47 protein-coding genes and 3 tRNA genes (2 of these 50 cut by a window edge) are annotated in these 57671 nt (G+C 59.2%); 35 read left to right on the forward strand and 15 right to left on the reverse strand.

Annotated features, from left to right (window positions below):
* Nucleotides 1-77: the end of an ATP-binding protein gene (locus FHT85_RS11885; RefSeq protein WP_112410605.1), read on the forward strand. It extends 3379 nt beyond the left edge of the window; only the last 77 of its 3456 coding nucleotides appear in the window; the start codon falls outside the window, past its left edge; it ends in the stop codon at nt 75-77.
* A 22-nt stretch (nt 78-99) separates the two neighbouring features.
* Here FHT85_RS11885 and FHT85_RS11890 read toward each other — a convergent pair whose 3' ends face one another.
* Entirely contained in the window at nt 100-492 is a 393-nt protein-coding gene (locus tag FHT85_RS11890; RefSeq protein ID WP_246779947.1) for a glycosyltransferase family 2 protein, read from the reverse strand.
* A 483-nt stretch (nt 493-975) separates the two neighbouring features.
* Between FHT85_RS11890 and FHT85_RS11895 the strand changes: the two genes are divergently transcribed.
* From FHT85_RS11895 to FHT85_RS11915, 5 genes are all read left to right on the forward strand, one after another.
* Entirely contained in the window at nt 976-8436 is a 7461-nt protein-coding gene (locus FHT85_RS11895; protein WP_112410604.1) for a type I polyketide synthase, read from the forward strand.
* A gap of 50 nt (nt 8437-8486) precedes the next feature.
* Entirely contained in the window at nt 8487-9845 is a 1359-nt protein-coding gene (locus FHT85_RS11900) for an aminotransferase class I/II-fold pyridoxal phosphate-dependent enzyme (protein WP_246779961.1), read from the forward strand.
* Nucleotides 9846-9864: 19 nt separating this feature from the next.
* The gene (locus FHT85_RS11905) at nt 9865-10719 is read left to right on the forward strand and encodes an SDR family oxidoreductase (RefSeq protein WP_112410602.1); all 855 of its coding nucleotides are present in this window, start codon (nt 9865-9867) and stop codon (nt 10717-10719) included.
* A gap of 131 nt (nt 10720-10850) precedes the next feature.
* Entirely contained in the window at nt 10851-12428 is a 1578-nt protein-coding gene (locus tag FHT85_RS11910) for an LTA synthase family protein (protein ID WP_112410716.1), read from the forward strand.
* The gene (locus FHT85_RS11915) at nt 12425-13723 is read left to right on the forward strand and encodes a capsule biosynthesis protein (protein ID WP_112410601.1); all 1299 of its coding nucleotides are present in this window, start codon (nt 12425-12427) and stop codon (nt 13721-13723) included. Before FHT85_RS11910 ends, FHT85_RS11915 begins: the two co-directional genes overlap by 4 nt.
* Before the next feature lie 357 nt (nt 13724-14080).
* On the opposite strand, the gene FHT85_RS11920 is transcribed toward FHT85_RS11915, so the two are convergent.
* A tRNA-Val gene (locus FHT85_RS11920) sits at nt 14081-14156 on the reverse strand.
* Nucleotides 14157-14548: 392 nt separating this feature from the next.
* Here FHT85_RS11920 and FHT85_RS11925 point away from each other — a divergent pair.
* From FHT85_RS11925 to FHT85_RS12030, 22 genes are all read left to right on the forward strand, one after another.
* Nucleotides 14549-14625 (forward strand) — tRNA-Asp (locus tag FHT85_RS11925).
* Between the two features lie 48 nt (nt 14626-14673).
* A tRNA-Asp gene (locus FHT85_RS11930) sits at nt 14674-14750 on the forward strand.
* 258 nt (nt 14751-15008) lie between these two features.
* Nucleotides 15009-15374 carry an NADH-quinone oxidoreductase subunit A gene (locus tag FHT85_RS11935; protein ID WP_034489570.1) on the forward strand — a complete coding sequence of 122 codons (366 nt, stop codon included), beginning with the start codon at nt 15009-15011 and terminating at the stop codon, nt 15372-15374.
* A complete protein-coding gene (locus tag FHT85_RS11940; RefSeq protein ID WP_015339504.1) occupies nt 15365-15946 on the forward strand; it encodes a NuoB/complex I 20 kDa subunit family protein in 582 nt (193 codons plus the stop codon). The genes FHT85_RS11935 and FHT85_RS11940 overlap by 10 nt, the downstream gene beginning before the upstream one ends.
* Before the next feature lie 18 nt (nt 15947-15964).
* Nucleotides 15965-16567 (forward strand): NADH-quinone oxidoreductase subunit C, encoded by a 603-nt coding sequence (locus tag FHT85_RS11945; RefSeq protein ID WP_112337529.1) that lies wholly within the window; start codon nt 15965-15967, stop codon nt 16565-16567.
* A 66-nt stretch (nt 16568-16633) separates the two neighbouring features.
* Nucleotides 16634-17824: an NADH-quinone oxidoreductase subunit D gene (locus tag FHT85_RS11950; RefSeq protein ID WP_112398588.1), complete on the forward strand. Its 1191-nt coding sequence runs from the start codon at nt 16634-16636 to the stop codon at nt 17822-17824.
* Nucleotides 17824-18141 carry a hypothetical protein gene (locus tag FHT85_RS11955; RefSeq protein ID WP_112398587.1) on the forward strand — a complete coding sequence of 106 codons (318 nt, stop codon included), beginning with the start codon at nt 17824-17826 and terminating at the stop codon, nt 18139-18141. The genes FHT85_RS11950 and FHT85_RS11955 overlap by 1 nt, the downstream gene beginning before the upstream one ends.
* A 15-nt stretch (nt 18142-18156) precedes the next feature.
* On the forward strand, nt 18157-19278 hold the full coding sequence (locus FHT85_RS11960) for an NADH-quinone oxidoreductase subunit E (RefSeq protein WP_112410600.1): 1122 nt from the start codon (nt 18157-18159) through the stop codon (nt 19276-19278).
* 10 nt (nt 19279-19288) lie between these two features.
* The gene (gene nuoF, locus FHT85_RS11965; protein ID WP_095434513.1) at nt 19289-20593 is read left to right on the forward strand and encodes an NADH-quinone oxidoreductase subunit NuoF; all 1305 of its coding nucleotides are present in this window, start codon (nt 19289-19291) and stop codon (nt 20591-20593) included.
* Between the two features lie 9 nt (nt 20594-20602).
* Entirely contained in the window at nt 20603-21361 is a 759-nt protein-coding gene (locus FHT85_RS11970) for a 5' DNA nuclease (RefSeq protein ID WP_112410599.1), read from the forward strand.
* A gap of 238 nt (nt 21362-21599) precedes the next feature.
* Nucleotides 21600-23681, forward strand: coding sequence for an NADH-quinone oxidoreductase subunit NuoG (gene nuoG / locus FHT85_RS11975; RefSeq protein WP_112410598.1), 2082 nt, complete (start codon nt 21600-21602; stop codon nt 23679-23681).
* 12 nt (nt 23682-23693) lie between these two features.
* Nucleotides 23694-24737 carry an NADH-quinone oxidoreductase subunit NuoH gene (gene nuoH, locus FHT85_RS11980; protein WP_047627053.1) on the forward strand — a complete coding sequence of 348 codons (1044 nt, stop codon included), beginning with the start codon at nt 23694-23696 and terminating at the stop codon, nt 24735-24737.
* Nucleotides 24738-24777: 40 nt separating this feature from the next.
* The gene (gene nuoI, locus FHT85_RS11985; RefSeq protein ID WP_092710917.1) at nt 24778-25269 is read left to right on the forward strand and encodes an NADH-quinone oxidoreductase subunit NuoI; all 492 of its coding nucleotides are present in this window, start codon (nt 24778-24780) and stop codon (nt 25267-25269) included.
* A gap of 149 nt (nt 25270-25418) precedes the next feature.
* Nucleotides 25419-26033: an NADH-quinone oxidoreductase subunit J gene (locus FHT85_RS11990; protein WP_015339514.1), complete on the forward strand. Its 615-nt coding sequence runs from the start codon at nt 25419-25421 to the stop codon at nt 26031-26033.
* A 31-nt stretch (nt 26034-26064) separates the two neighbouring features.
* On the forward strand, nt 26065-26373 hold the full coding sequence (gene nuoK / locus FHT85_RS11995; RefSeq protein ID WP_007689961.1) for an NADH-quinone oxidoreductase subunit NuoK: 309 nt from the start codon (nt 26065-26067) through the stop codon (nt 26371-26373).
* A gap of 7 nt (nt 26374-26380) precedes the next feature.
* A complete protein-coding gene (nuoL, locus tag FHT85_RS12000; RefSeq protein WP_112410597.1) occupies nt 26381-28375 on the forward strand; it encodes an NADH-quinone oxidoreductase subunit L in 1995 nt (664 codons plus the stop codon).
* Nucleotides 28375-29886, forward strand: a complete 1512-nt coding sequence (locus tag FHT85_RS12005) for an NADH-quinone oxidoreductase subunit M (RefSeq protein WP_112410596.1) — start codon at nt 28375-28377, stop codon at nt 29884-29886. The genes nuoL and FHT85_RS12005 overlap by 1 nt, the downstream gene beginning before the upstream one ends.
* A gap of 18 nt (nt 29887-29904) precedes the next feature.
* Complete coding sequence (gene nuoN / locus FHT85_RS12010) at nt 29905-31347, forward strand: NADH-quinone oxidoreductase subunit NuoN (protein WP_112410595.1); 1443 nt, start codon at nt 29905-29907, stop codon at nt 31345-31347.
* Nucleotides 31347-32111, forward strand: coding sequence for a biotin--[acetyl-CoA-carboxylase] ligase (locus tag FHT85_RS12015; protein ID WP_112410594.1), 765 nt, complete (start codon nt 31347-31349; stop codon nt 32109-32111). Before nuoN ends, FHT85_RS12015 begins: the two co-directional genes overlap by 1 nt.
* Nucleotides 32112-32125: 14 nt before the next feature.
* The gene (locus FHT85_RS12020) at nt 32126-33799 is read left to right on the forward strand and encodes a ribonuclease J (RefSeq protein WP_112410715.1); all 1674 of its coding nucleotides are present in this window, start codon (nt 32126-32128) and stop codon (nt 33797-33799) included.
* A 30-nt stretch (nt 33800-33829) separates the two neighbouring features.
* Nucleotides 33830-34234: a methylmalonyl-CoA epimerase gene (mce, locus tag FHT85_RS12025; RefSeq protein WP_112337518.1), complete on the forward strand. Its 405-nt coding sequence runs from the start codon at nt 33830-33832 to the stop codon at nt 34232-34234.
* A 148-nt stretch (nt 34235-34382) separates the two neighbouring features.
* Entirely contained in the window at nt 34383-34658 is a 276-nt protein-coding gene (locus tag FHT85_RS12030; RefSeq protein ID WP_112337517.1) for a DUF1467 family protein, read from the forward strand.
* A gap of 374 nt (nt 34659-35032) precedes the next feature.
* Here FHT85_RS12030 and FHT85_RS12035 read toward each other — a convergent pair whose 3' ends face one another.
* Entirely contained in the window at nt 35033-35296 is a 264-nt protein-coding gene (locus FHT85_RS12035; RefSeq protein WP_146746692.1) for a hypothetical protein, read from the reverse strand.
* Here FHT85_RS12035 and proS point away from each other — a divergent pair.
* The 3 genes from proS to FHT85_RS12050 are packed head-to-tail and all read left to right on the forward strand — an operon-like array spanning nt 35295 to nt 38652.
* Nucleotides 35295-36617: a proline--tRNA ligase gene (gene proS, locus FHT85_RS12040; protein WP_112337516.1), complete on the forward strand. Its 1323-nt coding sequence runs from the start codon at nt 35295-35297 to the stop codon at nt 36615-36617. The two genes, FHT85_RS12035 and proS, sit on opposite strands and share 2 nt — an antisense overlap.
* A gap of 26 nt (nt 36618-36643) precedes the next feature.
* A complete protein-coding gene (locus FHT85_RS12045; protein WP_112410593.1) occupies nt 36644-37954 on the forward strand; it encodes a lipoprotein-releasing ABC transporter permease subunit in 1311 nt (436 codons plus the stop codon).
* Nucleotides 37955-37968: 14 nt separating this feature from the next.
* Nucleotides 37969-38652: an ABC transporter ATP-binding protein gene (locus tag FHT85_RS12050; protein WP_112337514.1), complete on the forward strand. Its 684-nt coding sequence runs from the start codon at nt 37969-37971 to the stop codon at nt 38650-38652.
* Between the two features lie 5 nt (nt 38653-38657).
* Here the strand turns inward: FHT85_RS12050 and FHT85_RS12055 are convergent, their stop codons facing one another.
* Both FHT85_RS12055 and FHT85_RS12060 read right to left on the reverse strand, forming a co-directional pair.
* The gene (locus FHT85_RS12055; RefSeq protein ID WP_112410592.1) at nt 38658-39125 is read right to left on the reverse strand and encodes a DUF5680 domain-containing protein; all 468 of its coding nucleotides are present in this window, start codon (nt 39123-39125) and stop codon (nt 38658-38660) included.
* 76 nt (nt 39126-39201) lie between these two features.
* Nucleotides 39202-39798, reverse strand: a complete 597-nt coding sequence (locus FHT85_RS12060; RefSeq protein ID WP_112410591.1) for a hypothetical protein — start codon at nt 39796-39798, stop codon at nt 39202-39204.
* Between the two features lie 355 nt (nt 39799-40153).
* On the opposite strand from FHT85_RS12060, the gene dnaE reads away from it, so the two are divergent.
* The gene (dnaE, locus tag FHT85_RS12065; RefSeq protein WP_112410714.1) at nt 40154-43648 is read left to right on the forward strand and encodes a DNA polymerase III subunit alpha; all 3495 of its coding nucleotides are present in this window, start codon (nt 40154-40156) and stop codon (nt 43646-43648) included.
* 62 nt (nt 43649-43710) lie between these two features.
* Here dnaE and FHT85_RS12070 read toward each other — a convergent pair whose 3' ends face one another.
* The 3 genes from FHT85_RS12070 to FHT85_RS12080 form a co-directional block, all read right to left on the reverse strand.
* Complete coding sequence (locus tag FHT85_RS12070; RefSeq protein ID WP_112410590.1) at nt 43711-44982, reverse strand: L,D-transpeptidase family protein; 1272 nt, start codon at nt 44980-44982, stop codon at nt 43711-43713.
* 190 nt (nt 44983-45172) lie between these two features.
* Nucleotides 45173-46216 carry a GH25 family lysozyme gene (locus FHT85_RS12075; RefSeq protein WP_112410589.1) on the reverse strand — a complete coding sequence of 348 codons (1044 nt, stop codon included), beginning with the start codon at nt 46214-46216 and terminating at the stop codon, nt 45173-45175.
* A gap of 190 nt (nt 46217-46406) precedes the next feature.
* On the reverse strand, nt 46407-47696 hold the full coding sequence (locus FHT85_RS12080) for a DNA polymerase IV (RefSeq protein ID WP_112410713.1): 1290 nt from the start codon (nt 47694-47696) through the stop codon (nt 46407-46409).
* A gap of 83 nt (nt 47697-47779) precedes the next feature.
* Here FHT85_RS12080 and FHT85_RS12085 point away from each other — a divergent pair, with 83 nt between their 5' ends.
* Entirely contained in the window at nt 47780-48358 is a 579-nt protein-coding gene (locus tag FHT85_RS12085; RefSeq protein WP_112410588.1) for a GNAT family N-acetyltransferase, read from the forward strand.
* 17 nt (nt 48359-48375) lie between these two features.
* Here the strand turns inward: FHT85_RS12085 and FHT85_RS12090 are convergent, their stop codons facing one another.
* Nucleotides 48376-49023: a hypothetical protein gene (locus FHT85_RS12090; protein WP_112410587.1), complete on the reverse strand. Its 648-nt coding sequence runs from the start codon at nt 49021-49023 to the stop codon at nt 48376-48378.
* Nucleotides 49024-49025: 2 nt separating this feature from the next.
* The gene (locus tag FHT85_RS12095) at nt 49026-49334 is read right to left on the reverse strand and encodes a DUF3572 domain-containing protein (protein WP_112337507.1); all 309 of its coding nucleotides are present in this window, start codon (nt 49332-49334) and stop codon (nt 49026-49028) included.
* A 131-nt stretch (nt 49335-49465) separates the two neighbouring features.
* Between FHT85_RS12095 and FHT85_RS12100 the strand changes: the two genes are divergently transcribed.
* Together FHT85_RS12100 and FHT85_RS12105 are read left to right on the forward strand one after the other, a co-directional pair.
* A complete protein-coding gene (locus tag FHT85_RS12100) occupies nt 49466-49837 on the forward strand; it encodes a response regulator (protein WP_041677854.1) in 372 nt (123 codons plus the stop codon).
* Nucleotides 49838-49853: 16 nt separating this feature from the next.
* Complete coding sequence (locus tag FHT85_RS12105; RefSeq protein ID WP_112410586.1) at nt 49854-51227, forward strand: PleD family two-component system response regulator; 1374 nt, start codon at nt 49854-49856, stop codon at nt 51225-51227.
* 817 nt (nt 51228-52044) lie between these two features.
* Here the strand turns inward: FHT85_RS12105 and rpmG are convergent.
* The 5 genes from rpmG to topA all read right to left on the reverse strand — a co-directional run.
* Nucleotides 52045-52212: a 50S ribosomal protein L33 gene (rpmG, locus tag FHT85_RS12110; RefSeq protein WP_003547442.1), complete on the reverse strand. Its 168-nt coding sequence runs from the start codon at nt 52210-52212 to the stop codon at nt 52045-52047.
* A 96-nt stretch (nt 52213-52308) separates the two neighbouring features.
* Entirely contained in the window at nt 52309-53493 is a 1185-nt protein-coding gene (locus tag FHT85_RS12115; RefSeq protein WP_112410585.1) for an MFS transporter, read from the reverse strand.
* 306 nt (nt 53494-53799) lie between these two features.
* Entirely contained in the window at nt 53800-54255 is a 456-nt protein-coding gene (locus FHT85_RS12120) for a DUF983 domain-containing protein (RefSeq protein WP_112410584.1), read from the reverse strand.
* Nucleotides 54256-54287: 32 nt separating this feature from the next.
* On the reverse strand, nt 54288-56666 hold the full coding sequence (gene rnr / locus FHT85_RS12125) for a ribonuclease R (RefSeq protein WP_112410583.1): 2379 nt from the start codon (nt 56664-56666) through the stop codon (nt 54288-54290).
* Nucleotides 56663-57671, reverse strand: partial view of a type I DNA topoisomerase gene (topA, locus tag FHT85_RS12130; protein ID WP_112410712.1) — the end only. The gene runs 1661 nt beyond the window's last position; the window shows 1009 of its 2670 coding nt (coding positions 1662-2670); its start codon lies off the right edge, out of view; its stop codon occupies nt 56663-56665. Before topA ends, rnr begins: the two co-directional genes overlap by 4 nt.

A 57671-nucleotide genomic window follows, 5' to 3' on the forward strand; every position in this document is an offset into this window, starting at 1 on the left:
TGTTTACCCATGAGAGGAGCGTAGTCGAGCTCGCCAAGAGCGAGATCGGTCGGGGTCTCGATTTGATCCAGCTTTGATGAGGAGCGGTCCCGGATCGGGCTAAGACATCGACGGGATATGCAGGCGCGTGGGCACCACGATCTTGGGGTCTGATTTATCGCGGCTATAGGCGGGGTTAAGCGCGCGATCGATGAAGCCCTGTGTCGCGTGCAGCCGGCGCAGGTTCTGCTTCTCCTGCTCGAAGCGCTTCTTTCGTTCGCCGGATTTGTCCGAGCCACGCGACAGCGATTCATGGTGATAAAGGCAGGCAAAGGGCGTCCAGATAACGCGGTATCCTGCCTTGTGCGCCCGCAGACAATAATCCACGTCATTATAGGCGACCGCGAAATTCTCCTCGTCGAAGAGGCCGATGTTGCGAAGGCAGTCACCCGAGATCAGCATCACGGCGCCAGTCACGCAAGTCATCGCGTTGCGCACATGCAGCCGGTTCATCGGTCCGCCGAACTCCTTCGGTTTGTTAAATACCAGTGACCGGCAAGTCCGCCAAAACCGATGACTAAACCGGCATGCTGCATCTTATCATTCGAGAAGAGCAGTTTGGCGCCGACGATGCCGGTTCGGTTCATGACGAGGCCAGTGATTAATAGAATCGGAACGACAGGGGGTCTACCTAGCGTATCAGCATCCATCGTATTCGTTGATCAATGCCGACATCTGTATGATTGTGACGGATCGTGCCTTGTCGGTAACGGAAATTCGTCGCGAATTGATTTAGTGAAAGAACTGCAGCCGCCGCAAGCAAGAACTGCGATCTTTGATTTGAATTGAGAGTCCAAGTAATCACATATCGCATTGATTGCTGCGCTGCTGCAAATTGGCTGCACACGCAAAATACTTGCCAGTGACAACTACAGGTGTTGAAAGCGTGAGTAGCTGATATTGAATTTCGTCAGTTTGGTATATTGCTGAGAGATCATGACAGTTGAGATTATCGGACGCGCAAGCATTGCCCCTGGGGCGGGTTCTATCGATGAACTGCAGCTCCTACTAAAGGAGGGGCGTTGCACCGTAAGCCGTATACCTGAGGAGCGCTGGGATCTTGCTCGCTTTTGGCATCCGGCTGTGGGCATCCAGGGAAAAACTTACAGTTTTGCAGCCGGCGTCTTTGAAAATGTCTACGCCTTTGATCCTGCGGTTTTCGGCCTTTCCCAGCGTGAAGCGATGCAGATGGATCCGCAGCAGCGCATCCTTCTGAATCTTGTCTGGCGAGCTTTGGAAGATGCAAACCTGCCGATCGATGGGTTCGAAGGCCAGCGCGTGGGCGTCTATGTCGGTGCATCCTCCCTTGAATATGGCAACCTGACGATCGAGGATCCCGCCTCGGGTAGCCCGTATTTCATGACGGGTAATGCGCTTTCCATCGCATCCAACCGCATCTCGCATATATTCGGCTTGCGCGGGCCAAGCATGACGATCGACACGGCCTGTTCGTCTTCGCTGGTAGCGCTCGATCAGGCGGTAAAGGCCCTCGAAAACGGAGAGATCGATACCGCGATCGTCGGCGGCATCAATATTCTGCTCAACCCCATGTCCTTCGTGGGCTTCGCGCAGGCGCGCATGCTATCGCCGGAAGGGCTCTGCCGCGCCTATGACGACAACGGTCGCGGTTACGTTCGCGCAGAAGGTGGTGCGGCGATCGTATTGCGCCGGACGGATGTTGCGTTGCGCGAGAAGGACCGCAGCTATGCCAGAATACATGCCGTGGGCGTCAATTCTTCGGGACGAACCAACGGTATTTCCATGCCGTCGCGTGAGGCGCAGGCCGCCTTGCTTCAGTCGATCTATGAAGGGCGCAATATCGATGTCAATCGTATCGCCTTCATCGAAGGGCATGGAACGGGAACGAAGGTCGGCGACCCCGCCGAAATCTGGGCGATCGGCGAAGTCATAGGGCGCAATCGGCGGGCGCCGGTACCGATCGGCTCGATCAAGACGAATATCGGCCATACCGAACCGGCGTCCGGCCTTTTCGGGCTGTTGAAGGCTGTGATTGCGCTTGAAAATAATTTCTTACCGGCCTCATTGCATTTCGACCACCCGAATGAGTCCATCGATTTCGAGGGCCTGAACGTTCGGGTCAATACATCAACGATCGAGCTTCTTCCGGCCAAGCAGGCACGCTTTGCCGGGATCAATTCCTTCGGCTTCGGCGGAACGAACGCTCATGTCGTCATCAGTGACCCCGATCCGATCGCACCGCCCGAACCGCCAATCCGAGGCGAGGGGGTCGTTTTCGCCGTCAGCGCTCACACGGCCTCGGCTCTTTCGGCGCTGCTCGAAGACTACAGAACCCGTCTTGAAACTGCCGAGCCCAAGGAAGCGCGTCAGATCGTTGCTTCCGCCGCTGCCAATCGCGAACCCATGCGTCATCGTTTCGCAGCCCGCGCAAAAGACAGTGCAGCGGTACTGGCCGCGATCGACGCGCATCTTGCGGGGAGAAATTCGGCTGGCGAGGCTGGCGAAGCTCCGGCCCAGGCCACCAAGATCGCCTTCGTCTTTTCCGGCAACGGCGCGCAATGGGCGGGAATGGGCATCGGCGCCTATCAGGAAAACCGCCATTTCCGGCAATGCTTTCAGTCCTTCAGCGCTCTCTTTGAATATTATCTCGGCGAAAAGCTGACCGATGTTCTGGTCGCTTCTGATCTTGCTGCCCGCCTGGCCGATACCAAGATCGCGCAGCCGCTGCTGTTCGCGATCCAGGCCTCCCTCTCGGACTGTCTCTGGTCGATGGGCGTCAAGCCGGATGCGGTCTTCGGCCACTCGGTCGGCGAAATCGCAGCCGCCTACGCAGCCAAGGTGTTGACGGCTGCCGAGGCGGTTGCAATCGTCGCGAAGCGTTCGCTGCATCAGGATCTTCTCGCCGGCGAGGGCAAGATGGCCGCCGTGGTGCTTGGCGAGGATGCAGCGCTGGCTTTTGCGAAAGCCAGGGGCCTGGACAATATATGTATCGCGGCCGTCAACGCGCCGAATTCGGTAACGATCTCCGGTCCTGCCGATGAGATAGAGGCCTACAGGGACGCCGCGCGTAAATCTCAGATCGTCGCGCATGTTCTCGATATCAACTATCCATTCCACCATCCCATCATCGACCGTGCCAGGGAGGCGTTTTTCGCAGATCTGCCCGATCTCGCGCCGGATAGCGGCACTGGGACCTTCATCTCGACGGTAACAGGCGAACTGCGCGATGGGCGCCTGCTGGATACGCAATATTGGTGGCGCAATGTTCGCGATCCCGTGCTTTTCAAGGCTGGCTGTCAGGTCGCTCTGGCAATGGGCTGCAACCTCTTTATAGAAATTTCACCGCGCCCGATCCTGTCGAACTATGTCGCGGAGATCGCAAAACAGGCATCGGTTCAGGCGATCGCAATACCGACTTTGTTGCGCGAGGCCCCCATTGATGGCCATGATCCGGTCTCACAGTCATTTGCACGAGCGGTTGCCAACGGTGCGCCTGCGCTACGCACGCGCAGCAGCGCCACGCGCAACGCTTTCGTCAAGCTGCCGCCCCTGCCTTTCGAGCCGGTGGAGCTTCGCGCTCATGCGACGACGGACGAGATCGATATTTTCGGTCGCGATCGCAAAAGCCCGTATACGCTGCTTGGCTGGCGCGCCGATCTCAATGGTACGAATTGGAAGAACCACCTCGACGCCCGCCTTTTTCCAGACCTCGCCGAACATGTGGTGGATGGCAAGGCGATCCTGCCCGGCAGCGGCTTTATCGAAATCGCCGTAACGGCTGCGCAACGTTATTACGGGACCGATGAAGTCGAAATCGGCAATCTCGAAATCTTCCGGCCGCTTGAATTGTCTCAAGACAGGATGGTCGAATTGTCCACCATTCTGTCACCCGAGACGGGAGATCTCGAGATCCGGTCGCGCGAGCGCCTCAGCCAAGACGAATGGACAGTGCATGCAGTCGGACGTTGCCGCAAGCCGCTGGCGGCTGAGATGGATAGCAAGGCCGCCGCGCGATCGAGCGGGGACCGTAAATCCATATTGACGTCCGAGGTGGCCTACGAAACCGCGGAACGTTTCGGATTGCATTACGGCCCACATTTTCAGCTTCTGTCGAAAGCTGCGGCGTTCGGTCATCATGCGATCGAAGTGGACCTGAAGACGGCTGCCTCACCGTCTCATCCCTTCGCCAGCTATAATCTCAACCCTATGTCTGTCGACGCGGCCTTTCACGGTCTCGTCGCATTGTTCGATCAATTTTCCGGCGACGAAACCGGCGCTCCCTATATTCCCGTTCACTTTGGCACCGTGAGAGCTTTCGGCAAGGAAAGGTCGATCGTCAAAGCCTTCATTGAGATCGAGCGTTTCAGCGCGAATTCGATCAAGGCCCGTTTCACCTTGTTCGATGCGAAGGGCAGCGCGGTTGCCGTTCTTGACGATTGTCGTTTCCGGCGCACTCAGCTGCGCCGCAGGGCAACGCTCGATTCCGTTGCATTTCATTATGAGAGCGTACCTTCGGCTCTTTTCGCTGGCGCGCGCAAATCGGACGCTAACGTAGGGCAGATTCCGTCGTACGGCAGTTCCGGCGCGAGCCATGCGCTCAACAATGCAAGCCTTCTTCTTGAAGCCGCAGTCTATCGCGCCTGCTACGATATCGCACTAAAGGTTGCGGACCGTAACGGCGCCGTCGCATTTTCCGGCCTTCCCGGCGATGCCGAATTCCGGTCTTTCCTGGTCAATTGCCTCTACATTCTGGAGGATGCCGGCATCGCGGAGACTGGAGACGGCAAGTGGCACGTTCCCCTGGAGCCGACACTGCCGCCTGTGGTCGAGCTGCTTCAGGAAATCTATCGCGAGGACGCTGGGCGCGTGGCCGAAAGTGTTCTCGTTGGCGATGCCTATCGCGAGACGCTCGAACATTTGGCGACGATACGGCCGCACGTGTTGGAACGTGAGCCTGCTGACCAGGGGGCAAACATTCCGGGTGGGGCGACTCTGGAGCATGTGCTTGTTCATTCGCCCTTGAGCGAACGGCGGCTTTCGATGCTCGCGGAAGCATTGACATCCGCCATCGAAGCCGATGCCGGCGCGATCGCATACGTTTTGGAAGTCGGCTCGGTTTCGGCCGCTTTCAGCCGAAAACTGGCGACGATCACCGCAGCAGCGGGCGCATGTCTCGTGATTGCCGAGCCGCGTGAGCAGGTGCGCCGAGCACTGGAGATCGCATTCGAACGCGATGCGCATGTCATCGTTACCGATCCGGCCAAACTGACGGATCGCTATGTCGCGGACCTCGTGGTCGCCTCCGGCGATCAGAGCCAGCACCTGATGCTTCACAATGACGATATCAAGCGAGCTGTCCGAACGGTTGCCACCGGCGGTGCGCGGTTGTTGCTGGTCGATCGTGCGCCGAGCGCTTTCAATGATTTCGTCTTCGGCCTCTCCGAAGGCTGGTTTGCGGATAGCTCGTCGCCGGAATTTCCCGTTGGGCGGCTCGGCACGCCGCAGCAGATCGCCGAGCTCCTGGGGAACTTGGGCTTTGCCAAGCCGCTGATCCATGAGCAAGTATTCCCCGAGGGAGCGTTGATAGCGGTATCGGCTGTATCCGAACGGCAACCGGAAACAGCTGCCGTCGTGGAGATCGCCGAGCCCATCCTGATCTTGTCGGAGCAGGGCAAGAAGGGGCTTGGCAAGCTGGGTGAGAATGCAAAGGTCATCGATCTCAGTGCGTTGTCGCCAGATATTGCCGGCGTTCTCGATCCGGTCAACCGGAGAACCAGCCGGATCGTGTATCTTGCCGGCGTGAAGCGCGGCGATGCGGCGGAACTTTCACTATCGCGTCTCTCGATCTTCACCGAACTGGCGAACCTGCTGTCGCAGCACAGCGAGGGAGCACGACCTCGACTGGTGATCTTGGCGCCCGGCGGTTCTCCGCTGTCGGCTTGCCCCGTCGATGACGCGAATGCCGGTCTGTGGGCTTTGGGCCGCGTTCTTCAAAACGAATATGATGCCTTTGACGTCCACCTGCTGGATGCCGATGCGGATGACGGGCGAGTGTTTTCCGCAGTTGACACTCTCATGACGGCGGACACGGACAACCGCGAATGGTTCATGGATCGCGCGACCGGAAAGGTCCGAGAGATCAGAGCTGCCGCAGGTCCCTTTGATGCCGTCGAAGCAAGCCGCCAGGATTTTGCCGCGGCGATGATCCGGCAACATGTGGGCGGGCGTCTGGATAGCGTCGTCTGGGAGGAAGTAGGCCTTCCTGTGCCTGAAGAGAGGGAGATTGTCGTCTCTGTCGAAGCGACCGGCCTCAATTTCCGCGACGTGATGTGGGCTATGGGGCTCCTGCCAGAAGAGGCGCTTGAAGACGGCTTTGCCGGTGCCACCATTGGCATGGAATTCGCTGGGCGAATTCTTGCCGTTGGCGATGCCGTCGACGATCTCACGCTGGGTGACAAGGTGATGGGGATCGGGCCTGCTGCGTTCTCGACCCATGTCCGTGTTCACCGCGACGGAGCGACGAAGCTCCCCGAACGGATGGACACCGTTGCGGCTGCGACCGTGCCTGTCGCTTTTCTGACCGCCTATTATGCGATGGTCGAGCTTGGGCGCATTCAGCCGGGTGAAACCATCCTGATTCATGGAGCTGCCGGCGGCGTCGGTCTGGCGGCGCTCCAGATTGCCAAGCTTAAGGGTGCCAGGGTGATCGCCACCGCCGGCACGGTCGAGAAGCGTGGCTTTCTCGAAATGCTCGGCGCCGATCATGTGCTTGATTCCCGCACTCTGGATTTCGTTTCCGGCGTGCGGCGGCTTACGGGCGGCGAGGGTGTCGATCTTGTCCTCAATTCGCTCTTTTCCGAAGCGATGGAGCGGAGCATCGAGTTGGTCAAGCCATTCGGCCGCTTCCTGGAGCTCGGCAAGCGCGACTATTATTCCGACCGTAAGATTGGCCTACGTCCGTTCCGGCGCAATGTCAGCTATTTCGGTATCGATGCGGATCAGCTTCTGGTCAACGTACCCGATCTCACTCGGCGCATCTTCAGGGAGATCGGGCAGCTTTTCGCCGAGGAAAAGCTGACGCCGCTGCCATATCGCGCCTTCGCTTATGACGAGATCGGCAATGCCTTCCGGCTGATGCAGAATGCCGGCCATATCGGCAAAATCGTGGTGCGGCCGCCCGTTGCGGGTGTTGACAGCGTCTTGCGCGCACCCGCGAAATCCCTGCGTGTCGATGGCAAGGGTGTTTTCCTGGTCGCGGGCGGCATTGGCGGCTTCGGGTTGTCCGCCGCCGATTGGCTCGTTTCGAAGGGCGCGCGCCGCATAGCGCTATGCTCACGCCGCGGCATTGCCGACGCTGAAACGAAGCAGACGATAGCAGATTGGGCAAAGCGGGGTGTCGTTACGACGCTGCATGCCTGTGATATCACCGATGCCGCCGCGGTTGAGACGCTTCTTGTCTCGCTCCGCACCGAAGGGGCATTGAAGGGCGTCGTTCACGCCGCCATGGTCCTGGATGACGCACTCCTTGCTAATCTGACGCCGGAACGCAATCGCCCCGTTCTCGAGGTAAAGATCCGTGGCGCGGAAAATCTGGATCGTCTGACGCGAGATGACAGGCTGGAACTTTTCCTGCTGTTCTCCTCGGCAACGACCATGCTCGGCAATCCCGGTCAGGCAAACTATGTGATGGCAAATGGCTATCTGGAGGGTCTGGCGCGGGCGCGCCGGGCGGCCGGCAAGCCCGCGCTCGCCGTCGGCTTCGGCGCGATCGCCGACAAGGGCTTCCTTGCTCGCAACATCGAGGTCAATGATCTCCTTTCCAAGCGTATCGGAAAGGCGGCGTTGAAGGCACGCGACGCGCTGGAACAGGTCGAGCGTTATATGCTGGCGGACAGAGGAGATGTCGATGCGGCGGCGGTCATGATCGCTGAGATCGATTGGAATGCAGCTCGTTTGCTGCCGATCGCCGGACGCTCTCTGTTCGAGCCGCTGATGCGCCATGCAGGCAGCCATCAGGCCCTCAACGAGGGAGACAGCATCGATCTCAGAGAACTGATCAGAGGGAAATCGGAAGAGGAGGCTCAGGCCGCTCTGCATGCGCTTGTCGCGGCAGAGATCGCCGCCATCCTGCGCGTGACCGAAGACACGGTGACGCCCGACAAGGTTTTGAAGGATATCGGCCTCGACAGCCTGATGGCCATGGAGCTCGGCATGAGCTTCCAGCAGAAGACCGGCTTCGATATTCCCTTGAGCGGAGTAGGCGAGGGCACGACCGTAGGCGATGTCGTCAACCGTTTGCGTGATCGGGTCATGAATCGCAACGGTGACAGCGCCGCTGGTGACATGGCCGGGGACGAGGTGGTCGAGCGCCTGGCGCGCAGCCATGCCGCAGAACACGAAAAAAGGGCCGTGCAGTGACCTATGATGGCGAACCGGCGCAGCAGAAGAAAAGCAAGCTGCTTGAGCAAATGCGTCGTGTCGGCGAATCCTCCGGCCGCAATCGGACCGAAAGGCTGAACCGGCAGCCACAGTCACAACCGCGTCAGGCGACCCGTTTCGAGGATCTGCCTGAATATAAGCGTGTCGCAACGCAGCGCATGGCAGGTGAGCTGCTCGGCGTCGCCAATCCATTCTATCGGTCGCATGATGCCGCCGCCGGTGCGACGACGCGCATCGGCGGGCGCGAATTCGTCAATTTTGCCTCCTATGATTATCTGGCGACCAATACGGACCCGCGTGTCGCCAAGCGCGCCAAGGAGGCGATCGACCGCTTCGGAATCTCGGCGTCGGCCAGTCGTCTCGTCGCAGGCGAGCGGCCTGATCATGTGGAGCTCGAGCGCAGGCTTGCCGAGGTCTATGGCGTCGATGCCGCCGTCTGCTTTGTCAGCGGCTACTTGACCAATGTCGCTGCCATCGGCTGCCTGATGGGGCCGCAGGATCTCGTGATCCACGATGAATTCATTCACAACAGCGCGCTTGCCGGCATCAAGCTTTCCGGTGCCGCCCGCCGGCTGTTCCAGCATAATAATGTCGATAGCCTCGAAAATATTCTGAAGACGCTGTCGTCGGATTTCCGGCGCATTCTGGTCATCGTCGAAGGCATCTATTCGATGGATGGTGATATCGCCAACCTGCCCGCGCTGCTGGAGCTCAAGGCGCGCTATGGTTTCTGGCTAATGGTCGACGAGGCGCATGCGCTTGGCATTCTCGGCAGGACGGGCCGCGGCACATTCGAGCACTTCGATCTTGATCCGCGTGATGTCGATATCTGGATGGGCACACTCTCGAAGACGACTTCGAGCTGTGGCGGCTATATTGCCGGCACGCGTGCGCTTGCCGATATTCTGAAGGCGGAAGCAGGCGGTTTCGTCTATAGCGTCGGCCTTTCGCCCGTTCTCGCCGCCGCCGCCATCGCTGGCCTCGATATCCTCAAGTCCGAACCGGAGCGAACCGAGCGGCTTAGGCGCAACGGCCATCTGTTTCTCGACGAGGCAAAGGCCGCCGGCCTCGATACCGGCCTCAGCGTGGGGCACTCGGTCGTGCCCGTGATCGTCGGCGATTCGCTTCGGGCCGCGCAGCTTTCCAACGACTTGCTCGCCGAAGGCATCAACGTGCTGCCCATCATCCATCCGGCGGTGCCCGAGGGCATGGCGCGCCTTCGTTTCTTCATCACCTGCAATCATACCGAGGAGCAAATCCGGCGTGCGGTCAGGCTGACAGCAGAAAAACTCAAGAGCTTGAAGGACCGCAATTTCGGTCTTGCTTCGCTGGATATGGAGAAGATGATGCAACTGCTGCCCGTGGCTCAAACGCCAGGCGGCTCTTAAGTTTCGGGGCGATCGTCTCATGCACGTTATCGTCACGGGAGGTTCAAGCGGAATTGGTCTGGCGATAGCCAAGCTTTATGCGGCCCGAGGGGCCTGGGTTTCGCTTCTTGCTCGCGATACCGGGCGCCTCGAAGAGGCGCGCGCCGAAATCGCGATGCTTCCCGATGTCGACAGTGCCTTTATCCGGACGGCTTCCGTTGATGTGGCCTCTGCCGAACAGACTACCGAGGCGGTAAGGCTTTGCGAGGCGTTCTTCGGCCCTTGCGATATTCTTGTCGCTTCCGCGGGTATCGTCGAGCCGCGTACCTTCGATGCAATGTCCGCGTCGGTTTTCGATGAGCAGATCTCCGTCAATCTCCTTGGGACAGCCAACGCGGTTCGTGCTGTTTATAAAGGCATGAAGAGCCGCCGCGGCGGCCGGATCATGATGATTTCTTCGGGTGCCGCCTTGATCGGTATGTTTGGCTATAGCGCTTATTGCGCATCCAAATCGGCGCTGGCGGGCTTTGCCGAGGCTTTGAGCGCGGAAGCCGGCGCTTGGGGCGTGCAGATTTCGATCTGCTTCCCGCCCGATACGATGACGCCGCAATATGCTCGGGAAATCGCGTTAAGGCCGCGCGAAGCGGAGATTTTGATGGGGGCCGTCAAGCCGTGGAGTGCGGAGGAGGTCGCAGCAAGAATCGTCCGTGGGATGGATCGTGGCAGGCAGAAGATTCACTTCGGATTTTCGCTGACGGCGCTGGCTTACTTCGGACCGCTGATAAAACCATTGCTGTTATGGTGGTTTTCACGCAAGGCGCGAAAAATATTTGGTGACGAGGCGCATAGCGGTCTTGCCGATACCGGCAAGCAGAGCTTTGATTGCGATAAGTAATACAAAACACGCACAGGAGTTGCACCGCCAGCGAAACACGTGCAAGAGAAGGTAAGTCAGGGGTATTGGCGGCCCGTTCCTCGCTGATATGGAAATGCTGCCGAGGCAGCGGGCATTTGGATGGCGCAGTCTTGAAGCTTCACGATTTTCCAGTTCTTTTGACCCTTGCCTGCTTCGCGTTTTCCTGCGTCATCGTCTTTCTGACCGATCCGTTGGCGATGCCGGCGGCCATCAATGCCGAGAACCGTACGAAAAGAAGCTGGCGGCGAGTAGCCTGCGACTGGGCGGCAAGAATTCCGGTCATCATCCTGATCTATGCGGCTTTCTTCGCCATTTCCTGGCGTCCGATCTACAGCACTCAAGCCGTCATCAGTTTCTTCGTCATCTTCACCGGCATATCGAGGGCGAAATTCGAGTTCATCCGCGAGCCTCTGGTATTTTCGGACATCGCGCTCGTCGTGGATGTCTTCAAATACAAGGAGATCTTCTACGCGACATCGCTGAACATCGTCTTCTGGATCATCGCTTTTGCCTACGTCTTCGGCCTCAGCGGTCTTTACATGTATCTGGAGCCCGCGGTTCTGCCGGACAACCACGGTGTGCTTTGGATCCTGCTGATGCTGGTTGTAGCCTTTACGCCATGGATCGCTTTGTTCAGCCGCGTGATCAGCGAACCGGTCTGCCGTCTCACGCAGAAGTTTCTCGGCAAGGTTGACGTCAAGAGCGATACGGTGCGATTCGGCACCTTTGCCTCCGTCGTTTTTCATTTCGTCATCTGGGTTGGTGTCCGGCGCGAGGCGATCGTCTCGGAATTGTCCGAGCGTTTCATGTCGGCGCTGCAGGAACTTTGGGAGCATGGCGAAGACGAGCCGCTCATCGTCGTCTGGCAATCCGAATCCTTCATCGATCTCAGACATTTCGGCGTCGACAATATCAAGCTTCCCAATCTCGACCGTCTGAGGGAGCAGGCTGCGCAATGGGGCCGCATGACCAGCGTCTTCGAGGGTGGCTATACGCTACGAACCGAATTTGCTGTCTTGAGCGGGCTACTGCCCGAAAATGTGCATATCGACGCCAGCTACCCTTATTTGCGTGCCAGCCATTACAAGGATATCGTCTGGCCGGCGCGGCTGAAAAAGGCCGGCTGGAAGACGCAGTTCATCCATCCCTATGACAAGACGTTTTTCCTGCGTCACAAGGCGTTGCCGCAGCTTGGCTTCGACCGGATGATGATGCTGGACGAGTTCGATCACAATCCCGAGCGCGATGGCCCTTATGTCAGCGACCTCTCGCTGACGAAAAGCGTGATTCGGACGATCGATGATGACGGCACGAGCAAGAACTTCCTCTTTGTCGCGTCCATGGCGAATCACGGTCCCTGGGAGCCGGGTCGCTGCGGCGACCTCGTCAATCCGGTGGACATCTACGGCGAACTTCTGATGCGCGCCGATCATGCGCTCGGCAATCTTGCCCATCATCTCGACAGGCTGGATCGCCCGGTTTGGTTGCTTTTCTATGGCGATCATGCACCCCTGCTGAAGGCCTTTGCCGATCCGTTCCCGGATCCGCGCACCGATTATGTCATCGTTCCGCTTGGCCGCGCGCGCGCCCATTCTCAAAAGCCGCAGCCGCCGCAAGAAGAGGCGCCCTGGAATCTGATTGGCACATTGCTGCGCTATGCCGGCCTTGCCACCGAGGTTGCAGAATGATGCCCAGTGGGGAAGGGGCCGCGCGACCGCGCGTCTTCCTCTTCCTGCAGGGCCCATCCTCGCCTTTGTTCGTCGAGACTGCCAGGATATTGGAGAAGGCCGGCGGCCGCTGCATCCGCATCAACCTGAATGCCGGGGACTGGATTTCGTGGCGCCGCCGCAAGGCGTTCAACTATCGCGGCGACTTTGCCGGATGGCGAGCCTATGTCAGGCTTCGAATCGAAGCCGAGGATGTCACGGATCTGATCCTGCATGGCGAAGAGCGGCCCTATCACCGGGTCGCCATCGAGGAGGCGCGCCGCGCCGGCGTTGCCGTCAATGTCGTGGAAATGGGTTATTTGCGGCCGGACTGGGTGACCCTCGAGCGAGATGGCCTCTCTTCCAATTCGCACTTTCCCACCAATCCGGTCCATATTCTGAAGGCCGCGTCCAATCTGCCGGAGCCGGATTGGACACGTCGTTACAACCAGACTTTCCTGGCGGAAGCGCTTTACGATCTCGCCTATTATCTGCCGACCGTCTTTCTGTGGTTCCTCTATCCCGGCTATCGCCGGCACGGGCTCTACCATCCCTTGATGGAATATGCCGGATGGCTGAAGAAACTTCCGGCAAGCGGCAGAAGGACACGGGAAGCGCAGGGCGTGATCGAAGAGCTAATTGCAGGTGGCAAACGATTCTTCGTCTATCCCCTACAGCTTCAGACCGATTTTCAGCTCCGCGCGCATTCGCCTTTCCATCAGCAACAGGATGCAATCCGGCTGATTCTCCGTTCTTTTGCGGAGCATGCCGCGCCGGATACACATCTCGTCCTAAAGCTTCATCCGCTCGACAACGGGCTCGTGGACTGGCGGGCCTATGTCGAGCATATCGGTGCCTCATGCGGATTGTCGCCGCGCATCCATCTGATCGATGGCGGCAGTCTCGACCGGCTGATTGTCGCCAGCGAGGGCATGGTAACGGTCAACTCGACTGCGGCAGTTTCGGCGCTGCAGGCGGGAAAGCCGGTCAAAGCGTTGGGAGCCGCGATCTACGATATCGATGGACTGAGTGACCAGGGGAACCTGGATCGATTCTGGCTGGAGCCGACGCAGCCGTCACCGGAACTGCGCGATGCATTTTTTCGCTTGCTGGCCGCGGCGGTACAGGTACGCGGCAACTTTTGCTCGCGCGAGGGCACTCGCGCCGCCGCCGCGCAGGTTGCCGAGAAATTATTATCGCGAACAGTCAATTTGCCCGACGCCTACATCGACCCGCCGCCAAGGCAGCGGCCGATAAAGTTTCATGTGCCGCAATGAAGATGCAATGGGATGAAAGAAGAATGCCGCCACGAGAGGTCTTCGGGCTGAAATTGACAATACGACCGCTTACATGTGGATTGACGGAGAACCCGGCGCGGCGATTCGACGTTGGGAGTGAATTTCAATAACGGTTTGCCGGGAGCAAACGTCATGGATGACAGCAAGATGGAACGATTCATGTTGAAGGAGCTGCTGATCATCATAGCAGCCCTTGTGCTTGTTTCCGTGGTGCTTCTAGGCGTGATTATTCTCGGCAATTACTGAGTGACTGTAGTTGGACGTGCAGGGGCGTCCGTCCAGAAGACGCAATCGATGCGTCTCGCACATGAACCAATAATTTAATCTGTATGGGAATGGTGGGCGATGAGAGACTCGAACTCCCGACATCCTCGGTGTAAACGAGGCGCTCTACCAACTGAGCTAATCGCCCTTCTGCGAAGCGGGTCATTGGCCCGCCGCGTTCGGTGGCCGTGATCTATGCGGAACGGGGAAAAACCGCAAGAGTGTTTATGAAGATTTTTTGATTTTTTTGATTTTTGCACATTCCTGGCCGCACTCGTCAACATATGCTGGCTCGACGCCCCGCGAGGTTATTCCCATGCATATCAGGTTCTCATGAAATGCATGGGGTGGGAACCTGCCATGTGAAATCGAGAGGACCGAAAATTGCAGGAGCGCTTGTCCAAAACAATTCGCATTCTGTCATCGATTTGTATTCAAACCTGCTTGACACCCAAACACGAACCCCGTAGTTAGCCGCTCATCGAACGGCGAGGGCCGCTTTGATGGGTGCGGAAGCATCTGGAATGCTTGAAATGCAATGCGGGTGTAGCTCAGTCGGTTAGAGTGCCGGCCTGTCACGCCGGAGGTCGCGGGTTCGAGCCCCGTCACTCGCGCCATTTCAAGGCAAATTTCGGATCCGTACTGGCTGAAAGGCCAAACAATGCGCGGGTGTAGCTCAGTCGGTTAGAGTGCCGGCCTGTCACGCCGGAGGTCGCGGGTTCGAGCCCCGTCACTCGCGCCATTCTCTCCAAGCCATTACAATCAAACGTCAATTTATTGCGATTGCGAACGGGGCTTTTCGCGTTTGCGCCAATTTGTCGCGTTGTCGTCGCAACACATTGATATCTACCGCTCGACAGGACCCCGAACGACAGATTCAAAAGGCTTGCGCGCGCGCTCCGCCTGCGCTAACCACGGCTCTGTTGCAACGCTCTTTCGCTTGCTGGGCATTTGCTCAGATGCGCCGCCCCGGCGCTGACCGCAAGCAGGGATGGACATGATGACTGGACTGCTCAGTTCCTATATTCCGATAGCGATTTTCATTGGTATTGCCCTGGTGATTGGCCTGGCGCTGTTGATTACGCCGTTTGCCGTCGCCTTCAAGGCGCCTGACTCGGAAAAGCTGTCGGCTTACGAATGCGGCTTCAATGCATTCGATGACGCCCGCATGAAGTTCGATATCCGCTTTTATCTCGTATCGATTCTCTTCATCATCTTCGATCTGGAAGTCGCCTTCCTCTTCCCGTGGGCCGTATCTTTCGGTGCGATCGGCTGGTTCGGGTTCTGGTCGATGATGGTGTTCCTCGCGGTGCTGACCATCGGCTTTATCTATGAATGGAAGAAGGGAGCCCTGGAATGGGAGTAGCTCCAAGCAACACGACGCTCGTTGCGCCGCAGCCGAAGGGGATCATCGATCCCGCGACCGGCCGGCCTGTCGGCAGCAACGATCCGTTCTTCGGTGAAATCAACAACGAGCTCGCCGACAAGGGCTTTCTGGTTACCTCTACCGATGAGTTGATCAACTGGGCTCGTACCGGCTCGCTGATGTGGATGACCTTTGGTCTCGCCTGCTGCGCCGTCGAGATGATGCAGGTTTCGATGCCGCGTTACGACGTCGAGCGCTTCGGCTTTGCGCCGCGCGCTTCGCCTCGCCAGTCTGACGTCATGATCGTTGCCGGCACGCTCACCAACAAGATGGCGCCTGCGCTCCGCAAGGTCTATGACCAGATGCCCGAGCCGCGTTACGTCATTTCGATGGGCTCCTGCGCGAACGGCGGCGGCTATTATCACTATTCCTATTCCGTCGTTCGCGGATGCGACCGTGTCGTTCCGATCGACATTTATATTCCGGGCTGTCCTCCCACGGCGGAAGCGCTGCTTTACGGCGTGCTTCTGCTGCAGAAGAAGATCCGGCGCACCGGCACGATCGAACGGTAAGGCAGGGGACAAGGTATTATGAGTGAAGCCCTGAACGAGCTTGCCGCCTACCTCACGGAAGTCCGCAGCGCCTTGATCTCGTCGAGCGAGATCAAATACGGCGAGCTGACGGTGACGACGACGACCGAAAACGTTATCGCCCTGCTGACCTTCCTGCGTGACGACGCCAGGTGCGGCTTCGTCAACATGACGGATATTTGCGGCGTCGACTGGCCGCAGCGTGTCGAGCGTTTCGACGTGGTGTACCATCTGCTGTCGCCCAAGAAGAACCTGCGCATCCGCGTCAAGGTTCCCGTCGGCGAAGATCAGCCTGTTCCCTCCGCCTGCGGTATTTATCCCGGCGCGGATTGGTTCGAGCGCGAAACCTGGGACATGTACGGCGTTCTCTTTACCGGCCATCCGGATCTGCGCCGTATCCTGACTGACTACGGTTTCGAAGGTCACCCGCTGCGCAAGGACTTCCCGACGACCGGTTTCGTCGAAGTCCGCTACGATGATGCCGCCAAGCGCGTCGTCTACGAGCCTGTGGAACTGAAGCAGGAATTCCGCAACTTCGATTTCCTGTCGCCGTGGGAGGGTACCGACTACGTGCTCCCGGGCGACGAAAAGGCGAAGGCCTGATTGTTGGCGTGTGGTGGGCTTCGGCCTGCCATTCTCTGAAATTCCGAAAACGCGAGCATCGCCGTCATGACAGAACATAACGTTCGCAACTTCAACATCAATTTCGGTCCGCAGCATCCGGCTGCGCACGGCGTTTTGCGTCTTGTCCTCGAATTGGACGGCGAAATTGTGGAACGCGTCGATCCCCATATCGGCCTGCTGCATCGCGGCACGGAAAAGCTGATCGAGACGAAGACCTATCTTCAGGCCGTTCCTTATTTCGACCGCCTCGACTATGTCGCGCCGATGAACCAGGAGCATGCTTATGCCTTGGCCGTCGAAAAGCTGCTCGGCATTGATATCCCGATCCGCGGCCAGCTGATCCGTGTCCTTTATTCGGAAATCGGCCGTATCCTGTCGCATCTTCTGAACGTCACGACGCAGGCTATGGACGTCGGCGCGCTGACGCCGCCGCTCTGGGGCTTCGAAGAGCGCGAAAAGCTGATGGTGTTCTACGAGCGTGCCTCCGGTTCGCGCATGCATGCCGCCTACATTCGTCCGGGTGGCGTTCACCAGGACCTGCCTGAAAAGCTCGTGCAGGATATCGGCGACTGGTGCGACCCCTTCCTGAAGGCGCTCGACGATATCGATGATCTGCTGACCGGCAACCGCATCTTCAAGCAGCGTAACGTCGATATCGGCGTAGTCTCGCTGGAAGACTGTTGGGCCTGGGGCTTCTCCGGCGTCATGGTCCGCGGCTCCGGTGCTGCCTGGGACTTGCGCAAGGCGCAGCCTTACGAATGTTACTCCGATCTCGAATTCGATATTCCGATCGGCAAAAACGGCGACTGCTACGACCGTTACCTCATCCGCATGATCGAAATGCGCGAATCTGTCCGCATCATGAAGCAGTGCGTCAATCGCCTGCTCGGCGATGCCAGGACCGGACCGGTTTCGTCGCTCGATGGTAAGGTGGTTCCGCCGAAGCGCGGTGAGATGAAGCGCTCCATGGAAGCGCTGATCCACCATTTCAAGCTTTATACCGAAGGCTATCACGTGCCGGCCGGCGAGGTTTATGCAGCTGTCGAAGCGCCAAAGGGCGAGTTCGGCGTCTATCTCGTCTCGGACGGCTCCAACAAGCCGTATCGCTGCAAGATCCGTGCGCCGGGCTATGCGCATCTGCAGGCCATGGACTTCATGTGCCGCGGCCATCAGCTCGCTGACGTCGCAGCCGTGCTCGGTTCGCTCGATATCGTCTTCGGTGAGGTGGATCGCTGATGCGGGTCTGGCAGGCGATAGTTCCGGCGCTTCTGGTCGCTTGCGGTGCCTCGGCACAGCAGACCGGCAAAACGCCGAGCCTGCCGACCCTCAACATGCAGGGTTCGAATGCCACGAGCACGAATACTGCAAAAGGCGGAAATGAGGGTACGTCGGGCGGAGATTCGACCGTTGCGGACCTTCTCTCCCGTGGCTACCAGATCAAGGCCGCCGTGCCGAACGGCGGCAAGTTCGTTGTGTTTATGCAGAAAGACCAGTCGGCCTATGCCTGCGAATTCTCGTCTCTGACGAATACGCGGTGTGGGTCCTTAAACTGAGATAAGGCGTGAAAGATGTCCGTTCGTCGACTAGCCGAAGATCAATTCCAGCCTGCCGCCTTCGCTTTCAATGCGGAGAATTCGGTCTGGGCTGAAAAGACGATCCAGAAATACCCGGAGGGCCGCCAGCAGTCCGCGATCATCCCTCTGATGATGCGTGCGCAGGAGCAGGAGGGCTGGGTCACCAAGGCGGCCATCGAAACGATCGCCGACATGCTCGACATGGCCTATATCCGCGCGCTCGAAGTCGCGACCTTCTATACGCAGTTCCAGCTGCACCCGGTTGGCACGCGCGCCCACGTTCAGGTTTGCGGCACGACGCCGTGCATGCTGCGCGGCGCCGAGGGGCTGATCAAGGTCTGCAAGAGCCGGATCAACGATCACGCTTTCGAGCGCAATGCCGACGGCACGCTCTCCTGGGAAGAGGTCGAATGTCAGGGCGCCTGCGTCAACGCACCGATGGTGGTGATCGGTAAGGATACCTATGAGGATCTGACGCCGGCACGCCTGGAAGAGATCATCGATGCATTCGCCGCAGGCAAGGGTCATGAGATTCAGACCGGCCCACAGATCGATCGCGTTTTCTCCGCGCCGGAAGGCGGTTTAACGTCGCTCCTGTCGGATGAGGCTAAGGCAAAGAGCACGGCGAGCAAGGTGGCCAAGGCTACTGCTGATACCGTATCGATCCCGCCGTCCGAAGCTGCCCGTGCCAAGAGCACGGATGCGGAAACCAATAAGAGCCTAAAGACGCCGGCGACGGCGCCGAAGGAAGCAGCCAAGAACGCCAAGGCAGCGGAAGCGCAGCCGCTTTCTGGGACTGCGGCTGCCGAGCCTGTCGCCGGAAAGCCGTCGCTCGACGACAAGAATCGTCCCGCCGGTATCGAAAGACCCGCGCAGCCGGACAATCTGCAGCTCATTTCAGGCGTTGGCCCGAAGATCGAAGGGACCTTGCATGAGCTTGGCATCTTTACCTTCGCGCAGATTGCCAGCTGGCATGAGGCCGAGCGTCATTGGGTCGACGGCTATCTGAATTTCAAGGGTCGGATCGAGCGCGACAACTGGGTCAGGCAGGCTGAGGCACTCGCTAAGGGTGGCGAAGCGGAATATATCAAGGTCTTCGGCAAGAAGCCGCGGTAAGAGGTGAAGCATGTTACAGGATCAGGATCGCATCTTTACCAATATCTACGGCCTCAAGGATAAATCCCTGAAGGGCGCGATGTCGCGCGGCCATTGGGACGGCACGAAGCAAATCCTCGAAAAGGGTCGTGACTGGATCATCAACGAGATGAAGGCATCTGGCCTTCGTGGTCGCGGCGGCGCAGGCTTCCCGACCGGCCTCAAGTGGTCCTTCATGCCGAAGGAAAGCGACGGCCGTCCGCATTATCTCGTCGTCAATGCCGACGAGTCGGAACCCGGCACCTGCAAGGACCGCGACATCATGCGCCACGATCCGCATACGCTGATCGAAGGCTGCGTCATCGCTGGTTTCGCCATGGGCGCGAATACCGCTTATATCTATGTCCGCGGCGAGTACATGCGCGAGCGCGAAGCCCTGCAGGCTGCGATCGATGAATGCTACGATGCCGGATTACTTGGCAAAAACAATAAGCTCGGCTGGGATTTTGATGTTTTCGTTCATCACGGCGCCGGCGCTTACATCTGCGGCGAGGAAACCGCGCTGCTCGAAAGCCTGGAAGGCAAAAAGGGCCAGCCACGCCTGAAGCCGCCATTCCCGGCCAATATGGGGCTCTACGGCTGCCCGACGACGGTCAACAATGTCGAGTCGATCGCCGTTGCCCCGACGATCCTGCGCCGCGGCGCCGGCTGGTTCTCCTCCTTCGGCCGTCCGAACAATGTCGGCACGAAGCTGTTTATGCTCTCCGGTCACGTCAATCGGCCCTGCACGGTCGAGGAGACGATGGGCATCACCTTCCGGGAGCTGGTCGAAAAGCATGGCGGCGGCATTCGCGGCGGCTGGGATAACCTGCTGGCCGTCATTCCCGGCGGCGCATCGTGCCCGGTCGTTCCGGCTGCTGACATCATCGACTGCCCGATGGATTTCGACGGCCTGCGCGAGGTCAAGTCGTCCTTCGGCACGGCTGCGGCGATCGTCATGGACAAGTCGACCGACATCATCAAGGCGATTGCCCGCATCTCGGCCTTCTTCAAGCATGAGAGCTGCGGCCAGTGCACGCCGTGCCGCGAAGGCACGGGCTGGATGTGGCGCGTTCTTGAGCGTATGGCTCGTGGCAACGCCCAGAAGCGCGAGATCGACATGCTGTTCCAGGTGACGAAGCAGATCGAAGGTCATACCATCTGTGCGCTCGGTGACGCAGCAGCATGGCCGGTTCAAGGCCTGATCCGCAATTTCCGTCCCGAGATCGAAAAGCGCATCGACCAGTACACTGCCAATGCGACGAGCCACGGCGCTGTTCTGGAAGCAGCCGAGTAAGGATCGAAGATGGCGAAGACCAACGATATCAGGCAGGAGAGCGGAGCGGCCGGTAATGCATCGGCCGATCTTGGCCGCGCTGCTGCCGATATATTTGGGAACACGCCGATCATGCCGATCCATCCGCTGATGGCCCATCCTGCCGCAGCTATTGCTGCGGTCACAGCAATCGGTTTCGGCTTTACCTCGCAACTGGCCGGCGCGTTTTTGGGCGCCTTCCAGGGCGCTGTCGAAGCAACCACCCGACTGGCCGATGCCCTTGAAGACGAAAAGCATCAGGCTGAGGTCGCTGCGAAGCCGGCGGGCGTGGACGGTGGGGCAGGGGACGCCAAACCTGTAAAGCCCAAGGCTGCAGTCAAGGAGGCTGCGGTCAAGGCTGTTGCACCGAAACCGGTTGCTGCAAAGCAGAAGCCGGCTGCCGTGAAGAAAGCCGAGCCGAAGCCCGCGGTTGTCTCACCCAAGGCGGTTACGGCTCCTGCAAAGAAGACGGCGAAGGTTGAAGTCGCTGCGCCCGTCGCCGTAAAGCCGGCTCCTGCGCGCGGCCGCAAGGCAGCCGAGAAGGCTGACGACCTGAAGCGAATTTCCGGCGTCGGTCCGAAGCTGGAGCAGGTGCTGAACGGACGCGGCATCAAGCGCTTCGCCGATATCGCCGCCTGGAGCGATGCGGATATCGAGCGGATCGATGGCGAGCTCGGTTTCGAAGGCCGCATCCGGCGCGACGACTGGGTTGGCCAGGCGAAGGCGCTGCGGCCGAAGGGCAGGAGTTAAGGTTTTCCTCGGCTGGATCGCGGCCGGGGAGGGTGAATGAAGGCGATGGAGACGATGTGGGTGCCCCACATGGCTCGATCGCAAAGCTGGTCTTGCGGGGACAAGGCTTAGCAAAGCTTATTGTGAGCAAGCTGGTGCTATCAGGCGTCTGAGCCGCCCCGATGGCAATCCGGTTTGCGATCATGAAATTGTCTGCGGCCAGGTTGGGCTGGAGACGTGACATAGGACTGAGTGGACGATGGCTAAACTGAAGATTGACGGTAAAGAGATCGAAGTTCCGGATCACTACACGCTTATCCAGGCGTGCGAGGAAGCCGGTGCCGAAGTCCCGCGCTTCTGCTTCCATGAACGACTGTCGGTGGCCGGCAATTGCCGCATGTGCCTCGTCGAGGTGAAGGGTGGCCCGCCGAAGCCGCAGGCGTCTTGCGCCATGGGCGTTCGCGATATCCGCGGCGGCCCGAACGGTGAGCTCCCGGAAGTCTTCACCAACACGCCGATGGTCAAGAAGGCCCGCGAAGGCGTGATGGAATTCCTGCTGATCAACCACCCGCTGGATTGCCCGATCTGCGATCAGGGTGGCGAATGCGACCTGCAGGACCAGGCCATGGCCTTCGGTATCGACAGCTCGCGCTATCAGGAAGACAAGCGCGCCGTCGAAGACAAATATATCGGCCCGCTCGTCAAGACCGTGATGAACCGCTGCATCCACTGCACGCGCTGCGTTCGCTTCACGACCGAGGTTGCCGGCATTTCCGAACTCGGTCTCATCGGCCGCGGTGAAGATGCTGAAATCACCACCTATCTCGAGCAGGCGATGACCTCCGAGTTGCAGGGTAACGTCGTTGACCTTTGCCCGGTCGGCGCACTGACCTCCAAGCCCTTCGCCTTCACGGCTCGTCCGTGGGAGCTGAACAAGACCGAATCGATCGACGTCATGGACGCCCTCGGCTCGGCAATCCGCGTCGATACGCGCGGCCGCGAAGTCATGCGCGTGCTGCCCCGCGTCAACGAGCAGATCAACGAAGAGTGGATTTCCGACAAGACCCGCTTTATCTGGGACGGCCTGAAGACCCAGCGCCTGGACAAGCCCTATGTCCGCAAGGACGGCCGTCTGCAGCCGGCAAGCTGGAGCGACGCTTTCGCTGCTATCAAGTCGGCCGTTTCCGCCACCAGCGGCGACAAGATCGGCGCGATCGCCGGCGATCTCGCCTCGGTCGAGGAAATGTACGCGCTCGGAGAATTGCTGAAGTCGCTGGGATCGGAAAATCTCGACTGTCGCCAGGACGGGACGGCGCTTGATCCGTCGCTCGGTCGTGCAAGTTACATCTTCAACCCGAGCATCCAGGGCATCGAAGCCGCTGACGCGCTGCTGATCGTCGGCGCCAATCCGCGATTCGAAGCGGCCGTGATGAACTCGCGCATCCGCAAGCGCTGGCGTCGCGGCAAATTCCCGATCGGCGTAATCGGTGAAGCCGCCGACCTTCGCTACTCCTATGATTATCTCGGCGCTGGGCCGGATACGCTGGCCGATCTCGTCAGCGGCTCGCACAGCTTCGCCGACGTGCTGAAGAACGCTCAGAAGCCGATGATCATCATCGGCCAGGGCGCGCTGATCCGCGAAGACGGTGCCGAGGTTCTGGCAAACGCCGCCAAGCTTGCTGCCGCCGTCGGCGTCGTCAAGGAAGACTGGAACGGTTTTGCCGTGCTGCACACGGCAGCTGCGCGTGTCGGCGGCCTTGATCTCGGCTTCGTGCCGGGTGCAAAGGGCGTCAATGCCGCTGCCATGCTGTCGTCGATGGACGTCCTCTTCCTGCTGGGCGCCGATGAGCTCGACTTCAGCCGCAAGGGCGCCAAGTTCACGGTCTATATCGGCTCGCACGGCGATAACGGTGCCCAGAACGCCGATGTCATCCTTCCGGCGGCTGCCTACACTGAAAAGTCGGGCACCTGGGTCAACACCGAAGGCCGTGTCCAGATGGGCAACCGCGCCGGTTTCGCACCGGGCGATGCCCGCGAGGACTGGGCGATCATCCGTGCCCTTTCCGACGTGCTCGGCAAGAAGCTTCCCTTTGATTCGCTGAGAGAATTGCGCGCCAAGCTCTATGCAGCCTTCCCGCATTTCGCCGGCATCGACGAGATTGCCGAAGCTGATAGCGCCCAAATTGCCGCACTTGCGAAAAAAGCCGGCGCAATGGGCAAATCGGCATTTGCTTCGCCGATCAAAGACTTCTATTTGACGAACCCGATAACGCGCGCATCGGCTGTCATGGCCGAGTGCTCGGCATTGGCCCGCAACAATTTCCGCGTTGCGGCAGAGTAAGGGCAGAGGACTATGGATTCATTCGTTTCGACCTATCTCTGGCCGGCGCTGATCATGATCGGCCAGTCTCTGCTGCTTCTGGTCTGCCTGCTGATTTTCATCGCCTACATTCTGCTTGCCGACCGTAAGATCTGGGCAGCCGTGCAGCTGCGCCGTGGCCCGAACGTCGTCGGCCCCTTCGGCCTGTTCCAGTCCTTCGCCGACTTGTTGAAGTTCATGTTCAAGGAGCCGATTATCCCGGCCGGCGCCAACAAGACCGTATTCCTGCTGGCTCCGCTGGTTTCGGTGGTATTGGCGCTGTCGACCTGGGCTGTCGTGCCTGTCGCGCAGAACTGGGTTGTCGCCGACATCAACGTCGGCATCCTCTACATTCTGGCGATCTCGTCGCTCGAAGTTTACGGCATCATCATGGGCGGCTGGGCTTCGAACTCGAAGTATCCGTTCCTCGGCGCGCTCCGTTCGGCCGCGCAGATGGTGTCCTACGAAGTTTCGATCGGCCTCGTCATTGTCACCGTGCTGCTCTGCGTCGGTTCGCTGAACCTGACGGATATCGTGCTGTCGCAGCAGACCGGGCTCGGCACCAAGCTCGGCCTGCCGGCCTCGTTCCTCGACTGGCACTGGCTGTCGCTGTTCCCGATGTTCATCGTGTTCTTCATTTCGGCGCTGGCTGAAACGAACCGTCCGCCCTTCGATCTTCCAGAAGCGGAATCGGAACTGGTTGCCGGCTTCATGGTCGAATACGGCTCTTCGCCCTACATGATGTTCATGCTCGGCGAATATGCCGCCGTCGTCCTGATGTGCTCGCTGACGACGATCCTCTTCCTCGGTGGCTGGCTGCCTCCGGTCGATATCTGGATCCTGAACTGGGTTCCGGGCATCATCTGGTTCCTGCTGAAGTCGTGCTTTGTGTTCTTCATGTTCGCGATGGTGAAGGCTTTCGTGCCGCGCTACCGCTATGACCAGCTCATGCGCCTTGGCTGGAAGGTTTTCCTGCCGCTGTCGCTCGCCATGGTTGTTATCGTTGCATTCGTGCTGAAGCTGACGGGATGGGCATGATGATGTCGATCCTCGCTTCAAGCAGATTTGGAGGTTGAAGATGGCCGGAATTTCCAACGCCGTCAGCTCGCTGTTCCTCAAGGAATTTGTCGGCGCATTCTTTTTGTCGATGCGTTACTTCTTCAAGCAGAAGGCAACGATCAACTACCCGTTCGAAAAGGGGCCGGTCAGCCCGCGCTTCCGCGGCGAACATGCGCTGCGCCGTTATCCGAACGGCGAAGAGCGTTGCATCGCCTGCAAGCTCTGCGAAGCCATCTGTCCTGCCCAGGCCATCACCATCGAAGCCGGGCCGCGCCGCAACGACGGCACCCGCCGCACGGTGCGCTACGACATCGACATGGTGAAGTGCATCTATTGCGGCTTCTGCCAGGAAGCATGCCCGGTCGACGCCATCGTCGAAGGGCCGAACTTCGAATTCGCCACCGAAACCCGCGAAGAGCTCTATTTCGACAAGGCGCGGCTTTTGGAAAATGGCGACCGCTGGGAACGCGAAATCGCGCGCAATATCGCGATCGATTCGCCGTACCGCTGAGCGGAGTTTTGAATATGTCGTGACAGGCGACCGATTGTCGCCGTCGCGGTTGAATCTAGACCGGAGTTTTGTCGGACCTATCGTCCGGCCTGGCTCCATCGGGCAGGGAAACTCCCGGCTGCCCGGGGGAAGACGAAAAAGGCACCAACATGGGTCTGCAGGCTCTTTTTTTCTATATCTTCGCCTTTGTCGCTGTGGCGTCGGCGTTCATGGTCATCTCGGCGCGGAATCCGGTCCATTCGGTCCTGTTCCTCATCCTGGTTTTCTTCAACGCGGCCGGCCTCTTCCTGCTGATGGGGGCTGAATTCCTGGCGATGATCCTGCTGGTCGTTTATGTCGGCGCCGTGGCGGTTCTCTTCCTTTTCGTCGTCATGATGCTCGATATCGACTTTTCGGAGTTGAGGGCCGGCATCCTGGAATATGCGCCGATCGGTGCTTTGATCGGGGTCATCCTTGCGGCCGAGCTCATCGTCGTCATCGGCGGCAGCGTGATTTCGCCGACGATCGCCAAGACCGTCGCCATGCCGATCCCGGCGCTGACGCAGCGGACCAACACCGCCGCCCTCGGCGATGTGCTCTATACCAATTACGTTTACTTCTTCGAAATCGCCGGCCTTGTGCTGCTGGTCGCGATGATCGGCGCAATCGTGCTGACGCTGAAGCATCGCACGCATATCAAGCGCCAGAACATTTCCCAACAGGTCGCCCGCACGCCCGCGACCGCCGTCGAGGTGGTCAAGGTCAAGCCGGGGCAGGGCGTCTGAGGCGAGGCACGAGGATCAAAGGAACAAGAACATGGTCATCGGACTTTCCCATTACCTCACGGTCAGCGCCATCCTCTTCGTGCTCGGCGTCTTCGGTATCTTTCTGAACCGCAAGAACGTCATCATCATCCTGATGTCCGTCGAGCTCATATTGCTCGCCGTCAACATCAACATGGTCGCCTTTTCGTCGTTCCTCAACGACATCGTCGGCCAGGTTTTCGCTCTATTCATTTTGACCGTCGCTGCCGCTGAAGCTGCGATCGGTCTCGCAATTCTCGTCGTCTTCTACCGTAACCGCGGCTCGATCGCGGTCGAAGACGTCAACGTGATGAAGGGCTGATAAAGCTATGTTCTTATATAAGGCTATCGTCTTTCTTCCCCTGATTGGCGCGATCATAGCCGGCCTTTTCGGCCGCGCGATCGGCGCCAAGGCTTCGGAATATGTAACCACCGGCCTGATGATCATCGCGGCCGTCCTTTCGTGGATCGTCTTCTTCACGGTGGCGCTCGGCCACACCGACGGCCCGATCAAGGTTGAAGTCCTGCGCTGGATCCAGTCCGGCGGCATCGACGTTTCCTGGGCGCTGCGCGTCGATACGCTGACCTCGGTGATGCTGATCGTCGTGAACTCGGTCTCGACCCTGGTTCACGTCTACTCGATCGGATACATGCATCACGATCCGCATCGTCCGCGCTTCTTCGCCTATCTCTCGCTTTTCACCTTCGCCATGCTGATGCTGGTGACCTCCGACAACCTCGCCCAGATGTTCTTCGGCTGGGAAGGCGTCGGTCTCGCCTCCTATCTGCTGATCGGCTTCTGGTTCAAGAAGCCGTCCGCCTCGGCCGCCGCGATGAAGGCCTTCATCGTCAACCGTGTCGGCGACTTCGGCTTCGTGCTCGGCATAGCCGGTGTCTTCGTCCTCTTCGGCTCGATCAATTTCGACGTCATCTTCGGCAACGCCCAGAGCTTTGCTTCCGGGCAGGGCGGTCAGCCGACCGATATCGTGCTCAATTTCCTGGGCATGCACCTCGATCGCGGCCACGCGCTGACGGCCGTCTGCCTGCTGCTCTTCATGGGCGCGATGGGTAAATCGGCGCAGTTCCTGCTGCACACCTGGCTGCCGGACGCCATGGAAGGCCCGACGCCGGTTTCCGCACTCATCCATGCCGCAACCATGGTCACCGCCGGCGTTTTCCTCGTCGCCCGCATGTCGCCGATCTTCGAATTGTCGCAGGATGCACTGACCTTCGTCACCATCATCGGTGCGATCACGGCCTTCTTCGCCGCGACCGTCGGCCTCGTGCAGAACGACATCAAGCGCGTCATCGCTTACTCGACCTGTTCGCAGCTCGGCTACATGTTCGTCGCCCTCGGCGTCGGCGCTTACGGTGCTGCGATCTTCCATCTCTTCACCCACGCCTTCTTCAAGGCTCTGCTCTTCCTCTGCGCCGGCTCGGTCATCCACGCCGTCGACGGCGAGCAGGACATGCGTCACATGGGTGGCCTGCGCCCACATATCCAGAAGACCTTCTGGATGATGGTCATCGGCACGCTGGCAATCACCGGCGTCGGTATCCCGCTGACCCATATCGGTTTCGCCGGCTTCCTCTCCAAGGATGCGATCATCCTGGCGGCCTTCGCCTCGCACAACGCAGCTGCAAGCTTCGCCTTCACGCTGCTGGTCATCGCCGCGATGTTCACCAGCTTCTATTCCTGGCGCCTGATCTTCATGACCTTCTTCGGCAAGCCGCGCGCTTCGCACGAGGTCATGCACCACGTGCATGAATCGCCGAACGTCATGCTGATCCCGCTTTACCTGCTGGCGATCGGCGCTGTTGCCGCCGGCATGTATTTCAACGCCGATTTCGTCGGCCACGCCTACGAGGAATTCTGGAAGCATGCGCTGTTCACGCTCCCGGGTAACAAGATCCTCGAGGAAATGGAACATGCGCCTGTCTGGGTTGAGCTCAGCCCGTTCATCGCCATGCTTCTCGGCCTCGTTACCGCCTGGTACTTCTACATCAGGTCGCCGGAAACGCCGCGCCGCCTCGCTCAGCAGCAGCGTGTCCTCTATGAGTTCCTGCTGAACAAGTGGTACTTCGACGAACTCTATGACTTCCTCTTCGTCCGCTCCGCCAAGGCGCTTGGCCGCTTCCTCTGGAAGAAGGGCGATATCGGGGTCATCGACACCATCGGCCCGAACGGCATTGCCGCCCGCGTCGTCGATGTCACCAACCGCGTCGTGCGCCTGCAGACCGGCTACCTCTATCACTATGCCTTCGCGATGCTGCTTGGTATCGCAGCCCTCGTTACCTGGATGATGCTCGGGAGTTCCCTCTGATGACCGATTGGCCCATTCTTTCAACGGTCACCTTCCTGCCGCTGGTGGGCGTCCTCCTCCTGCTGTTCACGCAGGAGAACGGCGCCAACGGCCGCCGGAACGTCCTGAACATTTCTCTGGCGACGACCATCGTCACCTTCATCGTGTCGCTGTTCGTCTGGATCTGGTTCGACAACGCCAATCCGGGCTTCCAGCTGGTGGAAAAGCATGAGTGGCTGACGGGCGGCATCAGCTATCACATGGGCGTCGACGGCATCTCCATGCTGTTCGTCATCCTGTCGACCTTCCTGATGCCCTTCTGCGTGCTGGCGAGCTGGCTCTCGGTTGAAAAGCGGCTGAAGGACTACATGATCGCCTTCCTCGTCCTCGAGACGATGATGGTCGGCGTGTTCGTGTCGCTGGATATCGTGCTGTTCTACGTCTTCTTCGAAGCCGGCCTCATCCCGATGTTCCTGATCATCGGTGTCTGGGGCGGCAAGGATCGCGTTTACGCCAGCTACAAGTTCTTCCTTTACACGCTGCTCGGCTCGGTGCTGATGCTGCTCGCCATTATGGCGATGTACTGGCAGGCCGGCACGACCGACATCCCGACGCTGCTCGCTTACAAGTTCCCGCCGCAGCTGCAGACCTGGCTATGGCTCGCCTTCTTCGCCTCCTTCGCGGTGAAGATGCCGATGTGGCCGGTCCATACCTGGCTTCCAGACGCGCACGTTCAGGCGCCGACGGCAGGCTCGGTCATCCTGGCAGGCATCCTTCTGAAGCTCGGCGGCTACGGCCTCATCCGCTTCTCGCTCGGCATGTTCCCGAACGCTTCGGAATATTTCGCGCCGCTCGTTTTTGCCCTTTCGGTCATCGCCATCATCTACACGTCGCTGGTCGCGATGATGCAGGACGACATCAAGAAGCTGATCGCTTATTCGTCGGTCGCCCACATGGGCTACGTGACGATGGGTATCTTCGCGGCGAACCAGCAGGGCGTGCAGGGTGCGATCTTCCAGATGCTGTCGCACGGCATCGTCTCGGGCGCGCTCTTCCTCTGCGTCGGCGTGATCTATGACCGCACCCATACCCGCGAAATCGCGGCTTACGGCGGCCTGGTCAACAACATGCCGAAATATGCCGTCGCCATGATGGTCTTCACCATGGCGAACGTTGGTCTGCCCGGTACCTCCGGCTTCATCGGCGAATTCCTGACCCTGATCGGCGTCTTCCGCGCCAATACCTGGGTTGCGCTCTTTGCCGCGACCGGTGTGATCCTGTCGGCCGCCTACGCGCTCTGGCTCTACCGCCGTGTCATTTTCGGCGCGCTGGAAAAGGAAAACCTGAAGAAGCTTCTGGATCTGTCGCCGCGTGAACAGCTGATCCTCTATCCGCTGATCGCGCTGACGATCCTATTCGGTGTCTATCCGGCTCCGATCTTCGATGCCACGGCGGCTTCGGTGGATCTCCTGGTGAACAATTATACCGCTGCCCTGCACGCTGCGCAGAATGTTGCGCTGTCGATGAATTGATGACGGGACTTATTCGACATGACTGCTGACACAATTCTTGCAAGCCTGCATCTTTCCATTCCGGAGCTCATCCTCGCGGTCGGTGCGCTTGTGCTGCTCATGATCGGCGTCTTCTCGGGCGAGCGGTCGGGACCCACGGTCACCGGTCTTGCCATCGCGGTCCTCGCGGTGGCAGGTCTCTGGATCATCTTCGTTCCGGGCGAGGGCCTGGCTTACGGTGGCGCCTACCTTGCCGACGGCTTCTCTCGCTTCATGAAGATCGTCGCGCTGGTCGGCTCGATCATCGCCATGTTCCTCAGCATGGGGCATGCGCGCGAGCAGCAGCTCGACCGCTTCGAGTTCCCGGTTCTGCTCGTGCTCGCGACCCTCGGCATCCTGCTGATGATCTCGGCGCATGACCTGATCTCGCTCTACCTGTCGCTGGAACTGCAGTCGCTGGCTCTTTATGTCGTTGCCGCCATCAACCGCGACAGCCTCAAGTCGACCGAAGCCGGCCTGAAGTACTTCGTCCTCGGTGCGCTGTCCTCCGGTATGCTGCTTTATGGCATGTCGCTGGTTTACGGCTTCACCGGTCACACGAGCTTCGATGCGATCGCGACCGCACTCAGCGCCGAAACCCGTTCACTCGGCCTCGTCTTCGGTCTGGTCTTCGTGCTTGCGGGCCTCGCCTTCAAGATTTCCGCCGTTCCGTTCCACATGTGGACGCCGGACGTTTATGAAGGTGCGCCGACGCCGGTTACGGCTTTCTTCGCGGCCGCGCCAAAGGTTGCTGCCATGGCGATCCTGACCCGCATCGTCGTCACCGCTTTCCATCCGGTGCTTGCCGACTGGCAACAGATCATCGTGTTCATCTCGATCGCCTCGATGCTGCTCGGCTCCTTTGCTGCAATCGGACAGCGCAACTTCAAGCGACTGATGGCCTATTCGTCGATCGGTCACATGGGCTATGCGCTCGTCGGCCTCGCCGCGGGCACCAAGACCGGCGTATCCGGCGTCATGCTCTACATGGTCATCTACATGGTCATGACGCTCGGCTCCTTCGCCATCATCATGGCGATGCGCCGCAAAGATGGCCGTCAGGTCGAAAGCATCGAAGACCTCGCCGGCCTTTCCACGACCAATCCCTTCATGGCGGTCGTTCTGACGGCGCTGATGTTCTCGCTGGCCGGCATTCCGCCGCTCGCAGGCTTCTTCGGAAAGTATTTCGTCTTCGTTGCCGCCATCCAGGCGCATCTCTATGCGCTCGCCATCATCGGCGTTCTGGCTTCGGTCGTCGGCGCTTACTACTATCTGCGCGTCATCAAGGTGATGTGGTTCGATGAAGCCAAGGATGAATTCGCACGCACGGCTGGTTCGCTGCGCCTCGTCTTCGGTCTCTCCGGTCTGTTCGTCATCGCCTATGTCTTCTTCGGCGGCGCAATCGGCGGTGCTGCCGATCTGGCCGCTGCGACGCTGTTTTGATGGCGTCTGACATGAATAGCCGGAAGTCGCTCGCCGACTTCCGGCATGATGCTCTTCAGGAAACCTCGTCCACAAACAGCGTCTGCCTCGAGCGGGCGCGCGCAGGCGACCCCGGAAACCTTTGGGTGACCGCTGAGCGCCAGACGGGGGGACGCGGCCGACGGGGTCGTCCCTGGGTGTCGGAAGCCGGCAATCTCTACGCATCTCTTCTTCTGATCGATCCCGCTCCCATGGACCGCCTTGGCTCTCTGCCGCTTGCGGTGGCGCTCGCCGTGCATCAGGCGGTACGCGGCGTGCTGCCGCTCGCCGCCGAGCCGGTCGAGATCAAATGGCCGAACGATATCCTGATCGGCCGCAAGAAGACCTGCGGCATCTTGATCGAGGGCGAAGCGCTGCCGGACGGCCGGTATGCGCTCGTCATCGGCATCGGCATCAACATTGCCGTGATGCCTGACAATCCGATGTATCCGGTCACATGCCTGAGGCAGCAGGGTTCCATGGTGTCGCCGGAGGAGTTATTTGCCCATCTTTATGCCGCGATGTCGGAGGCGCTCGACGTCTGGAGCCGCGGCAAGGGCGTTCGCGAGATCACCGCGCGCTGGCGTGAATTTGCGTGCGGCATCGGGGAAAAGATCACGGTAAACTTGCCGGATCGCTCGATTTTGGGCCATTTCTCGGGAATCGATGATAATGGCTTGTTGATGCTCGAAACCGAGGACGGCAGGATTATGCCGATCGCGGCGGGCGACGTTTTCTTTAGATAATGGTTGGGGATCAGATGGCGAAGCAAGACGAACTGGTGTTTCTGCCACTCGGCGGCGTCGGCGAAATCGGCATGAATCTCGCGCTCTACGGCTACGGTCCGGCGGAGCAGCGCCAGTGGATCATGGTCGATTGCGGCGTCACCTTCCCGGGGCCGGATCTGCCGGGTGTCGATCTCGTCTTGCCGGATATCCGTTTCCTCGCCAAGGAACGCAAGAACCTCAAGGGCATCATCATCACCCACGCGCACGAGGATCACTACGGCGCGCTTAATGATCTTTGGCCCGGGCTGAACGTTCCGATCTACGCCTCGGCTTTTACTGCCGGTCTTCTCGAAGCAAAGCGCGATTACGAGAAATCGATGGGCGAGATCCCGGTGACGCTGTTCAAGGCCGGCGACCGCATCAATGTCGGCCCGTTCGAGATCGAAGGCGTGGCCGTCAACCACTCGATCCCCGAGCCGATGTCGTTGATGATCCGCACGCCGGTCGGCAATGTCGTCCATACCGGTGACTGGAAGATCGATCACGAGCCGTCGCTTGGGCCGCTGACCGACGAGGCCCGCTTCCGCCAGCTCGGCGAAGAGGGTGTGCTGGCGCTGATGTGCGATTCCACCAACGCGTTGCGCGACGGCGTTTCGCCTTCGGAAAAGGACGTCTCGGAAAGCCTGCGCAAGATCATCGAGGATGCTGAGGGCAGGGTGGCGATCACGACGTTCTCGTCGAATGTCGGCCGCATCCGAACCATTGCTGAAGCTGCCGAAGCTGCCGGCCGCGAAATACTGCTGCTTGGCAGCTCGCTGAAACGTGTCGTCGATGTCGCCCGCGACATCGGCCTGATGGAAGGCATCAAGCCTTTCATCGCTGAAGACGAATATGGCTATATCCCGCGCGACAAGGTCGTGGTGATCCTGACCGGCAGCCAAGGTGAGCCGCGCGCAGCGCTTGCCAAGCTCTCCCGGGACGAGATGCGCAACGTCGCATTGGCGGCTGGCGATATCGTCGTCTTTTCCTCGCGAGCCATTCCCGGCAATGAGAAGGCCATTCAGGACATCAAGAACGGTCTGATCGAACAGGGCGTTCATGTGGTGACGGATGCTGAGGCGCTCGTGCACGTCTCCGGCCATCCCCGGCGCAACGAATTGCAGAAGATGTATGAATGGACGCGCCCGAAGGTCGTCATCCCCGTGCATGGCGAGGCGACGCATCTGACCGCCCATAAGGAATTGGCCGAACAAAGCGGCATTGCCACCGTGCCGCGCGTGCGCAACGGCGATGTCGTGCGCCTTGCGCCCGGTCCGGTCGAGGTGATCGGCGAGGCCCCGCATGGGCGCATCTTCAAGGACGGTATTCTGATCGGCGATTTCGACGAGATGGGCATCGGCGAGCGCAAGAAGCTTTCCTATGTCGGCCATGTCGCCGTCAATGTCGTGCTCGATGCCCGTTACGACATCGTCGGCGACCCCGACCTCGTGCCGATCGGCCTGCCGGCCTATGATGATGAAGGTGAGGAGATGGAGGACACGCTCTTCGACGCCATCGTCAGCGCCGTCGAAAGCATTCCGCGCGCTCGCCGCAAGGATCTGAATATGCTGCAGGAGGCGGTACGCCGCGCGGTGCGCGCCGCCGCCAATCAGGGCTGGGGCAAGAAGCCGATGGTGACCGTGTTCGTGACGCGAACCGGCGGCTGAGTTCAACGGCCGATCGGGGAGGAGAGTACCGTGCTGGGACGGATCAATCATATCGCGATAGCCGTGCCGGATATTGCGGCGGCTTCTAAGGCCTATCGTGAAACGCTCGGTGCTACAGTATCTCAGCCGCAGACACTACCGGAACACGGCGTTACCGTCGTTTTCGTAGAGCTGCCGAATACCAAGGTCGAACTGCTGGAGCCGCTGGGCGAAGCCTCGCCCATCGCTGCCTTCCTGGCCAAGAACCCGGATGGCGGCATGCACCACATTTGTTATGAGGTCGCAGACATCCTCGCGGCTCGCGATAAACTTGTTGCGTCGGGAGCACGCGTGCTCGGCAATGGCGAGCCGAAGATCGGCGCGCATGGCAAGCCCGTGCTCTTCCTGCATCCGAAGGATTTCTTCGGAACGCTTATCGAGCTTGAGCAGGTATGACACGGAGCGGGATGATTTTTGCCGGAACTGGCCCAGAATCTGAAACCGCTTTAAGTGCGCTGATCTGCGCTTTGAAAGACAACTGTTTTGCCCCTATAAGCAGTTTGGAAGAGGAGGAGACGAGCGGGCTCGTCTCGAAGGGAGCATAATGGCACAGCAGATCATCGCCAGTTTCGCCGTTTATTTCGTCATCTGGTGGATTACGCTTTTTGCCGTCCTGCCGTTCGGTCTGCGCACCCAGGCCGAAGACGAGCATGTGATTCTAGGTACGGTCGAAAGTGCACCGACGAAATTCCGCGCTTGGCGAGTGGTTCTCATCACGACGCTGGTGTCGGCTCTCCTGTACGCCACTTGGTATGTTGCATCGCATTATTTCGGGCTGAGCATAGATTCCATTCCAAGGTTCGTGCCGAACTACAATTGATGGAAAGGGCGCAGTAGAACACGGATCAATCATTTGAGCCGTCTCTTTGCTTGCGCCTCGCAATCGCCATCAATTCGTCACACGTCTGTCATGTGCATGGCGCATCAAATCCAGGACGACATTTGAGTTGTTCTGCCGAAAGGCTGAAGATACTTTTCGCAATTGGACTGATCTGTAGTAGATCGAGCTGAGAAAGCAAAAAAAAACAAGGCCATAAGCCTTGTTTTAAAGTATCGCGTGATCCTTATCCGTTACCGGGGCAGCGAGCGAGCGCGCCTAAGATCTGATCCTCCCAAGACTTGACCGCGAAACGACAAGAATTTAGCCTTCCTGCCTCTTTTGTGAGCTGAAATTAGCTCAAACATTGAGCTTTGTCATCCTTTTTTTTGCTTTTTTGCTACAGTCGCGCAGAATTTTTCTGTTAGCGGATTTTTGCCGTAAATCCTTATAAATGTGTGCTTTTTCGAACCAGCCGAAATAGGCGCTTTCCCTTGCATTTCCGGGCTTTTACCAAAATCTTCTGTTGAAGAATGCGGGTTTCCTTCCTTCGCCGAAGCAGTTATGAACTGCCTCCAGTACATAATTTGCCAACGATTCCGCCGCGAGCGGAACGTCAAACCATCTGGAACAAGCGTCATGCGTCTGTCTCGTTACTTCATGCCCATCCTGAAGGAAAATCCCAAGGAGGCTGAAATCGTTTCCCATCGGCTTATGCTGCGCACCGGCATGATCCGGCAGCAGTCGCAGGGCATCTATTCCTGGCTACCGCTGGGCAAGCGCGTACTGGACAAGGTCAATAAGATCATCCGCGAGGAACAGAACCGTTCCGGCGCCATCGAGCTGTTGATGCCGACGCTGCAGTCGGCCGAGCTTTGGCAGGAAAGTGGCCGTTATGACGCTTACGGCAAGGAGATGCTGCGCATCAAGGACCGGCAGGATCGGCCCATGCTTTATGGTCCGACCAACGAGGAGATGGTCACCGACATCTTTCGGTCTTACATCAAGTCCTACAAGGACTTGCCGCTGAATCTCTATCACATCCAGCTGAAGTTCCGCGACGAAATCCGTCCGCGTTTCGGCACGATGCGCTCGCGCGAATTCATGATGAAGGATGCCTATTCCTTCGATCTGACGCAGGAAGGCGCCGTGCAATCTTATAACAAGATGTTCGCCGCTTATCTGCGCACCTTCAATCGGCTCGGCCTGAGAGCAATCCCGATGCGCGCGGATACCGGTCCTATCGGCGGCAATCTCAGTCACGAATTCATCATTCTTGCCGATACCGGCGAGTCCGAAGTTTTCTGCCATAAGGATTTCGTCAATTTCGACATTCCGGGCGAAGACACGGATTTCGATGATGCCGCCGGCCTGAAGGGGATTTTCGACAAGTGGACCTCGGTCTATGCCGCAACCTCGGAAATGCATGACGAAGCCGCCTTCAACGCTATTCCCGAAGGGGATCGCCTGTCTGCGCGTGGCATCGAGGTTGGTCACATCTTCTATTTCGGCACGAAATATTCCGAGCCGATGGGTGCGAAGGTGCAGGGTCCCGACGGCAAGGAACATGCTGTCCACATGGGATCTTACGGTATCGGCCCGACACGCCTTGTTCCCGCCATCATCGAAGCATCGCATGATGAGAACGGAATCATCTGGCCGGCTTCGGTCGCGCCGTTCGATGTCGTGATGATCAACATGAAGGCCGGGGACCAGGCCTGCGACGAAGCTTGCGAAACGGTCTATGCCGCGCTGTCGAAGGCCGGCAAGGACGTGCTGTACGACGATCGCGACGAGCGCGCCGGAACGAAGTTCGCCACGGCCGATCTGATCGGTGTGCCCGTGCAGATCATCGTCGGCCCGCGTTCGATCGCGAGCGGCGAAGTGGAAGTGAAGGACCGTAAGACCGGCGCTCGCGAGACGATGACGGTCGAGGCAGCGATCAATCGGCTGGCAGGCTGATTGACGATACAAAGGATGAAAGGCGAATGGCGGTGAGCGCGGCAGTGGAACAGCAGGAAAATTCGTTCAAGGCCGGCCCATCGTCTCGCCCGTTCTCCGGTTTCGAACGGCTCGTCGCCTGGCGCTATCTGCGCTCCCGGCGCAAGGAGGCCTCGATTTCGGTAATTGCCGGCTTCTCGTTGGTCGGCATCATGCTCGGTGTCGCTGCCCTGATTATCGTCATGGCCGTGATGAACGGTTTCCGCGCCGAGCTCTTCAAGCAGATTCTCGGCTTCAACGGTCATGTCGTCGTGCAGCCGATTGATTCGCCATTGAACGATTATGCTGATCTGGCAAAGAAGTTTTCTGCCGTTCCCGGCGTCACCATGGCCCTGCCGCTCGTCGAGGGCGAAACACTCGCCTCCGGCCGCGGCGGTTCCGGCACTGGCGCGCTGGTTCGCGGCATCCGTTCGGAAGATTTGACCAAGCTCAAATCGGTCTCCGATCACATCGTTTCCGGTGACATTGTCGGCTTTGCTTCCGGACAGGGCGTTCTTGTCGGCAGCCGGTTGGCCCGGCAACTGGGATTGACGGTCGGCGATCAGATCACCCTTACGGCACCGGATGGCGACGTCACGCCCTTCGGCGTCAACCCGCGCGTCAAGGCATACATGATCTCCGGTATCTTCGAAGTCGGCATGTCGGAATATGATTCTTCCGTCGTCTTCATGCCGCTGGAGGAGGCACAGGTCTTTTTCAATGCCGAGGGCATTGTCGAGAAGATCGAGCTCTTCGTCACCAATCCGGATGACGTCGATCAATTGCGGCCGAAGATCGAAGAGGCGGCGGGGCGACAGATTTTCCTGACGGACTGGCGGCAGGTCAACGCCACTTTCTTCTCAGCCCTCCAGGTCGAGCGCAACACGATGTTCATGATCCTGACGCTGATCGTTCTCGTCGCCGCGCTGAATATCATTTCCGGCCTGATCATGCTGGTGAAGGACAAGGGCAGCGACATCGCCATCCTGCGCACTATGGGGGCGACGTCGGGCGCGATCATGCGCATCTTCTTCATGACGGGGGCGGCGATCGGCGTCGTTGGAACGTTCGCCGGCGTCATACTCGGCGTCCTGGTCTGCCTCAATATCGAATCCATCCGCCAGTTCTTCTCCTGGATTTCCGGCACCGTGATTTTCAATCCGGAGGTCTATTTCCTCAGCAAATTGCCGGCCCAGATGAATCTCAGTGAGACCATCTCCGTCATCGTGATGGCACTCACCCTGTCCTTCCTTGCCACCATCTTTCCGGCCTGGCGGGCCTCGCGGCTCGATCCGGTGCAGGCGCTGCGCTACGAATAAGGATATTTCATTTGATGAAACGCAACGTCGTTCTCCAGCTCTCTGGCGTGGAGCGTCACTACGGGCAGGGCGAGACGCGGCTGTCGATCTTGAAGGGGGCGGATTTCACGCTGCACAGCGGCGAGATTGTTGCGCTCGTCGCGCCGTCAGGCACGGGTAAATCAACGCTTCTGCATGTGGCCGGGCTGCTTGAGCATCCGGATGGCGGCGAAGTGCTCGTCAACGGTCAGGCCTGTGAGGACTTGTCTGACGATAGACGTACGGCCGTGCGCCGCAGCGAGATCGGCTTCGTCTATCAGTTCCATCACCTGCTTCCGGAATTCTCGGCGCTTGAGAATATCATGATGCCGCAGCTCATTTCCGGCCTTTCGCGGAAGGATGCCAGCGAGCGAGCCGCTCAGCTTCTCGACTACATGCGTATCGGCCATCGCGGTGATCATCGCCCCGCCGAATTGTCCGGCGGCGAGCAGCAACGCGTCGCAATCGCCCGCGCCGTCGCCAATGCCCCGCTGGTGCTGCTGGCGGATGAGCCCACCGGCAATCTCGACCCGGCAACGGCGCATTACGTCTTCGATGCACTGGAGGCGCTGGTGCGCCAATCCGGTCTTGCGGCCCTGATCGCCACGCACAATCACGAACTCGCTGCCCGCATGGATCGCCGTGTTACCTTGAGCGAAGGCAAGGTTGTGGAGGTCTGATCCTTTTACGGGATGATCAGGCCGCCGCGATAATCCAGTTCGTAAGCCCTGCGTTCGCTGACGACGATAGCTTCGTAGCCGCTGAAATGGTGGCAGTCGCCGATGTTTTCATCGATGTAAAGCCCATAGGCATGCTCGAACTCGAAGCCGCCGAGAAAGCGCCTTTCGTCAAGATAGAGCCGCAGGAGGGCCGCCTTGATCACCATGCCGGCGCGCGTTCCGTCGATCAGGTCGTGTTCGACGATATGGCCGAAATAGTTCATGGCCCATACCGGCTCGCCGTCATGCCATACGAGCTCTTGTCCGGCGAAGTCCGTGCCGCCGAAGTAGCTGTCGAGATAGCGCCAGCGGCCGCTCGCATAGCCAATGTCATGCGAGCCGCTACGGCAGGATGGCAACCTCTCGCCGTCACCGACATAGGTTTCGGCTTTGGCGACGACAATAAAATCGTTCAGCTCGGCAAGATCCGGCATGACCCTCTCCAATTCTGGTGAGCGGCCAAGATGCCATTCAATGCGAGATTTGTAAAGAACAAAAAGAGAACATTTGCTAGCGATGGCTGCTTTCGCAGGCCTTCTGGCCGATATCATCCTGCCAGTCCTGTATGCTGATGGTCTTGGCATCGGCCTTGAGTATCTTGTCGTCCTTGGTCACCTTGCCGGTCAGGACGTTGTAATCGCAGCTATAGCTGTTACCGGGTTCGAGGTTGTCACGAAAATCGTAGCTATAGCCGGCAACCAAAAATGCGCTGTTGCGATAGGCAAGCGTCAAAGTCTGATGCCATCGGTCGCGCCCGATCGCATCGTTCTGCGAGGTGATCGCGATTGAACCGCTCGGCAGTGCGGCGATCGATGGTTCCTGGCCGTAGATGCCATCAGGCTCAGCGCGGCCCCATATCTTATCAGGGCCGTCGGCGGCCAGCTTGAGTAGTTCGTGCTCCTTGTCGCGGAGATAGATATAGATCCCGATCTCATAATCGGCCTGGTCATGCGGCGGCATCGTCACCAGTAATGCAAGGTCCGGCTTTCCGTCCTTGTTCCAGTCGCCGATCGCCGCGTCGATGATGCGGTCGGAAGCAATGGTGTCTTCGGCGTGAGCCGCGATTGGAGTCAAAAGAAGAATGAGAGCGCAGCCAAGTGACTTCATCGTGATCCCCCTGTTTGCCTCTGCATAGCGCCGGGGCCTGCCGGCGTCCATTGCAGGCTGAGAAGTCGTCCGATGAAATTTACTGATGTATCTATTGACTCTCGAACAAAAATAGAACAAAAAGAAAACATAACGAGTAAGGAGCGCCTAAATGACCGACATTATTCGAGACGTTGCAGCATTCACTTCCATCGTCATGTTCGTCGCCAGCTTTTCCCTCATCATGATGGCGATGTAAGCTTTATCCCCCGTTTGCACATGCTGTTCCCATATTTGATGGGAGCAACTTCTGGACTTTATGGTCCGCAATGCCGAAAATGTCGCTGATTCATTCAGGCGTGCGGAAGGGTATGAAATGGCGGATGCAGGTGGCAGCGGCGTGGCAGCGCCGGTCGGCGAAATGCCGGAATTTGTGCACCTCAGGGTTCATTCCGCCTATTCTCTGCTAGAGGGCGCATTGCCGCTCAAGAAGATATTGGCCAAGGCTGCCGGGGACAGTCAGCCGGCCATTGCGATCACCGATACGAACAATCTGTTCGTCGCCCTGGAATTCTCGCAGAAGGCGATGGATGAGGGGCTGCAGCCGATCATTGGCTGTCAGGTATCGATCGATATGGAGGATGGCGGCGAGAGCGAGAAGCGCGGGCCGCAACAAGCTTTGGCGAAGATGCCATCCATCGTGCTGCTTGCCGCGACCGAGCGGGGATATGAGCGCCTCGTCGATCTCGTCAGCCGCGCCTATCTCGGCGGCGAGGGCAACAGCGCCGTTCACATCACAGCCTCATGGCTGGATGAGATCGGTACGGGAGGGTTGATCGCGCTCACCGGTTCGCTCACCGGCCCGGTCGATATGGCTTTGAAAGAAGGGCATGCCGCACAGGCGCTCTCCCGGTTGTTGAGGCTGAAGCAGCTGTTCGATGACAGGCTCTATGTCGAATTGCAGCGTCACGGCACCTATGATCGTCGTCACGAGCAGAAGATGATCAAGCTGGCTTACGAGCACGAGATCCCGCTTGTCGCCACCAACGAAGCCTTTTTCCCGACGCGGGACGATTACGATGCGCATGACGCCTTGATGGCAGTGGCCCACAATGCCATCGTCTCGGACGATACGCGATTTCGCCTGACGCCGGATCACTATCTGAAGAGCCGCGCAGACATGTCAAAGCTTTTCGCCAACTTGCCGGAAGCGCTTGAGAACACGGTCGAGATCGCTCGCCGCTGCTCCTTCGTGTTGAAGACCCGCGCGCCGATCCTGCCGCGCTTTACCGGGGCGACTGACGACCCTGAAGAGGCCGGGCGCGCCGAGGCGGCCGAGCTGCGCGCTCAGGCGGTCGAGGGCCTCGATCAGCGCATAACCTCGCTTGGCATGGCACCGGGTTACGAGGAGAAGGATTATCGCGACCGGCTGGAATTCGAACTGAGCGTCATCGAGCGCATGAAGTTTCCCGGCTACTTTCTGATCGTTGCCGACTTCATCAAATGGGCCAAGCGCCACGATATCCCTGTCGGCCCCGGTCGCGGTTCCGGTGCAGGCTCGCTCGTCGCCTATGCGCTGACGATCACCGACGTCGATCCGCTGCGCTTCTCGCTGCTGTTCGAGCGCTTCCTCAATCCGGAACGCGTCTCCATGCCGGACTTCGATATCGACTTCTGCCAGGACCGGCGTGAAGAGGTGATTCGCTACGTGCAGGCCAAATACGGCCGCGAGCAGGTGGCGCAGATCATCACCTTCGGTTCGCTGCAGGCACGCGCCGCCTTGCGCGATGTTGGCCGCGTGCTGGAAATGCCCTATGGCCAGGTCGATAAGATATGCAAGCTGGTGCCGAACAATCCTGCCAATCCGACCCCGCTGAGCAAAGCGATCGAGGAGGAGCCGCGCCTGCAGGAGGAGGCGGACAAGGAGCCGGTTGTCGCCCGTCTTCTCGATATCGCCCAGAAGATCGAAGGCCTCTATCGCCACGCATCGACCCATGCCGCCGGTATCGTCATCGGCGACCGCCCACTGTCGAAGCTCGTGCCGATGTATCGCGACCCGCGCTCCGACATGCCCGTCACCCAGTTCAACATGAAATGGGTGGAGCAAGCCGGCCTGGTGAAGTTCGACTTCCTCGGTCTCAAGACGCTGACCGTCCTGAAAACGGCGGTCGATTTCGTCGCGAAACGCGGTATCTCGATCGATCTTGCCAGCATCCCGCTCGACGACAAGAAGACCTACGATATGCTCTCGCGCGGCGAGACGGTCGGCGTGTTCCAGGTGGAAAGTGCGGGCATGCGCAAGGCGCTGATCGGCATGCGGCCGGACTGCATCGAGGATATCATTGCGCTCGTGGCGCTTTATCGTCCCGGCCCGATGGAGAACATCCCGGTCTATAATGCCCGCAAGCACGGCGAGGAAGAGATCGAATCGATCCACCCGAAGATCGATTATCTTCTCAAGGAAACCCAAGGCGTTATCGTCTACCAGGAGCAGGTGATGCAGGTCGCCCAGGTGCTCTCGGGCTATTCGCTCGGCGAAGCCGATCTTCTGCGCCGCGCCATGGGTAAGAAGATCAAGGCGGAGATGGACCAGCAGCGCGAGCGCTTCGTCGACGGTGCCATCAAGAACGGCGTGTCGAAGGGGCAGGCCGATGTCATCTTCGATCTGCTCGCCAAATTCGCGAATTATGGCTTCAACAAGTCGCACGCCGCCGCCTACGCCATCGTCTCCTACCAGACCGCCTATATGAAGGCGCACTATCCGGTGGAGTTCCTGGCCGCGTCGATGACGCTCGATATGTCCAATACCGAGAAGGTCAACGACTTTCGTCAGGACGCCAAGCGGCTGGGCATCGAGGTCATCGCGCCTTCCGTGCAGACCTCATTCCGCCATTTTGAAACGGGCGAAAACCGCATCTATTATGCACTGGCCGCCATCAAGGGCGTCGGTGAATCGGCCGTCGACCATATCGTCGAGGTGCGCGGCGATCAGCCCTTTGCCAGCATCGAGGATTTCTGCCTGCGCATCGATCCCAAGCAGATCAACCGCCGCGTTCTGGAAAGCCTGATCTGCGCCGGTGCTTTCGATTGCTTCGAAATCGACCGTGCGCAGCTGATTGCCGGCTTGGACCGCGTCATGGGCTATGCCCAGGTGGCGCAGGAAAACAAGCGCAGCGGCCAGCATGATATGTTCGGAAGTGCCGCCTCCGGTCCGGAAAAAATCGTATTTCCGCCCTATACGCCATGGCTCGCCTCGGAGCGTCTGCTGCGCGAATTCCAGGTGCTCGGTTTCTATCTGACGGCACATCCGCTCGATACTTATAAGAGCGTGCTCGACAAGATGCGGGTGCAGCCCTTCGCCGATTTTTCCGCGGCGGTGAAGCAAGGCGCCAGCAACGGCCGCTTGGCCGGCACTGTCATCTCAAAGCAGGAGCGCAAGACGCGCACTGGCAACAAGATGGGCATCTTCGTCTTTTCGGATGCTTCCGGCCAGTTCGAAGCCGTGCTTTTCTCTGAAACGCTCAACCAGTATCGTGACGTTCTCGAAGTCGGCAAATCCTTCGTCATTACCGCCCAGGCGGACGAGCGCCCCGAGGGTATCAGCCTGCGCCTGCAGACAGCACAGTCGCTGGAAGAGAAGTCGTTGCAGATGCAGAAGGCGCTGCGCGTCTATGTCCGCGATTCCGGCCCGCTGAAAGCCGTTGCCGCGCATCTGAACACCAAAGGCGACGGCCTCGTTTCCTTCATTGTCATCAAAGAAGAGGGGTTGCGAGAGGTCGAGGTGGCGCTGCCGGAGAAATATCGCATTACGCCTGAAATCGCCGCCGCATTGCGCACGGCGCCGGGCGTGATCGACGTGGAGCTGGTCTGAAGCAATTCCGGGAAAAGTGTATAGCGGTTTTCCGTCCGGAATTGCGTAAAAGCAAAAAGGCTCTAGCCCTTCTTACCCAGCGCACCGTTGTTGGTAATAGTGATGAAATCGGTCTCGTTGCCGGTTTCCGGTCCGACGCCGGTATCGGAAATCGTTAGCGACGATCCCGCGGTCAGCAGATCCTCGATGCGGTGACGGATATCGTCAGGGATGGTGATGCGATTGAGCGCCTGTCCGGCTGCGTCGAACGATTGTGATTGTTCCTCGCTGGTGATGCCGTAGCGCTTCTTCGTCTGCTTGCTCAGATCTTCCTCGAGCGTCATGCCGAACCAGTCGGCCTTGCCGCTGATCCGATCGATCGCATTGGCGGTGAAGAAATGTACGCCGAGCGCCTCCTGCGGCTCGGTAATGATGGCCGGTCCTTCGAACAGCGGTTTGAAGTTCTGCCGGACCATGATCGCGCCGTTCGGCGGTTCGCCCCTGCCGGCCGCAGCATAGACTGCCTTCATCAGCGCGGAGCTGACGAGGCCGCCCGTCGTCTTGATGTCATGTGCCTTCTTGAAGTCTTCGATCGCCTGCACCGTCGCAGGCCCCAGCATGCCGTCGGGCGTTCCCGTGATGAAGCCCATCCCGTTCAGGATGCCCTGAAGGTCGCGCACGTTTTCGCGCAAGCCCCGCCGGGTGATGAGGATGCTGAGCGGAGCGGGATCGGCCGGTGGCGCCAGAGTCTCCCGCGCCTTCGGTATCTGGATCGACGTCACGTCGTTCGTCGCCACCTGCAGCTGTTGTGCCTGCGGCAGGAAGCTTGCGGTCATCGGACGGAGTTCTATGCCTGAAAACAGCGCCGGCGGTGGAGCTGGCAGCGGCTGGAACAGCATCGCGTTTTCAAACGGCTGCGGCACTAGCGGCTGATCGGCGATGACGACATGCACGCCGCGCTCGGTCATTTGATAAAGCGTCTTCGCAAAGGCCTTCGGCATCCGCACGCAGCCATGCGATGCGGGATAATTCGGGACGGAATTGGATTCGTGTAGCGCGATCCCCGACCAGGTCAGCCTCTGCATGAAAGGCATGGGCGAGGCCGAATAGAGATTGGATTCGTGATATACCTTCTTCTCCAGAATGGAGAAGATGCCGCTGGGGGTTGTGTGGCCGCGCTTGCCGGTGGAAACCTTCGAAGTCGCGATAACCTTATCGCCGTCATAGACCGCGAGCGACTGCCTGTCCTTTGACACCACGATCTGCAGGGTGCGGGTATCCGGCGCAGCAAAGACGGGATGGGAAAGGGCGGTGGCTGACACCAGCGCGAGCCCCAGCAACAAAAATGGCTTCATAGACACAACCAAAACGCAATACTCGTTGCACCTGAGGTTAGACTTGGAAGTTTAAGGAAGACTTGCCGAAGACTCATGCCTTTCTGCGTCCATGAACGCGTGAGTTCGCCGAACGCCCAATGTGGCATCGCCGAAGCGGAGCGTTCAAACTCTGCTTCGGCGATGATTGAAATCTTGAACTAACGGGGAATCAGTGGACGCTGGAGGCCACCCAGTTGTGCCAGTCCTGCTCGCTGCCGTGGAAAGCGTTGAGGTCGATCTTGCCTTCGACGCCGTGCGATACACCGGAGCCGGAATATTGCCAGAACAGCCATTTACGGCCCGGATAGACCTTGGACGGATGTTGAGCCACGGCGCGCAGCCAGAAGGGATAGTTGAGCAGCTCGCCACTCAGATTGTCGCGATAGAAGTCCGGAGCCGTGTAGACGATCGGACGCTGGCCGTAATGCTTTTCCAGCTTGTCCATGAAGACCTGCATCTTGGCGAGAACCTGCTCGCGCGAGGGCCGCCGCTTGCAACTTGACTCACCGTTCCATTCCACGTCGATGACCGGCGGTAGGGCTCCGGCTTCCTTCGGCACGTTGCGAATGAACCAGTCGGCCTGCTCTCCGGCAGTCCGGCACCAGTAGAAGAAATGATAGGCGCCATGTTTCAGGCCGGCCTGCTGGGCAGCCCGCCAGTTCTTCTTGAACATGGGATCGATGTGATCGCCGCCGTCCGTTGCCTTGATGTAGACGAAGTTCGCACCCTGCGTGCGCAGCGTATCCCAGTCGATCTCGCCCTGCCAGCGAGAGACGTCGACGCCATGGACAGCGAGCTTCCGGGGCGAGGTGGACACACCGAAGTTGATCGGCTTGGCATCGCGGAAGCGATGGCTGTAGATCTGCATCGGCTGCTGCCGCAGGGCGCGGGGCACCGGATTCGATGGCGAGAGCATGGCGAGCGGTCGTTGCAGCGGGACTGGCGCGTCATCGTCGCCGCTCTGGTCGGAGGGCATAAGGCCCTCAGGCCGGAGATTCGTTGGCATCGCGACTGCGAGCGCCTGCTGCCGCTCGACGCGCGAAACGGTTTCGCCGATTTCGACCGAAGGCACGACCCTACTGGTCTTTGTGATGGAACCGGTCAATTCTTTCGAAGGCGGGGCGGCTTGCGCGGCTTCGCGCTCACCTCGGGCGGCGCAGCCTGAAATCGTCAGGCAGGCGAGAAGAATGGTCGATACAGCCGATAGACGCATAGGAACCCGTACGCAAAACACTGGAGGCGACGAGTTCACGCCGCCGGAAAGTTACAGAATCCAAGTCCTAATGGAAATTTACCAAAAAAGTTTGAATCCGAGCTTTCTCGCGCTAAAGAATCGCGCACGTCGTTCAATTATTTGCAATGCAGCCAAAAATCACCATCCGGTGACTTGTGCTAAATAATTGTTATTTTTGGCTTTTGTCGCCGAACGTGTAGCCGGTTTCGACTGTCTTGTTGCCGAATTTTTCTCGGAGCTTATCCATGGCTGCTTCCGCGGCGGCCCGTCGCATGGCCTGAACGTCGATAAGATCGGGCGGATCTGCGCGCCCGGCATCGCCAAGATCGGTAACCCCGATGCCGATGAGACGGAATTTCGTGCCGTCGGTTTCAGGTTCGAGCAGCCGCAGTCCGGTGCGGAAAATCCGGTCCGCGAGTTGGGTTGGGTCCTCCAGCCGACGATTGCGCGTGCGAATCTTGAAGTCTGCGGTCTTCAGCTTCAGCACGACGGTCTGGCCGGCAATGCCGCTGCGCTTCAGACGCCGGGAAACCTTCTCGGAGAGATCGCGCAGGATCGGCACGAGATCTTCATGGCGCCAGATGTCTTCGAAGAAGGTGGTTTCGGAAGACACGCTCTTTGCCGCTTCATTAGGATGCACGGTTCGGTCGTCGATCCCGCGGGAGAGACGGAAAAGTCGCTGGCCGATGACGCCATAACGGCGCATGAGGTCACCTTCCTCCATGGCCTGCAATTGGCCGATGGTGCGAATACCGTCGCTTTCGAGCGTAGCGGCAAAGGCCTTGCCTACTCCCCAGATGGTGGTGACCGATCGTGGCTCCAGGAAGGAGAGCGCCTCTTCCTTGCCAATGACGGAGAAGCCTCGCGGCTTCTGTAGATCGGAGGCAACCTTGGCGAGGAATTTGCAGTAGGAAAGGCCGACGGAGATGGTGATGCCGACTTCCTGCTCCACGCGCTTGACGAACTTGGCGAGGATGCGCGCCGGCGGATCGTGATGCAACCGCTGCGTGCCCTCTAGCTCGAGAAAGGCCTCGTCGATCGAAAGCGGCTGTACCAGCGGTGTCAGGTCCTGCATCATCGCACGGACCTCGCGGCCGACGCGCACGTATTTCTCCATGTTCGGCCGGATGACGACGGCCTGCGGGCACGCTTCCAGCGCCTTGAACATCGGCATGGCGGAGCGCACCCCATGGATGCGGGCGATATAGCAGGCAGTGGAGACGACGCCGCGCTTACCGCCGCCGATGATAACGGGCTTGTCGGCCAACTCCGGATTGTCACGTTTCTCGATGGAGGCATAAAAAGCATCGCAATCGATATGCGCCAGCGTCAGTGCGTAGAGTTCCCGATGGTAAACGAGGCGAGGGCTTCCGCAGCTCCGGCAGCGCGTGCGCGTGGCCGATTGCTCGCTCAAGCAATCGCGACAGAAGCCGGAGATCTTGTCGGGCGCATGGGTCATCAAGTGAGAACAAAAATTGAACATCGCCACTTTATGATCTAAGCTCGCGAGTCTCAAGCTGGAAAACTGCCGGGGAGGCGCGAGTGCAGAACTTAGTCGTGCAGGCATTGACGCCGGATCGCTGGGACGATTTCGAGACACTGTTTGGACCAAGCGGTGCCTGCTATGGCTGCTGGTGCACTCATTTCCGTGTCGCGACATCGCAGCGCAAGACGATGGATGCGGCAGCAAAGAAGCAGTTGATCCAGGAGCGAATCTCGGCTGGGCCGCCGCCCGGTCTCCTAGGCTACATTGATGGGCAACCGATTGCCTGGGTGCAGGTTGGTCCGCGTGCAGAGCTGCCGCAATGGAACTCGCCGAAAACGGTGTCTCGTCCGCTCGATCCAGCCGATGCGGAAGACAGCACTGTTTGGGCGGTAAGTTGCTTCTTCATAAATTCGAAGGATCGCGGCAGGGGGTATAGCCATCGCATGCTGTCGGAGGCCGTGAATTTCGCCCGTGCTTCCGGCGCGCGGCTGCTTGAGGGCTGCCCGATCGAGCGCACGAAGCAGTCGAAATCGGTCGGTCTCTATGTCGGCTCGCAGCGCATATTCGAGGCCGCCGGATTTTCTGAAGTTGCGAAGCGGAAGGACGGCAGGCCTCTGATGCGCCTCGCTCTTTGAGGATAGGTAGGATGACGTCAGCGTGCGATATGAGCCTGGATCAGCGGTGCTGCCTGGCCCCATTCATTGGCTTCCGGAATACCAGCGGCGACGGCGGGCGCCATGCGATGAACGATGGAGGCCGGTTTCAGATTGATGAGGAGGCATCCCGGAACATATTCGCTGACCGAATGCAGGTTGTGGGCCATGTCGTCGACGAAGGCGACGGGCATCTCGCGCTGTCGATGCAGCGAGCGTACGATCGGCCCCTTCGGCTGCAGCGATGCGAGCAACGGATAGTCAAGCTCAAGCCTGTCGAGGAGCCGCCGCCTCTGCCCCCAGAACTGTGGCGGCATAGCTGTCAGAAAAACGATATCGGCATCTTTCGAAAACGTGGCGAGCGTGTCCACCACGCGATCGAAAGGCGTCTGCCATTGCTCCTGCGCCTCGAAGAACGCCTCGATCAGCCGGCGGACATCCTTTTCCTCCAGCACGGAACCATTGGCCTTGGAAACGATGTTGCCCGTCAGCCGGAAGGAGCGCGGCAGGAATTCATGGCCTTCGGCGTCGATGAAGGCCAGGAAGGGCGCAAAGAAATGCAGAACAACGTCATCGACATCGCAGACGATCAATGGCCGTTCCTGAAGCTGGATATGCGATACGTCGAATTCGATCGGGGCATCCATGATCAGTATTCTCCAGAGGCAAGGCCGGGCGGCGAAAAATGCGCCGACGCGGCGGCGACGGCCTCCGGCGGAATGCCGCTGGCCTCGCAGAAGGCCAGCAATGTCGGTTCGTGGTTCATGAGGAAATCGAGCATGCCAGCAAGGAAGGCGGGCTCGTTGATGGCGTTGCGCACCTGCGCCGGCTCCACGCCGGTGAGCGCCAGGAAGCGGCCAAACATATCGGGTTCATTGGCGAGCCAGCCGAGTACGGCAATAGCAGTCTCTTGCGGGTTGGCCGCGCTCTTCTTCGGGTTCTTGAAGTTACTTTGCATTTTGAGGGGTGAGTTACCTATTTTTCAACCAAATGCCGGTAATTTGCGATTCAACTATTTCTGGAATCGGTTCCTCGCGACCCTATATTTCGAGAGAATGGATGCAATACCGGATGCAGGGGCAGCGTTCCATGGCTAAGCAGGTAATGATTGTAGAAGACAATGAGCTGAATATGAAGCTCTTTCGCGATCTGATCGAAGCCTCCGGCTATACAACGATCCAGACCCGCAATGGCATGGAAGCGCTCGATCTCGCGCGCAAGCACCGTCCAGATCTGATTCTCATGGATATTCAGCTGCCGGAGGTCTCCGGTCTGGAGGTCACCAAGTGGCTGAAGGAAGACGACGACCTGCACATGATCCCCGTAATCGCAGTCACGGCCTTCGCCATGAAGGGCGATGAGGAGCGCATTCGCCAGGGTGGCTGTGAGGCCTATGTCTCGAAGCCGATTTCAGTGCCGAAATTCATTGAGACTATTAAAACCTATCTGGGCGACGCCTGATGATGGGGAGCAGCTGATGACCGCACGCATCCTGGTAGTCGACGATATTCCGGCCAACGTAAAGCTTCTGGAAGCGCGGCTGCTTGCCGAATATTTCGAAGTGCTGACGGCTGAGGACGGTTTGAAGGCGCTCGCCATTTGCGCGAGCACGCAGGTCGATCTGATCCTTCTCGATATTATGATGCCCGGCATGGACGGCTTCGAAGTGTGCGAGCGCCTGAAATCCGATCCCCGAACTGCGCATATCCCGGTCGTCATGGTGACGGCGCTCGATCAGCCTGCCGACCGCGTGCGTGGTCTGAAGGCCGGTGCCGACGATTTCCTGACGAAGCCGGTCAATGACCTCCAGCTGATTTCGCGCGTCAAGAGCCTGCTTCGCCTGAAGACATTGAGTGACGAGCTGCATATGCGCAACGAGACCGCGCGCAACTTCGGCATCGGCGATCTGATGCGCTCCGGAGAAGGTCGTTCCGAGGAAGCCGGCCAGGTGCTGCTGGTCGACGGCCGCGCCAATTCGCAGGAGCGGATTATCCGAACGCTGAAGCCGATTGCCCAGGTCATTGCGATGTCCGATCCGCAGGCGGCTTTATTCGAAGCGGCCGAACGGCCGTTCGAGCTGGTCATCGTCAATTCTAATTTCGACGATTATGATCCGCTGCGGCTTTGTTCGCAGCTGCGCTCGCTGGAGCGTACGCGCTTCCTGCCAGTGCTGCTGGTGACGGAGCAGGGGGCCGATGACATGATCGTCCGCGCGCTGGATCTCGGCGTCAATGATTATATTGTCCGGCCGATCGAGCCGAATGAGCTCGTGGCCCGCTGCCTCACGCAAATACGCCGCAAGCGCTATAACGACCGTCTGCGTGCCAGCGTACAGCAGACGATCGAGCTTGCCGTCACCGACGCGCTCACCGGCCTGCACAACAGACGCTACCTCGACAACCACTTAAAGGTGCTTTTTGATCGATCCCTGGCACGGGGCAGGCCGCTTTCGATTCTGATCACCGACATAGACCGCTTCAAGACTGTAAACGACACCCATGGTCACGATGCCGGCGACGAAGTTCTCAAGGAGTTTGCCGCACGGATCCGCTCAACGGTGCGCGGCGCCGATCTTGCCTGTCGTTACGGAGGTGAGGAATTCGTAGTCGTCATGCCGGATACGCCCGCCGATATCGCCGCAGCCGTCGCAGAACGGCTACGCGCTGCGGTAGAAAATATGCCTGTGAAATTACGCGAAACTGGTGTGGCGCTTAACATTACCGCGTCCTTCGGAATTTCGTGCCGTTTGGAGACGATCGATACGCCGGAGCAGTTGATGAAACAGGCCGATCTTGCGCTTTACGAAGCCAAAAGGGCAGGCCGCAACAGGGTCGTAGCTTCAGCCGCATAGGGGTAAACGGCCGAGAATGGCAATTACCCGTCAATACTGAGGTAGCTTCTAGGTTTTTGAACCGCGATCAATTCTTTCCGTTCTTTATCTCACCTCCACAGCCAATTGAGTTCTGGTTCAAAGAAAATAAGAATACTTATACTTTCAATTTCGGAATAAATTCTCGCTTTCTGCCCCAAGGCGAAATATTCGTATTATATTACTATATGTTTTTATCTTGTTCGTGGCTTGGTGGTCAGGTGGGAGCTGGAAGGACAGGAGCTTGATTGAAACTAAATTGAATATTCAATTTTACTTTAGTATCTGTATTGTATCTTTTCTAGCGAGAGAGGAGATCTCTCTTTATTCTTGATAATTTCTTGACCATTTTTCGTTAATGCTATCGGGCATTCTTTTCCGTCAAAGTCATGAATTTTAACCATGCGGGCAGACAGGCATTTTTTATCATTAAGAATTTGTTGATTTTCTTTTGATTTCGCGCGAATTTAGTCCCGTATACAGACAACCGATTAGGGTATCCGAGATACCCCATGATGCTCAGGTCCGCCGCATCTCCTGGGTCGTGGGGTCGGTCGGCTGGCAGGCAGAAGATAACGGTTCCTCGTGCCGTTTTGCAGGCTAGCCGGCCCCCATTCAAAACGCCGCTCTTCATTTCTGAAGGGCGGCGTTTTTCTTTGCCGTGCCGGCAAGGCATTGTTCGACTGAGGCGTTTCCAACCGCTGTTGCAAAATCGGACGGCGATCGAGATGAGGTTTATAAAACAAAAAAGGCGCCAACCCGAAGGTCGCGCCTTTTTGTAACCTGAAGTTTAGGAAGCTTACTTGATCTTCGTTTCCTTGAACTCGACATGCTTCTTAGCAACCGGGTCGTACTTCGTCTTCGTCATTTTGTCCGTCATCGTACGGCTGTTCTTCGTCGTGACGTAGAAGAAACCGGTGTCGGCCGTCGACAGCAGCTTGATCTTGATGGTGGTAGCCTTGGCCATGGTCGTCCTGCCTTTAATAAAAATGAACGCCGTGGACGGCCAGTGCGGAGGTCCACGGCGAATTCTGGCGCGAAAATACAAATCGCGCCCGAAAAGTCAACCTCTGTTGCCCATGAAAAGCAGTCGTATCCCCGAAAGCAGGACATAAAGACCGAAGAAAAACGCCACGGCCCAGGCAAAGCCGCTGGGATTGGCGACATCCATGGCCGTGCCGACCGTCGGCGGCCCGAGGACCATGCCTACGGCGTAACAGAAAACGAAGGCCGCATTGGCGGCGACGAGATCGACGCCGGTCAATCGCGTGCCGAGGTGGCTGAGGCCGACCGTATACATGCCGGAAACGCAGCCACCCCAGAAGAGCAGGATGATGGCAAGAATGATCCAGTTCGATGACAGCGACGGTAGCAGGAGCGCTCCGACAAACCCGATCGTGGCCATGATCGACAGCAGCGGCCGTTTGTCCCGCATGCGGTCGGCAAGCAGCCCGAGCGGGATCTGGAACACGAAGTTGCCCACGCCCATGACGGTCAGCAGCAGTGCCGCCTGTGATTCGTTGAAACCGAGGCGCGTCGCATAGCTGGTGAAGAGCGATCCGCCGCCGACGGTGACCGCACCAAACACGAAGACTGCAGCCGTGGCCGTCGGCACGAGGAAGATGTAGCGCACGAAATGCAGTTCCGGCTTCTCGTCGACGATCGGGCTCTCGTTTCGCGCAATGAAGATCGGGATGGAGGCGGCCAGGATGATGCAGGCGCCGATGAGGAAGGGCATCAGGCCTTCGCTGCCGACGACGGAAAAGACGAGGGGGCCGGCCGCAAATCCGAGAGAGAAGACGGTGGAATAGAGACCGAGCACGAATCCGCGTTTGGAAGGCGGCGAGGCGGCGTTGATCCAGAATTCCGACAGGATGAAGAGCGTTGTCGTCGCCCCATGGAAGACGATGCGCAGCGGAAACCACAGAAGCAGATTTTCTGCATAGTAGAAGCCGAGCGAGCTTAGAGCCGATAGGAAAACCGCCCAGATCATTGTCTGCACGACGCCAAAGCGGTGCGCGAGCTTGGTCGTGACGACCGCTGCCAGCATCGAGGCGACGCCCATCATGGCCGTGTTGAGGCCGATGAGGCTCGAGGGAACACCGCGCTTTTCGAGAATGATGCTCAGAAGCGGCAGTCCCAGCCCGATGGCGATGCCAACGGCGGATACGGAGGTAATGGCTGCGACGAGCGAAGGCCAGTGAATTTCTTCGACGTGGCCGGCCTTGTCGTTCGTCGGTTCAAGCATAAAAAAATCCCTGGGGCATGAGGCGTGCGAATCGATCGCAATGTGAAGCACAGGAAGCCACGGCTCGGCCAAATTCAGGTGACGGGTCGGCTTTCATGTGATCGATCACCCCCTCCGGAGTAGTCCCTATGACGCGCGGCATGTTCAGACAAGAAATGCTGCTCATGTCAAGCGGTTGCCGGCAAAGCAGTTCGCCTGAAGCACGATTAAGCGACAAAACCTCTGCAGTTTCCGATATAGAAGCGCAATGCGCGGAAGCAATCTCTGCCAACGATAGAGACCGGCGGCATGAACCGGATAGCATGGTCACGATCGGCCGTTTCCTTGATCCCAATCCTCTGGGGTGTCGTCATGGCCACCGAAGCCATGCATGCGCAGCGCCCATTGCAGGCCGATGACGCCACCCTTGATCGGCTGGATGATGGCAAGTGCCGCGATAATGGTGATGGGTGCCCAAATGGCAAGATGCGCCCAGAGTGGCAGCTTGAAGGTCATATCCGTCAGCATATAGCCGCCGACGATCAGGTGGCCGAGAACCAGGATCACCAGATAGGGCGGCAGGTCGTCGGCTCGCTGGTGAGAGATATTTTCATCACAGACCGCGCATCGGTCGACTGGCTTCAGAAAGGCGCGAAAGAGCTTGCCGGTGCCGCAGCGCGGGCAGCGGTTCAGCATGCCGCGTAGAATCGAGCGTCCGAGCGGACGTTCGCTTTCGTCTGAGCCACCGAAGCGGATGGGGGAGTCGGATGGGCTGCCCGTCATGAATGCGCTTCCTCCGTGCCGGCAGCCGTTCTTTACCTGCGGCCGCGCGGCGGTCTCGTGCCCGGTGCCTTGCGCGCCTGGCTCTTATTGCGGCGGGTGGCCTTATGGAAGGAACGCACCGCCGTCGGCATCGGCTTGCCATCGCTCAGCATTTCGAAGCGCAGCGCTCCGGCAAGCGGCACGGCTTCCGCCAGCCTCACCGTTACATCGTCGCCGAGACGATATCCGAGCCCCGTTCTTTCGCCCGTCAGCGCCTGATGCGCCTCGTCATAGATGAAGTAATCGGTGCCGAGCGTAGATATAGGGATGAAACCGTCGGCGCCATAGTCCGGCAGGGTGACAAAAAGGCCCGACTTGGTGACGCCGCCGACGCGCGCCTCGAACTCCGCGCCGACACGACCGGCGAGGTGGTGGGCGATGAGCCGGTCCACCGTCTCGCGCTCCGCGGCCATGGCGCGGCGCTCGAAGGTCGAGATTTCGGCTGCAATATCGTCGAGCGAGGCTTCTTCCTCCGGCGTGATCGCACCTTCGCCGAGGCCAAGCGAGCCGACCAGCGCGCGATGCACGATCAGATCCGCATAGCGACGGATGGGCGAGGTGAAGTGGGCGTATTTCATCAGATTCAGGCCGAAATGCCCGATATTGTCGGGGCTGTAGATCGCCTGGCTCTGTGAGCGCAGCACCATCTCGTTGACCATGGTCTGATGCGCCGTACCCTCGGCTTTCGCCAGAATGCCGTTGAAGCTATTGGCGCGCACATTGCCGCCCTTGGCAAGCGAAATGCCGAGGGTGGCCAGAAATTCGCGCAGGATTTCCTGCTTGGCGAGCGTCGGGCCATCGTGGATACGGTAGATCAGCACCTGCTTGCGCTTTTCCAACGTCTCGGCCGCAGCAACGTTCGCCTGGATCATCATTTCTTCGATGAGCTTGTGCGCATCGAGGCGCGGCGGCACGAAGACACGATCGACGGTGCCATCCGGCTTCAGCAGGATCTTGCGCTCGGGCATGTCGAGTTCGAGCGGTTGGCGCCGGTCGCGGCCCTTTTTCAGAATCTCATAGGCGTGCCAGAGCGGCTTGAGAATCGGCTCCAGCATCGGTCCGGTCTTATCGTCGGGCTGGCCGTCGATCGCAGCCTGCGCCTGCTGGTAGGAAAGCTTGGCAGCGCTCTTCATCATAACACGATGGAAGGTATGTCCAGCCTTGCGGCCTTCCTTGGAGAAGACCATTCGAACCGCGAGGGCAGGGCGGTCGACGCCTTCCTTGAGCGAGCAGAGATCGTTGGAGATGCGCTCGGGCAGCATCGGCACGACGCGGTCGGGGAAATAGACCGAATTGCCGCGCTTCAGCGCCTCGCGGTCGAGCGGCGAGTTCGGACGCACGTACCAGGAGACGTCGGCGATGGCGACGGTGACGATCACGCCGTCCGGATTGTCGGGCGAGGGGTCCATCTCGGCATAGACGGCGTCGTCATGGTCCTTGGCGTCGGCCGGGTCGATGGTGATCAGCGGCAGGCTGCGCCAATCCTCGCGATGGGACATGGTGGCGGGCTTGGCCGCATCGGCTTCTGCGATCACGGGAGCGGGGAAAACATGCGGAATACCATGTGCATGAATGGCGATCATCGAGATCGCTTTTTCCGAGGCGACAGAACCGACAACAGACAGAACCTTGGCGCGCGGCAGACCGAAGCGGCCGAGACGTGCCACTTCGACTTCGACCAGATCGCCGTCCTTGGCACCGCCGGTATAATCGGGGTCGATGACCATTTCCTCGCCGCGCCGTTCGATCGGCATCAGCCGGCCACCGCCGCCCGGCGTTTCGCGGAAGACGCCCATGGAGGCGCCCTGCCGCTTGTCGATGACCTTGATGATGCGGGCCGTATAGGCTGGGCCGCCGCGATCCACAGCCGAGAAGATCTTCGCAAGAATGCGGTCGCCCATGCCGGCGACCGGCGCCTTGCCCTTGCCGTTGCGACCGGCGGGCGAGGAGGACTGCTTGATCATGACTGCGGGCGCGACGCCGTTTTCGTCGGCCCATTCGGCGGGGCGGCCGATCAGCATGCCGTCCTTGTCGCGCGTCGTAATATCGAGAACGGCAATCGGCGGCAGCGCGCCAGGGCGGATGAGAGACTTACGGCTCTTCTGCACCATGCCTTCTTCTTCAAGCTCGCGCAGCAGTTCCTTTAGCGCGACGCGGCTCTCGCCCTTTAGGCCAAAGGCCTTGGCGAGTTCGCGCTTGGAAGCTTGTTGCGGATGATCGGCGATGAAGCGCAGGATGACCTCGCGCGGCGGCAGCTCGCCGTGGATAATTGCCATCATCGGCTCAACCTCGCCGCCTGCCTTGCTGGCGCGGCCGGGCTTACCGGAACGCCGTTCCGACGATGGGTTCCTGCCGCGCGGTTCTCTGCTCACTCTGCACTCTTCTTTTTCGCCGCCGTCTTGGCCGCAGGCTTCTTTGCAGCAGCCTTCGGCTTGGCAGTCGTTTTCGTGGCTTTTGCGCCGGCTGCCGCGGCCTTTGCCTTGGCGGGTGCCTTCTTGGTGGTGCCGCCGCTCTTGCCGGCCTTCGCTGCGATCAGAGCTAGGGCTTCCTCGACGGTGATCGCCTGCGGATCCGTCCCCTTCGGCAAAGTCGCATTGACCTTGCCCCAATTGACGTAGGGGCCGTACTTGCCGTCGCGAACGGTGATCGAGCCGCCGCCATCCGGATGCGCGCCGAGATCCTTCAACGCTGCGGGTGTTCCGCCGCGCGCTCCACCGGCTGCCTTGCTCTGCTTTTCGGCAAGAACGGTGACGGCGCGGTTCAGACCAACGGTGAAGACATCCTCGACGCTTTCGAGGTTGGCGTAGCTGCCGTCGTGCAACAGGAACGGTCCATAGCGGCCGATGCCGGAAGAAATCATCTTGCCGGTTTCGGGGTGCTTGCCGATGTCGCGTGGCAGCGAGATCAGCGCCATCGCCTTTTCATAATCGATATCCTCCGGCTTCCAGCCGCGCGGCAGCGATGCACGCTTGGCATCCTTGCCGTCGCCGCGCTGGATATAGGGACCGAAGCGGCCCGAACGCAGCGTCAGCTCTTCACCGGTCACCGGATCGGTGCCGAGCGCTTTCGGTTCGTTCAATCCGTTGGATTCAGCCTCCGCGCCGCCTTCCGACGAAAGCTGGCGGGTATAATTGCATTCCGGATAGTTCGAGCAGCCGACGAAGGCGCCGTATTTGCCGAGCTTCAGCGAGAGGTTACCCGTGCCGCATACTTGGCAGATGCGCGGATCGCTGCCGTCTTCGCGCTTCGGGAAGACGAGCGGCGCCAATGCGTCGTTCAGGGCATCCAGAACATTGGTGACGCGCAGTTCCTTCGTGTCTTCGATCTGTGCGAAGAAATCGCGCCAGAAATCGCGAAGCACGTCCTTCCAGTTCAGC

Origin of the sequence: Rhizobium sp. BK312, assembly GCF_014193605.1 — a bacterium.
Taxonomy (GTDB): domain Bacteria; phylum Pseudomonadota; class Alphaproteobacteria; order Rhizobiales; family Rhizobiaceae; genus Rhizobium.

Excerpts from the sequence above, each read along its gene's own strand:
- FHT85_RS11890 (WP_246779947.1), bottom strand. The coding sequence starts at position 492 with ATGAACCGGCTGCATGTGCGCAACGCGATGACTTGCGTGACTGGCGCC.
- FHT85_RS11895 (WP_112410604.1), top strand. The coding sequence starts at position 976 with ATGACAGTTGAGATTATCGGACGCGCAAGCATTGCCCCTGGGGCGGGT.
- FHT85_RS11900 (WP_246779961.1), top strand. The coding sequence starts at position 8,487 with ATGCGTCGTGTCGGCGAATCCTCCGGCCGCAATCGGACCGAAAGGCTG.
- FHT85_RS11905 (WP_112410602.1), top strand. The coding sequence starts at position 9,865 with ATGCACGTTATCGTCACGGGAGGTTCAAGCGGAATTGGTCTGGCGATA.
- FHT85_RS11915 (WP_112410601.1), top strand. The coding sequence starts at position 12,425 with ATGATGCCCAGTGGGGAAGGGGCCGCGCGACCGCGCGTCTTCCTCTTC.
- FHT85_RS11935 (WP_034489570.1), top strand. The coding sequence starts at position 15,009 with ATGACTGGACTGCTCAGTTCCTATATTCCGATAGCGATTTTCATTGGT.
- FHT85_RS11940 (WP_015339504.1), top strand. The coding sequence starts at position 15,365 with ATGGGAGTAGCTCCAAGCAACACGACGCTCGTTGCGCCGCAGCCGAAG.
- FHT85_RS11945 (WP_112337529.1), top strand. The coding sequence starts at position 15,965 with ATGAGTGAAGCCCTGAACGAGCTTGCCGCCTACCTCACGGAAGTCCGC.
- FHT85_RS11950 (WP_112398588.1), top strand. The coding sequence starts at position 16,634 with ATGACAGAACATAACGTTCGCAACTTCAACATCAATTTCGGTCCGCAG.
- FHT85_RS11955 (WP_112398587.1), top strand. The coding sequence starts at position 17,824 with ATGCGGGTCTGGCAGGCGATAGTTCCGGCGCTTCTGGTCGCTTGCGGT.
- FHT85_RS11960 (WP_112410600.1), top strand. The coding sequence starts at position 18,157 with ATGTCCGTTCGTCGACTAGCCGAAGATCAATTCCAGCCTGCCGCCTTC.
- nuoF (WP_095434513.1), top strand. The coding sequence starts at position 19,289 with ATGTTACAGGATCAGGATCGCATCTTTACCAATATCTACGGCCTCAAG.
- FHT85_RS11970 (WP_112410599.1), top strand. The coding sequence starts at position 20,603 with ATGGCGAAGACCAACGATATCAGGCAGGAGAGCGGAGCGGCCGGTAAT.
- nuoG (WP_112410598.1), top strand. The coding sequence starts at position 21,600 with ATGGCTAAACTGAAGATTGACGGTAAAGAGATCGAAGTTCCGGATCAC.
- nuoH (WP_047627053.1), top strand. The coding sequence starts at position 23,694 with ATGGATTCATTCGTTTCGACCTATCTCTGGCCGGCGCTGATCATGATC.
- nuoI (WP_092710917.1), top strand. The coding sequence starts at position 24,778 with ATGGCCGGAATTTCCAACGCCGTCAGCTCGCTGTTCCTCAAGGAATTT.
- FHT85_RS11990 (WP_015339514.1), top strand. The coding sequence starts at position 25,419 with ATGGGTCTGCAGGCTCTTTTTTTCTATATCTTCGCCTTTGTCGCTGTG.
- nuoK (WP_007689961.1), top strand. The coding sequence starts at position 26,065 with ATGGTCATCGGACTTTCCCATTACCTCACGGTCAGCGCCATCCTCTTC.
- nuoL (WP_112410597.1), top strand. The coding sequence starts at position 26,381 with ATGTTCTTATATAAGGCTATCGTCTTTCTTCCCCTGATTGGCGCGATC.
- FHT85_RS12005 (WP_112410596.1), top strand. The coding sequence starts at position 28,375 with ATGACCGATTGGCCCATTCTTTCAACGGTCACCTTCCTGCCGCTGGTG.
- nuoN (WP_112410595.1), top strand. The coding sequence starts at position 29,905 with ATGACTGCTGACACAATTCTTGCAAGCCTGCATCTTTCCATTCCGGAG.
- FHT85_RS12015 (WP_112410594.1), top strand. The coding sequence starts at position 31,347 with ATGGCGTCTGACATGAATAGCCGGAAGTCGCTCGCCGACTTCCGGCAT.
- FHT85_RS12020 (WP_112410715.1), top strand. The coding sequence starts at position 32,126 with ATGGCGAAGCAAGACGAACTGGTGTTTCTGCCACTCGGCGGCGTCGGC.
- FHT85_RS12030 (WP_112337517.1), top strand. The coding sequence starts at position 34,383 with ATGGCACAGCAGATCATCGCCAGTTTCGCCGTTTATTTCGTCATCTGG.
- proS (WP_112337516.1), top strand. The coding sequence starts at position 35,295 with ATGCGTCTGTCTCGTTACTTCATGCCCATCCTGAAGGAAAATCCCAAG.
- FHT85_RS12035 (WP_146746692.1), bottom strand. The coding sequence starts at position 35,296 with ATGACGCTTGTTCCAGATGGTTTGACGTTCCGCTCGCGGCGGAATCGT.
- FHT85_RS12045 (WP_112410593.1), top strand. The coding sequence starts at position 36,644 with ATGGCGGTGAGCGCGGCAGTGGAACAGCAGGAAAATTCGTTCAAGGCC.
- FHT85_RS12050 (WP_112337514.1), top strand. The coding sequence starts at position 37,969 with ATGAAACGCAACGTCGTTCTCCAGCTCTCTGGCGTGGAGCGTCACTAC.
- FHT85_RS12055 (WP_112410592.1), bottom strand. The coding sequence starts at position 39,125 with ATGCCGGATCTTGCCGAGCTGAACGATTTTATTGTCGTCGCCAAAGCC.
- FHT85_RS12060 (WP_112410591.1), bottom strand. The coding sequence starts at position 39,798 with ATGAAGTCACTTGGCTGCGCTCTCATTCTTCTTTTGACTCCAATCGCG.
- dnaE (WP_112410714.1), top strand. The coding sequence starts at position 40,154 with ATGGCGGATGCAGGTGGCAGCGGCGTGGCAGCGCCGGTCGGCGAAATG.
- FHT85_RS12070 (WP_112410590.1), bottom strand. The coding sequence starts at position 44,982 with ATGAAGCCATTTTTGTTGCTGGGGCTCGCGCTGGTGTCAGCCACCGCC.
- FHT85_RS12075 (WP_112410589.1), bottom strand. The coding sequence starts at position 46,216 with ATGCGTCTATCGGCTGTATCGACCATTCTTCTCGCCTGCCTGACGATT.
- FHT85_RS12080 (WP_112410713.1), bottom strand. The coding sequence starts at position 47,696 with ATGACCCATGCGCCCGACAAGATCTCCGGCTTCTGTCGCGATTGCTTG.
- FHT85_RS12090 (WP_112410587.1), bottom strand. The coding sequence starts at position 49,023 with ATGGATGCCCCGATCGAATTCGACGTATCGCATATCCAGCTTCAGGAA.
- FHT85_RS12095 (WP_112337507.1), bottom strand. The coding sequence starts at position 49,334 with ATGCAAAGTAACTTCAAGAACCCGAAGAAGAGCGCGGCCAACCCGCAA.
- FHT85_RS12100 (WP_041677854.1), top strand. The coding sequence starts at position 49,466 with ATGGCTAAGCAGGTAATGATTGTAGAAGACAATGAGCTGAATATGAAG.
- FHT85_RS12105 (WP_112410586.1), top strand. The coding sequence starts at position 49,854 with ATGACCGCACGCATCCTGGTAGTCGACGATATTCCGGCCAACGTAAAG.
- rpmG (WP_003547442.1), bottom strand. The coding sequence starts at position 52,212 with ATGGCCAAGGCTACCACCATCAAGATCAAGCTGCTGTCGACGGCCGAC.
- FHT85_RS12115 (WP_112410585.1), bottom strand. The coding sequence starts at position 53,493 with ATGCTTGAACCGACGAACGACAAGGCCGGCCACGTCGAAGAAATTCAC.
- FHT85_RS12120 (WP_112410584.1), bottom strand. The coding sequence starts at position 54,255 with ATGACGGGCAGCCCATCCGACTCCCCCATCCGCTTCGGTGGCTCAGAC.